The organism is Sphingopyxis terrae subsp. terrae NBRC 15098, from assembly GCF_001598815.1.
In the GTDB taxonomy this organism is placed as follows: Bacteria; Pseudomonadota; Alphaproteobacteria; order Sphingomonadales; family Sphingomonadaceae; genus Sphingopyxis; species Sphingopyxis terrae.
This window is the reverse complement of the sequence record NZ_BCZQ01000022.1, coordinates 1-52,146: the sequence shown is the minus strand read 5'-3', so window position 1 is coordinate 52,146 and position 52,146 is coordinate 1. Positions and strand designations below refer to the sequence as shown.

Sequence of the window (52,146 nt, the reverse complement as noted above, 5' to 3'; positions counted from 1 at the left end):
CTGTTGCGCCCGACCTCATCGGCTTCGGTCGCTCCGACAAGCCGCTCGACCGGTCGGCCTACAGCTATGCGCAGCAGGTCGCGTGGATGCGCGCCTGGATCGAGACGCTCGACCTTCGGAACATGATCCTCGTCTGCCAGGATTGGGGTTCGCTGATCGGGCTGCGTCTGGTCGCCGAAATGCCCGAGCGCTTCGCGGGTGTCGCGCTGTCGAACGGCGGACTGCCCGAGGGGCAGGCGGCGCCGCGCGCCTTTGCGATATGGCGCGCCTTTTCGCGCTACAGCCCGCTGTTCCCGATCGGCCGGATCGTCAAGGCGGGAACGAAGCGCCCGCTCAGCGCCGAAGAAATCGCGGCCTATGACGCACCCTTTCCGACGCGCGCGTCGAAGGTCGCGGCGCGCATCTATCCGTCGTTCGTGCCGCTGGGCGACAATGTCGCGGTGCCCGATCAGAAGCGCGCATGGGCCGCGCTCGAACGCTTCGACAAGCCTTTCCTCTGCTGCTTTTCGGACGGCGACCCGATCACGCGCGGCGGCGATGCCCTGTTCCTCGGCCGCGTGCCTGGAACCGCCGGCATGCCGCACCGCACGTTGAAAGGCGGGCATTTCATCCAGGAGGATGACCCGGCGGGCTTCGTTTCTGCAATCGAAGCCGTCGCCGCGGCGGGGCGCGGGGCGTCAGCCGGGTAGCGGCAACACGCGGCTCTGTTTGACGACGCCGTAGGCCAGGCTGGTGTCGATCGACGCGATGCCGTCGATCGCGTGCAGCCGTTCGCGCACGAAGCGTTCGTAGCCGTCGAGGTCGGGTGCGACGACCCGCAACAGATAGTCGATATCGCCCGTCATCAGGAAGCAGTCGAGAATATCGTCGATGGCGCCGATCGCCCGCTCGAACGCCTGCACGGTCGCCTGATCATGCTTGCTCAGCCGGATGCCGACGAACACGGTGATCGGATAGCCCATCGCCTTTTGATCGACGAGCGCGGCATAGCCGGTGATGACGCCGCGCTCTTCGAGCAGACGAACCCGGCGCAGACAGGGCGACGGCGACAGGTTCACCGCCGCGGCCAGATCCTGATTGCTCAGCCGGCCGTCGTGCATCAAGGCGCGGACGATCTGGTGATCCTTGCGATCCATGGAGCAGTCCTTGGCAGAATATTCCAATATACTTGCTGCTAGTGGCATATATTGGAAGCACCTGCCACCGGCCATTTGATACAAGCGGCGCTCGTTCACCGCAGGAGTCGCGCCCGTCATGTCGTCCTTTCCGCTTTCGGGTTTTGCGACCCGCGCCATTCATGCCGGCTATGACGCAAAGGCCAATGACGGCGCGCTGGTGCCGCCGCTGCATCTGTCGTCGACCTTCGTGTTCGAAACCGCCGAGGCGGGCGCCGAGATTTTCGCGGGCGAGCGCGAAGGATATTTCTACAGCCGCATCGCCAATCCGACGGTCGACCTGCTCGAACGGCGCATGGCCGCGCTCGAAGGCGCGGAAGCCGCTGTCGCGACGGCGTCGGGCATGGGCGCGATAACGGCGGTTTTCTGGTCCTTTCTGAAGCCCGGCGACGAAATCATCGTCGACCAGACGCTGTACGGCTGCACCTTCGCCTTCATGCGCCACGGCCTTGCGCGCTTTGGCGTCCGCGTCACCCATGTCGATCTGACCGATCCGGCCAATCTCGAAGCCTGCATCTCCGACGCGACGAAGATCGTCTATTTCGAAACCCCCGCCAATCCGAACATGCGGCTGGTCGATATCGCCGCGGTGTCGGCGATCGCGCGCGACCATGGCGCGCGCACCGTCGTCGACAACACCTATGCGACCCCGGTGCTGACGCAGCCGATCACGCTCGGCGCGGATATCGTGGTGCATTCGGCGACCAAATATCTGGGCGGGCATGGCGATCTGGTCGGCGGCATCGCGCTCGGCACCGGCGCCGATATGCAGCAGGTGCGTCTGGTCGGGGTCAAGGACATGACCGGCGCGGTGATGGCGCCCTTCAACGCCATGCTCGTGATGCGCGGGCTGAAGACGTTGAAGCTGCGCATGGCGGAACATTGCCGGTCGGCCGCGGCGGTTGCGGCCACGCTGAACGATCACCCGGCAGTTGCTGCGGTGCATTATCCGGGGCTGGCATGTTTCGCCCAGCATGATCTGGCGCGGCGGCAGATGCCGGGTTTCGGGGGCATGATCGCCTTTGAACTGAAGGGCGGCTACGCCGCGGGCGTGGCGATGATGAACCGGCTGGCGCTTGTCCAGCGCGCCGTGTCGCTCGGCGATGCCGAAAGCCTGATCCAGCATCCGGCGAGCATGACCCATTCGACCTACACTGCAGAAGAACGGCGCGCGCACGGCATCGCCGACGGGCTCGTGCGGCTGTCGGTGGGACTCGAGGAGGCCGACGAAATCGCCGCCGATCTGACGCAGGCGCTCGATGCAGAGGTCAGGGCGTCCGTCGACGCCTGATCGCTTCGCGGGGTCAGTCGCTGAACGGATCGCGGATCAGGATCGTGTCCTCGCGCTCGGGGCTCGTCGACACGAGCGCGATGGGGGTTTCGATCAGTTCCTGAACGCGCTGGATATATTTGATTGCCTGCGCCGGCAGGTCGGCATAGCTGCGCGCCCCTGCGGTCGATTCGCTCCAGCCGTCCATCTCTTCGTAGATCGGTTCGACCTCGGCCTGATCGGCGGCGTGCGCCGGGAAATAGTCGAGGATCTTGCCGCGCAAACGATAACCGGTGCAGATGCGCACCTTGTCGAAGCCGTCGAGCACGTCGAGCTTGGTCAGCGCGATGCCGGTGACGCCCGAGACGGCGCAGCTCTGACGCACCAATACCGCGTCGAACCAGCCGCAGCGGCGCTTGCGTCCGGTGACGGTGCCGAATTCATGCCCGCGTTCGCCGAGCCGCTGGCCGGTTTCGTCCTCGAGTTCGGTGGGGAAGGGGCCGCTGCCGACGCGGGTCGTATAGGCCTTGGCGATACCGAGCACGAAGCCGACGGCCGACGGGCCGAGGCCCGAGCCGCTGGCGGCTGTGCCGCTGACCGTGTTCGAGCTGGTGACGAAGGGATAGGTGCCGTGATCGACGTCGAGCAGCACGCCCTGTGCGCCTTCGAACAGGATGCGTGCGCCCGCCTTGCGGACCTTCTTCAGCCGCTTCCACACCGGCTGGGCATATTCGAGCACGAAATCCGCAATCTCGGCGAGGTCGGCCTTCAGTCGCTCGCGATCGATCGGCGGCTCGCCGAAGCCGGCACGCAGCGCGTCGTGATGCGCGGTCAGGCGATCGATCTGCGGATCGAGCTTGTCGAGATGCGCAAGGTCGCACACGCGCAGCGCGCGGCGGCCGACCTTGTCCTCATAAGCCGGACCGATGCCGCGACCCGTCGTGCCGATCTTGCCCGCGCCCGCCGCGGTTTCGCGCAAGCCGTCGAGGTCGCGGTGAAAGGGCAGGATCAGCGCGCAATTGTCGGCGATCGCGAAATTCTCTGCGTTGATCTCGACGCCCTGGCCGCGCAGCTTGGCAATTTCGTCTTTCAGCGCCCAGGGATCGAGCACGACGCCGTTGCCGATGATCGACAGCGTGCCGGTGACGATGCCCGACGGAAGCAGCGACAGCTTGTAGACCTGTTCGCCGACGACCAGCGTGTGACCGGCGTTATGGCCGCCCTGAAAGCGGACGACCGCGTCGGCGCGGCTGGCGAGCCAGTCGACGATCTTGCCCTTCCCCTCGTCGCCCCACTGCGACCCGATGACGGTAACATTTGCCATGACGCTGTCCTGCTGAACGGGGCCCTTTCGGCCCGGCGCGGCCTTAGCGGATTTGGCTGTCGAGGCAAGGGCGAAGGCCGTAAAATCGTGCCGCGCCGCGCCGATCGCGGCTGTTACATCTTGTCATAACATCGCGGTGCGCGGTCACATCCTCGCGACAATTGCAGGCTAGTGACCCGACGGACAGCATGATGACGGAGGCGATGATGACGCGGCGATTTTCGACTGGATGGGCCGCCATGGCGGCGTTTGTCGCGGCGAGCCTGATGGTGCCGGGCCCCCTCGCCGAGGCGCGGGAACGGCTGCGCGAGCGGATTGCCGAACGCATGGCGGAGCGCATGGGCGCCGATGCCGGGGCAAAGGTCGCGGGCAGCGAAACGATCGCCTATGGCCGCGATCCGCTCCAGACGCTCGACATATGGCGCGCAAAGGGCGCGGCCGGTCCGGCGCCGCTGATCGTCTTCGTGCATGGCGGCGGCTGGAAGCGCGGCGACAAGGACAATGCGACCGGGCATTTCAAACCCGAACATTATCCCGCCGAGGGCTATGCCTTTGCGTCGATCAACTACCGCCTTGTCCCCGCCGCGACGGTCGAGGAGCAGGCTGCCGATGTCGCCGCGGCGGTGCAGGCGATCGTCGAGCGCGCCGACGCACTGGGCGTCGACCGGCATCGCATCGTGCTGATGGGGCATAGCGCGGGCGCGCATCTGGTCGCGCTGGTCGGCACCGACCCGCGCTATCTGAAAGGCGCCGGCCTGTCCTTTGCCGATATTGCGGGTGTCATACCGATCGACGGGGCGGCCTATGACGTGGCGGCGCAGATGAAGGACGGGCCGCAAATCATGCAGTCGACCTATACGCAGGCCTTCGGCACCGATCCGGCGCGCCAGCGCGCGCTGTCGCCAACGGCGCAGGCGGCCGCGCCCAACGCCCCCGCCTTTTTGCTGCTGCACGTCCAGCGGCCCGACGGCGTGCGCCAGGCCAGGGCGCTCGGCGCCGCGCTCGAGGCCGGCGGCAGCCGCGTCGCGTTCGGCAGCTTTCCGGGCGAAGGATTGAAGGGCCATGCTGAGATCAACCGCCGCCTCGGCGATCCGTCCTACGCGGCGACCGCGACGGTCGACGCGTGGCTGAAGCGGGTATTCGGGCGATAGCTTCTGGGAGGCGACCAACCGCTCACGCCTTCCAACATTTCGTCATCCCGGACTTGATCCGGGATCCACTATTCCGGCGCGGCGTGAATGGATCCCGGATCAAGTCCGGGATGACGAGGGGAGAAGGGGCCGCTACGGTCGGGATCGCCTCTGCGCGGAGCCGTTTCTCGCAAGGCCGGTGAACTGCGGGCTAGCCGATGCCCGCCAAAGAGGCGCCAATGACCGATCCCGACGCACCCTATCACGCGCATATCTATTATGACCCTGCCGAGCGACCGGCAGCGGCGACCTTGCGCGACGCCTTCGGTGCCGATCCTGCAATCCTGTTTGTCGGGGCGATGACCGATGGCGCGGCCGGGCCGCATCCGATCGCGCAATATGAGGTGCATTTCCTCGCGCGCCATCGCGCCGCCGTCGTGGAGGCGATCGAGGCGACGGGGCTGCGCGCGCTCGTTCACCCGCTCACTGACGACGATCTCGCCGATCACACCCGCCTTGCGCACTGGATCGGCGCGCCGATCGAGCTCGACGTGACCGTGCTCGACCCGCCGGGCGTCAACCAGGGGATTCCGCGTTTCGGCGTTTCGGATTTTTAAGCGGCAACCGGCCCTTCGGGGCCGAGCGTGAAGCCGCAGCCGAGCCGCGCCGCTTCGTCGGCATCGGTGAGCGCCGCGACCGTTTGCCATCCATCCGCGCGCAGGCTGGCGGCGAGCGCCGGATCGTGGCCGAGCGGCAGGAATATCCGCCGATCGCTGTCGCGCTCGACGCCCAATCCTTCGTCGATCAACGGGTCGGGGTAGAGCGAAAAGCCCACCGCTGGTTCTTCCTGATCGTCGCCGACCGGGATCGCATAACCGCCGCCGCGGCCGATTGCGTCGCCCTGGCCGGGAACGAAGATCTGGAAGCCGAACCAGCTTTGATAGGCAAAGCCGTGACGTTCGGTCGGATCGAGGGTCAGATCGGCGCGGCCGCGGATCGGCGCCGCGATTTCTTCCAGCGCGTCGATACGACTGGTGAGTACGCCCGCGGTGTCGAACGCGCGCAGATCGGCGATCGCGCGGTCGAAAGGCCCCGTCGCGCGCAGCAACGGCAGGTAGGCTTCGGCTCCGATGCGCGCGAGCGCGCCGGCATCCTTTGCGTCGAGTTCGTCACGCAGCATCTGCAGATCGGCCGTAATGGGCAGCGGACCGGCGGCGAGCAGGTCGACGACATCGGGCAGGGTGAAGTCGATCGTAACCCGGCCGATGCCCGCCGCGTCGAGCGCGTCGATCGCGACCGAGACAATCTCGCGCGCGGCTGCGACGCTGTCGCTGCCGATCAGTTCGGCGCCCACCTGCAGCATTTCGCGCGCCGGGCGGAGCTGGCTCGCGCGCAGCTTGACCACCTGGCCAGCATAGCACAGGCGCAGCGGGCGCGGCGCATGCGCGAGCAGCGAGGTTGCGATGCGACCGACCTGCCGCGTGATGTCGGGGCGCAGCGCGAGCGTGCGCTGCGACACGGGGTCGGTGAAGCGGAGCAGATCGCGCGCGGCGCGTTCGTCATTGCCGCCCAGCGTTTCGCGAAATTCGGCGAGCGGCGGCGAAACGCGGCCATAACCATGCGCGCGCATCGCATCGACGAGCGCGCGGGTAACGCGCGACGCGGCCTCGGCCTGCGCGGGCAGGCGGTCGCGGAGGCCTTCGGGCAGCAGGGCAGGGGCCTTGGTCATGGGGGTGGCCTTAGAGCGGGAAAAGCGAGGTTTCAATCAACGCCGTATCCCCGAGCGGAGACGAGGGGCTTTGCCGAGCGAAGTCGAGGCAGCTACCTCGCTGGTTCTCGCGACGCTCGAACGGGTCCCTCGTCTTCGCTCGGGAACACGGATTTCCTTGGAGCGATCAGAACTTCAGTCCCTTCACCATCTTGACGCCGGGCAGCTGGCAGACCTGCCACAACAAAGGTTCGGGCATGGCCGAGTCGAGGCTGAGCAGCAGCACCGCCTCGCCCCCGGCGGCGCGGCGGCCGAGGTGGAAGGTGCCGATGTTCAGCCCCGCATCGCCCAGCGTGCTGCCGATACGACCGATGAAGCCGGGCGCGTCCTCGTTGACGATATAGAGCATGTCGCCGTCGAGATCGGCCTCGACCTTGATGCCGAACATTTCGACGAGGCGCGGTTCGTTGTTGCCGAACAGCGTCCCCGCGACCGAACGGTCGCCGGCTTCGGTGGCGACGGTGACGCGGACGAGGGTGTGATAATCGCCCTCGCGATCATGGCGCACCTCGCGCACGTCGAGGCCGCGTTCGCGGGCAAGATGCGGCGCGTTGACCATGTTCACGCTGTCCGAATAACGGCGCATCAGCCCGGTCAGGACCGCGGCGGTGATCGGCTTCAGATTAAGCTCGGCCGCCGCCCCCTCGACCTCGATCGAGATGGTGGTGAGGTTGTCGTGGGCGAGCTGCCCTACCAGACTGCCCAGCTTTTCGGCGAGGCTCATATAGGGGCGCAGCTTCGGCGCCTCCTCGGCCGACAGGCTGGGCACATTGAGCGCGTTGGTAATGCCGCCGGTGAGCAGATAATCGGAAAGCTGTTCGGCCACCTGGATGGCGACATTGACCTGCGCTTCGTCGGTCGATGCGCCGAGGTGCGGCGTGCAGATGAAGTTCGGCGTGCCGAACAGCGGATGATCGGCGGCCGGCGGTTCGGTCTGGAACACGTCGAGCGCCGCGCCCGCGACATGGCCGCTGTCGAGCGCGTCCTTCAGCGCCGCCTCGTCGATCAGGCCGCCGCGCGCGCAGTTGATGATGCGCACGCCCTGCTTGGTCTTCGCAAGATTTTCCTTCGACAGGATGTTGCGCGTCTGGTCGGTCAGCGGCGTGTGCAGCGTGATGAAATCGGCCTTGGCGAGCAATGTGTCGAGATCGGCCTTTTCGACGCCGAGCTCGATCGCGCGTTCGGGGGTCAGGAACGGATCGAAGGCGACGACCTTCATGCGCAGCCCCAGCGCGCGCTCGGCGACGATGCTGCCGATATTGCCGCAGCCGATCAGGCCCAGCGTCTTCGACGTCAGTTCGACCCCCATGAAGTCGTTCTTCGGCCATTTACCTGCCTGCGTCAGCGCATTGGCTTCGGGGATCTGGCGCGCGAGGGCGAACATCATCGCGATCGCATGTTCGGCCGTGGTGATGCTGTTGCCAAAGGGCGTGTTCATCACGACGACGCCCTTCTTCGACGCCTCGGGAATGTCGACATTGTCGACGCCGATCCCGGCGCGGCCGACGACCTTCAGGTTCGTCGCGGCGGCGAGGACGTCGGCGGTGACCTTGGTGGCCGAGCGGATCGCGAGACCGTCGTAGGCGCCGATCATCGCGATCAGCTCGTCCTTCGTCTTGCCGGTGATGACATCGACGTCGATGCCGCGTTCCTTGAAGATCGCGGCGGCTTTGGGATCCATCTTGTCGGAAATCAGAACTTTGGGTGCGGTCATGGAATGAAACCTTCCGTGTGCTCCCGCGAAGGCGGGAGCCCAGCTCCCGATGCTTGCGGAATGAAATGGCAGGAGATGGGTCCCCGCCTTCGCGGGGACACACCGAAATCAGTTAAGCGAGGCGTAGGCCCAGTCGAGCCAGGGCCCGAGCGCTTCGATATCGGCGGTATCGACCGTCGCGCCGCACCAGATTCGCAGCCCCGGCGGGGCATCGCGATAGCCGGCGATGTCATAGGCCGCGCCTTCGGCTTCGAGCAGCCCGGCGAATTTCTTGATGAAATCCGCGTCGGCCCCAGCGACCGACAGGCACACCGACGTCTTCGATCGGCTGGCGGGATCGGCGGCGAGATGGCTCAGCCATCCGCGTTCGGCGACGATCGTGTCGAGCGCCGCGGCGTTCGCATCGCTGCGCGCCTTCAGCCCGTCGAGGCCGCCCAGCGACTTCGCCCATTCGAGCGCAAAGATCGCGTCTTCGACCGCGAGCATCGACGGGGTGTTGATCGTCTCGCCCTTGAATACGCCTTCGGCAAGCGCGCCCTTCGACATCAGGCGGAACACCTTGGGCAGCGGCCAGGCCGGCGTATGGCTTTCGAGCCGTTCGACCGCGCGCGGACCCAGGATCAGCACGCCGTGGCCGCCTTCGCCGCCGAGCACTTTCTGCCAGCTGAAGGTCGCAACGTCGATCTTGTCCCACGGCAGGTCATAGGCGAAAACCGCGCTGGTCGCGTCGGCGAAGCTCAGCCCCTCGCGGTCTGCCGGAATCCAGTCGCCGTCGGGAACGCGGACGCCGCTGGTGGTGCCGTTCCAGGTGAAGAGCACGTCGTTCGACCAGTCGACCTGGTCCAAATCGGGAAGCTGGCCGTAATCGGCGCGGATCACCGTGGGATCGAGCTTGAGCTGCTTGGCGACATCGGTGACCCAACCTTCACCGAAGCTCTCCCACGCCAGCGCCGTCACGGGGCGGGCGCCCAGCATCGTCCACATCGCCATTTCAAAGGCGCCGGTGTCCGATCCCGGCACGATGCCGATGCGGTGCGTATCGGGCAGGCGCAGCATCTCGCGCATCAGGTCGATGCAATATTGGAGGCGCGTCTTGCCGATCTTCGCACGATGCGAACGGCCGAGCGATTCGGTGTTGAGCTTTTCGGGGGACCAGACCGGCGGCTTCGCGCACGGACCGGAGGAAAAATAAGGACGCGCAGGTCGTGCCTGCGGTTTACGCACTTCAGTCATGTCAGACTCTCCTTGCAGAGAGCTCGCGCGGCGTTGGGACCGCGTGGCCCGGCGCCGCGTTTAAGCCGGTGCGCGCAACTGTCAAACAAAATGCGCGGAACGTGCGAAATTTCCGGCAAGCCGCGCCAAAGCTTTACGCCCTGTTAACCAAGATGTCGGTAAATTGACGCCATGCCGATCCCGCCGTTCCTGAAGCCCCGGATCCTGGTCGCCGCAACCGCGGCGCTGGCGCTCTCGGCCTGTTTCAGCACCCCCGACGTGATGAAGCGGAGCGATGCCAAACGACCCGCCACGACCAAGCAGCAGCGGCCGCAGACGATCGGCGCCGCATCCTTCACCAGCCCCGAGGCGCAGCAATGCGCCTTCGATCTCAAACAGGCGGGCGTGCGCTTCACGCCGCTGCCCGATCAGGATCATGGCGGTGGCTGCACATCGATCGATTCGGTCAAGCTGCTCGACATCGGAACTCCGGTGACGAACCTTGGTCCGATGACCTGTCCGCTGGCGAAGAATTTCGCCGCCTGGGCGCAATATGCTGTCCGGCCCGCGGCGCGGAAATTCTTCGGGCAAGAGGTGGTGAAAATCGAAACCTTCGGCACCTACAGCTGCCGCAACATCTATGGTGGCCGGTCGGGCCGTCTGTCGCAGCACGCCTATTCCAACGCGATCGACGTGTCGGGTTTCGTCCTTGCCGACGGACGCCGGATCATGCTCGATGGCGGATGGAAGGGCGACCGGGCGTCGCAGGATTTTCTGCGCGCACTGCACAGCTCGGCATGCCGCCGCTTCGGCACGGTGCTCAGCCCCGATTATAACGCCGCGCATTACAATCATTTCCACATGGACATGAGCGGCAACGGCTTCTGCCGCTGACCAAGCCCGCGCGCGGGCGTCTTGGCAAAGTCAACCGAAGCGGCTAGCCGTCCGCTAATGACAAAAGATAAACAGACCCATCGTTCGCGTTTTCACAAAGCCAAAGACGACGCCCAATTCGCCCAGCAGGCGACCTCGACCCCGCAGACCGCAAGCGAAGCCTATAAGCTCGCATTTCAGGATACCGACTTCCTGTTGCGCGAAGACCTGCGTCCGGTGCGCTTCCAGCTTGAACTGCTCAAGCCCGAACTGCTCCTCGACGAAGCGAAGATCGAATCGACGCTCGTCATCTACGGCTCGGCGCGTATTCCCGAACCCGATCAAGCGGACGGCCTTGAGGCTGCGGCGACCGACGATGCGTCGCGCAATATCGCGCGGCGACTGAAGGCCAAGGCGCGCTATTATGACGAAGCGCGCAAGCTGGCGCGGCTGGCGAGCCAGGTTCCTGTCGATGCCAATGGCGACCGCAATTTCGTCGTCTGTTCGGGTGGCGGCCCGTCGATCATGGAAGCCGCCAACCGCGGCGCGGCCGACGAGGGGCGCGAATCGATCGGCCTCAACATCGTGCTGCCGCACGAACAGGCGCCGAACCGTTACGTCACCCCGTCGCTGAGCTTCCAGTTCCACTATTTCGCGCTGCGCAAGATGCACTTCCTGCTGCGCGCGCGCGCCGTCGCGGTCTTTCCCGGCGGTTTCGGGACCTTCGACGAAATGTTCGAGCTGCTGACGTTGATCCAGACCGGCAAGATCAAGCCGATCCCGATCGTGCTGTTCGGCAAGCAGTTCTGGAACCGCGTCGTCGATTTCGAGGCGCTGGTCGAAGAGGGCGTGATCAGCGCCCGCGACCTCAAGCTCTTCACCTTCGTCGAACATGCCGAAGAGGCCTGGGACGTCATCCAGAGCTTCTACGCCAACGCCGATCATCACTAGGACCAGGAACCCCGAGGGCTTGGCCCTCGGGAAGCGAACGCCCAACGGATCGGGCTATTTCGACTGGTCTTCGAGGTAGAGGATCAGCGCCTGGCGATCGGCGGCGTCGATGACCCCGGCAAAGGCCATGCGTGTGCCGGGGACGGTATTCATCGGATCGGCAAGATAGATATCGAGTGCGGCGGCGTCCCAGACGCCGCCCTTTGCCTTCATCGCGCCCGAATAGGCAAAGCCCGGATGCGACGCGACCGGGCGGCCGACGATACCGTGCAGGTTCGGGCCGATACCGTTCGGGCCATCCTTGTCGATCGTGTGGCAGGCCGCGCAGCGCTTGAAAATCTGTTCGCCCATCGCCGCGGTCGGCGCGACGGCGGGCGTAGCCTGAGCCGCGGTTTCAGCCGCTCGCGCATCGCTCGCCGCCGTGTCCGCCGGCGGTGCGGCCTTGCCGCAACCGGCAAGGGCCAAAACGCCCGCCAGAAGGACGGGCGCGCGGCGCATTATTTCTTGGCTTCGGCGGGCGCGGGAGCCGCGCCTTCCGCCGGGGCGGCGGCCTTGTCGCCTTCGGCGGCCGGTGCCGCGCCATCCTTGCCCTCCGCCGGAGCGGCGGCATCGGCAGCCGGTGCCGCTTCGGGCGCGGGCAGCGGCAGGTTCGAACCCTGCGCGTTCAGATAGACGATCAGGTTGGCGCGATCCTCGGGGCTCGACAGGCCGGCGAACGACATTTTCGTGCCTGCGGCGAACTTGCGCGGGCTGGTCAGCCAATGGTCCATCTTTTCGAAGTCCCAGTTGCCGCCGACGCTCTTGAGCGCGTCGGAGAAGGCGAAGCCGCCCTTGCCCTGACCGATGGCTTCACCCATCGTGCCGTAAAGATTGGGGCCGATGCCATTGGCGCCGCCCTGATTGATCGTATGGCAGGCGGCGCATTTCGCGAACACCGCTTCGCCCTTTGCCGGATCGGCGGCTGCGAGCAGGTTGGGCAGCGGCACCGCCGCCGCGCCGCCGCCGCTACCGGCTTCGGCATCTTCGATAGGAAATCCGGGCTTTTCAGGGGCATGGCTCGCACCCAGCATGCCGGTGCCGATCGTCAGGCCCAGCGCGCAGATACCGGCGAAGAGAGCCCAGCCGGCGATAGTATTGTTGCGGTCGTCCATGTCAGGCCCCGTTCGCTGGCGCCCACCCCGGGCGCATCTATTGATTTGGACGCTCCCTTACTTGGGCATGGGCGGGGGCGCAAGGGGATGAAATGTCCCGGCGGCATGCGCACGTTCGGTTGCCTCCGCATCGCGGGGCCGCTATGCGCCGCGGCGCGGTTTTCTGGAAGGCGTTCATGGGCAGCTATTCGGCTTCGGCACAAAGACTGGTCGACACGATGACGGCGGCGGCGCTCGCCGATCCCGCGCGGGGGCTGGCCTTTCAGGGCGCGCCCGGCGCGAACAGCGACCTTGCGGCGCGCGAGTTCGACCCGCAGGCGCTGCCGCTGCCCTGCTACAGCTTCGAGGATGCGATCGAGGCGGTCCGCGACGGGCGCGTCGACCGCGCGATCATTCCGATCGAAAACAGCCTGCATGGCCGCGTCGCCGACATTCATTTCCTGTTGCCCGAATCCGGCCTGTCGATCGTCGGCGAACATTTTCTGCGCATCCGCCACGGATTGATGAGTCGCAATCTTGGCCCCGTCACGCGCGCGATGAGTCACGAACAGGCGCTGGGACAGTGCCGCCACTGGCTGCGCGCGCACCATATCTCGCCGATCGCGCATAGCGACACCGCGGGCGCGGCAGCCTGGGTCGCCGACAGCGACGAGGTCGGGCTGGCCGCCGTCGCGCCGCCGCACGCCGCCGATCTTTACGGGCTGACGCTGCACGAATCGGGCATCGAGGATGCCGATCACAATATGACACGCTTCGTCGTGCTGGCGCGCGAACCGCTTGCCGACATGCCTGCGGATGTGCCCCGGATGACGACCTTCATCTTCGAGGTGAAGAATATTCCGGCTGCGCTCTACAAGGCGCTGGGCGGCTTTGCGACCAATGGCGTCAACATGACGAAGCTCGAGAGCTATCAGGACGGCGGCAGCTTTGCCGCGACCAAATTCTATGCCGATATCGTCGGCGCGCCGGGCGAGGAAAATATCGACCGCGCGCTGGAGGAACTGGATTTCCAGACCAAGACGCTGCGTCTGCTCGGTACTTACCCACAGGCGCGCGTCCGCGGCTGATCGGCCTCAGGGTTCGCGGCGCGACAGGGTGCGCGCCAGCGTCAGGCTCTGGATCACGAACAGCGTCACCAGAATGCTCGCCACGCCGAGCCCGAACAGGTCGAGCGGCGAGAAATGGCTGCCCAGAACGCGCTCGTCGCCGAGCGCAGGCATCGCGAGCGTCAACGCCATCAGCATCAGCCGCAATTCGGTCGGCCCGCCCGCAAGGTAGGAAAGCCGGAATTCGCCGACGACCTTCGCCGCAAGGAAAGTGTGGATCGACAGCAGAAAATAACCCACAACCCCCAGCAACGCGACATCGAAGCGCAGGAAAGGGCTCATCCCCATGCTCGCGACCATCAGGAAAGTCGCGATCGCATCGACGCTATGGTCGACGAAATAGCCATAGGTGGGCCGCTCGATCTTGCGCCAGCGCGCCAGGCTGCCATCGAGCGAGTCGCCGAACCAGTTGACGACATAACCCACGAGCGACAGCGCCAGCCAGCCGCTGCCGAGCCAGCTCAGCAGATAGCCGCTTGTTACCATCAAGGCGCCCGCGAAGCCGAGCAGTGTGAGCTGGTCGGGCGTCACCCAGGCGGGCAATCGCGCGCATAGCCAGTTGAGCAGGCGGCGCTCGCCGCGTGCAAGAATATTTTGCTGGATACGCGTCGCCACTGGCGCGCGCTTGTCCGCATTGTTCATTGGATGTTCGCCTTTTCCGGCCCCATCACATGTCTGCGCCCTGTCATCAAATTGTCATAGGCTCCGCGCGGCGGCGTGCAAGCCTTAACCCGCGCGGCCGGGCGCAGGCGAAGCGCGTTTCGGCGCCCGTATCGCGCGGTCAGTGCAGTCTCAATCCTGCCAAGGGCCGATTTCGCCGACGTCGCCGACGGTGCGAAAGCGCACCGCGCCATCGACCCATGCCACTTCCCACATCGGTGCCGGGCGCGCCCATTCGCCGATCACGAACAGCGGCAGCCGGTTCGCGGCGACGAACGCCAGATCGTCCGCAGTCGGCCCGGGAATGATCGTTTCCATCCGTTGGTGCAGCCGCACCACCGCCAGCGTCCCCGCCGGCGGCGCGGGCAGCGACTGCCGCGCCGGAAAGGCAAGACTCGCCATGACCGCGGGATAGCCTTTGCCGTCGCGCGTAAGGAGCAGGATCTTGTCGGGATTGGCATAGGGCCCGCCGGTCGGCCGCCCTGCCACCTTGCGCCCGTCGATCGCCGCAAATTCGCGCAGATCCTGATCGGCGACGGGGGACGGGGCCGTCGTCTCGACGCCCGGGGCTGCGGCTGCAGGACCGGCTGCCTGCACCGCGAACAACAGGAGCGCAGCGATCAATGCGCGTCGCCCCAGCTCTTGCCGGTTCCGACCTCCACCTCCAGCGGCACCGACAGCGTCAGGACCGGCTCGGCGGCGGCGGCCATCACGCGGCGGATCACGGCGCCGGCGGCTTCGGCCTTGTCCTCGGGTGCCTCGAAGACGAGTTCGTCATGGACCTGGAGCAGCATCTTCACCTCATCCAGCCCCGCCTCGGCGAGCGCTACGGGCATGCGCGTCATCGCGCGCTTGATGAGGTCGGCGCTGGTGCCCTGGATCGGCGCGTTGATCGCCGCGCGTTCGCTGCCCTGGCGTTCGTTCTGGTTCGCCGCCTTGATGCGCGGGAACCAGGTCTTCCGGCCGAACAAGGTCTCCGTATAGCCGCGCTCGCGCGCGCGCTCGAGCGTGCCCTGGATATAGTCGGAGATGCCGGGGAAGCGCTCGAAATAGCGGCTGATCAGCGCTTGCGCCTCGTCGGGCGTGATTTCGAGCCGGCCCGCAAGCCCCCAGCGCGAAATGCCGTAGAGGATCGAGAAATTGACCGTCTTCGCCTTGGCGCGGGTGTCGCGATTGACCTCGCCGAACAATTCGATCGCGGTCGCGGCGTGAATGTCCTGCCCCTGCGCGAACGCCTCCTTGAGTTCGGGGACATCGGCCATATGCGCAGCGAGGCGCAGTTCGATCTGACTATAGTCCGCGGCGATCAGCACATGGCCCGGCGCGGCGATGAAGGCATCGCGAATCTGGCGGCCGATCTCGCTGCGGATCGGGATATTCTGCAAATTGGGATCGGTCGACGACAGCCGCCCGGTCTGCGCGCCGACGAGGCTGTAGCTGGTATGGACGCGCCCGGTCTTCGCATTGATCTGTTGTTGCAACGCGTCGGTATAGGTCGACTTGAGTTTGGCGAGTTGCCGCCATTCGAGGATCATGCGCGCGATCGGCACGCCGTCGCGTTCGAGGCGCTCGAGCTCGTTCTGGTCGGTCGACCAGTCGCCCGACTTGCCCTTGCGCCCGCCCTTGAGGCCGAGCTTGTCGAACAATATCTCGCCGAGCTGCTTGGGACTGCCGATGGTGAAAGGCTGTCCTGCCTCGGCATGGATCGCGGTTTCCATCCGCGCCATTTCCTGCGCGAATTCGCCCGACAGGCGCGCCAGATAATCGCGGTCGACCATGATGCCCGCGCGCTCCATCGTCTCGACGACGCCGGCAAGCGGTCGGTCGACCATCTCGTAGACGCGGGTGCCGCCTTCGAGCGGCAGGCGCAGCTTGAGCAGCCGCCACAGTCGCAGCGCGACGTCGGCATCCTCGGCGGCATATTCGGTTGCGCGGGCGAGCGGGACTTCGGCAAAGCTGATCTGCGATTTGCCGGTGCCGCACACCTCCTTGAACGCCAGGCAGACATGGTCGAGATGCAGCTTTGCCAGCTCGTCAAGGCCGTGACCATGTTGGCCCGCGTCGAGCGCGAAGCTCATCAGCAGCGTGTCGTCATAGGGCGCGACGCGGACGCCATGCTGGGCCAGCACGCCGATATCATATTTCAGATTGTGGCCGACCTTCAGCACCGCTTCGTCGGCGAACAGCGCGCCGATCCGCGCGACGGCGTCTGCCATCGCAATCTGGTCGGGCTTTTCGGCGAACATGTCAGTGCCGCCATGGCCGAGCGGGATGTAGCAGGCCTGCCCCGGCGCGATCGCCATGCTGACGCCGACCAGCTCGCCGGTGACGCTGTCGAGGCTCGCCGTTTCGGTATCGATCGCAACGACATGCGCCGCCTTAGCCGCCGCGATCCAGCGGTCGAGCGCGTCGAGGTCGGTCACGCATTCATAGGCTGCGCGGTCGATCGCCGGCATGGCGGGCAGCACCGGCGTCGTCGGGCCGGTGGGCGCCGCCGCGGCGGGCGCAGCGCCGGCGCGCGGCAGCGTGGGCGGCCCACCGGGGGCAACGCCATTGTCGAGCTTGGCGGAAAGCGAGCGAAAGCCATGTTCGTCGAGAAACAGTTTGAGCGGCGCCGGCGGGATCGCGTCGAGCTTCAGACTGTCGAGCGTGTCGGGCAGCGGGCAATCGCGTTTCAGATCGACCAGCACGCGCGACAGTTCGGCCATCGCCCGATGCTCGATCAGATTTTCGCGCAGCTTCGACGCTTTCATCGTCTCCGCCCCGTCGAGCGCCGCGGTCAGATTGCCATATTCCTGGATCAGCTTGGTCGCGGTCTTGGGTCCGACCCCGCGCACGCCGGGCACATTGTCGACGCTGTCGCCCATCAGCGCGAGCACGTCGCCGACGAGGTCGGGGGAGACGCCGAACTTCTCATGCACCGCGTCGATCCCCAGCCGGACATTCTTCATCGTGTCGAGCATGTCGACATGCGGTCCGTCCGCGGGTTCGCGGATCAACTGCATCAGATCCTTGTCGCTGCTGACGATGGTCACGTCCCACCCTTCGCGCACCGCGGCCTCGGCATAGGAGGCGATCAGATCGTCGGCCTCATACCCCTCCATCTCAATGCACGGCAACGAAAAGGCGCGCGTCGCGTCGCGGATCAGCGGGAATTGCGGGCGCAGATCTTCGGGCGGCTCGGGACGGTTCGCCTTATACTGATCGTAAATCTCGTTACGGAACGACTGGCTCGAATGATCGAGGATGACCGCAAGGTGCGTCGGCCCGTCCGCGTCGTGCAGATCCTTCGCGAGCTTCCAGAGCATCGTGGTGTAGCCATAGACCGCGCCGACGGGCACCCCGTTCGGGTTCGTCAGCGGCGGCAGGCGATGATAGGCGCGGAAGATGTAGCTGGAGCCATCGACCAGATAGAGATGATTCTTCTGTGACATGGCGCGGGGTGTAGCAGGGGGAAGGAAGGCGGCCTAGCTATGTCGGCGTGCTGTGTTGCGGAGGGTCTGCTTTGGGGTGGAAAGCGGACGCCTCGCCGTTCAGCTACCGCAAGGTCAAATCGCCAATCAGTCTTATGGTGCCTCCTGCCCGCTCATACCCTTGAATGCTCTCAGTTCTGATTGCGGTGGCGTCCGCGTTGCACCTCGGGCAAGCGAAAATAAGGCGGGGTGGCAAATATGCCTTTTGAAATTCTTGGAACGACAATCCAGCCGGAATTTCATCTCGCTCCACTCGGCGCAATTGCACAGATCGCAAGTCATTGCGACCTAGCAGCTCGTTGATCCTGCTCTCGAATGCATCGGCAGGCCCATCGGTCAATTCGGTGGAGTCCAATTCAGCGAGTACGATCTCATCAGCTACCACACTCGATAGCGAGCCGAGCCCAACCGTGGCCATATCCGTATCCCCACTGAATACTAAGTGGGGCGTCAAATGACCCTCAGTTTCACACTGTAAAACCGAGACAGCACCTTCGACATATCGACTCATGGTACGGGTGTAATCCAACTTTCGACGTCCGCAATCGGTCGCAATCCGCCAACCCGCCGCCCAATCACCCCGGATATCGGATCGCAAGCCTGTCCGCGGCCGCGACGGCGGCTGCCCGCGCGTCGTCGGTGGTGCCGCCCGCGACCTTGGCCAGTGCCACTCCCATGCGGCGATAGGGCCGCGTGAGGGGTTTGCCGAAGAGGCGCGCGTCAACCGAGGTTTCGGCGTTCGGCGGCGTCAGGGCTTCGGCGAGGCCGGTGATCGCGAAATCGCTTGCGTCGCGATCGGCCAGCAGCACGGCGCTGGCGCTGGCTTGCGGCACGTCGACGGGCGGAATCGGCAATCCCAATATCGCTCGGGCATGAAGGTCGAATTCCGAATATTGCTGCGAAATCAGCGTCACCATGCCGGTGTCGTGCGGGCGCGGGGAAAGTTCGGAGAAGATGACATCGTCGCCCTTCACGAAAAATTCGACCCCGAAAATGCCATGGCCGCCGAGCGCATCGACGACCTTCGTCGCCATCGCCTGCGCGGCTTGCAGCGCCGCCGCCGACATGGCCGCGGGTTGCCAGCTTTCGCGATAGTCGCCGCGTTCCTGCCGATGTCCGATCGGCGGGCAGAAGGCGACGCCGTCCTTGTGGCGCACCGTCAGCAGCGTGATCTCATAATCGAAATCGATGAAGGCCTCGGCGATCACGCGCAGCCGGTCGCCGCGCATCCCGGCGGCCGCATAGTCCCATGCCGCGTCGATCCCGGCGGCGTCCTTCACCGTGCTCTGCCCCTTGCCCGAAGAGGACATCACCGGCTTCACGACGAGCGGAAAGCCGATCCGCGCCGCGGCGGCGGCGAGTTCTTCGCGGCTGGTGGCATATTCGAAGGTCGAGGTCGTCAGGCCCAGCTCGCTTGCGGCAAGGTCGCGGATCGCATCGCGGTTCATCGTGAGCTGGGCCGCGCGTGCCGAGGGGACGATGTGAAACCCTTCGGCCTCGAGTTCGGCCAGCACTTCGGTCCGGATCGCTTCGATCTCGGGCACGACATGGTCGGGGCGGTGCTTTTCGATCGCGGCACGCAGCGCGTCGCCATCGAGCATCGAGAAAACCTCGGCCTCGTCCGCGACCTGCATCGCGGGCGCGCCGGCGTAACTGTCGCAGGCGATCACATGGCAACCGAGCCGTTTTGCCGAAATGACGAACTCGCGGCCAAGCTCGCCGGAACCGAGCAGGAGAATCTTTGCGGTAGGGGTCATTCGGGCCAGCTTTCGGTATCGTGGTCGGGATGTTGATGATTGGTCGCCGCGATCGCCGCGACAAGATCGGCCATGGTTTCCTCGGTCGTGCCTTCGGCCTGGATCGGCAGATCGGCAAAGACCGGCAGGCGGGCCTCAAGCCCGAACTGGAAACGCGGCGCGAAACGGCTGGGGTCGTCGAACGACCCCGTGGTCAGATTGATATGCTTGCTCTCGAAATAATCATAGAGCAGCGGCGTGCCGCAATCCGCGCAGAAGCCGCGCGCCGCCTTGTCCGAACTGTTGAAGGTCGCGGGCATCCCGCGCGTCCAAGCGATGGCATCGCGCGGAACGCCGATCAGCGCGATGAAGAAGTTGCCAGCGGCCTTCTGGCACATGCGGCAGTGGCAGATGTGCGACGTGTCGAGCACCGCGCTGACGCGATAGCGCACCGCACCGCACTGGCAGCCGCCGGACGCATCGACCTCAAGTCGTTCGTGGCTGCCCATGATGCGTCACTCCCACTCGATTGTTCCGTAATGTCCTAACTGTCTGTCTTTAAACGTCTATTTGAACTTTCCTGCCCTGCTGGCCGCCCTGTGGACCGCCATATCGCTGGACTGTTGAATTCATTGAAGAAATCAGCACGTAATTTTTTTGGCCAGTCCAGCATCTATCGCTGGCTATTCCGGCACGGAAGCGGGGTTCCTTGGACCGACTACGATCTGGGCCGTGCTGAAAAAGGACCGTCACCCGTCGAACGTCCGACAGTGCCTGTCGGGCACGGTCCAGCGGGCTCCCTGCCCTTGCGGCGGCGCTGGCCGCTAAGAAGTCTCTGCCGCGTGGGCGCGTGCAGGAGACAAGGCGGCTTCATCGTGACCCGTGCCTTCGGCCGGTGCAGGGGTGGCAACTGACTGCGCATCGCTCTTGTCCACATCCTTCCGCGTTGTCGTGCGCCGCCACAGCCGCGCGACATCGTCCGGCACCATCCAGGTGGCCGGGACGACGATCAGCGTCAGCATCGTCGAGGTGATGAGGCCGCCAATCACGATGAAGCCCATGGCATTGCGCCATTCGGAACCATCGGACGCAGCAAGCGCCACCGGGATCATTCCGAAGATGGCGGCGAAGGCCGTCATCAGCACCGGGCGCAGCCGTTCCGGCGCAGCTTGCGCCATGGCGTCGGCCCGTGAATGCCCGTCCGCAACAAGCTGGTTGGCGCGGTCGACCAGCAAGATGCCATTCTTCATCACGATGCCCATCAGCGCCAGCAGCCCGATCTGGCCGAACAGGCTCATTTCCTGCCCCCCGATCAGCATGGCGACAAAGGCCCCCGAGAATGACAGGGGGGCCGTCAGCATGATGAGGAAGGGCTGGCCGAATCGGTCGAACTGGCTGGCCAGCACGATGTAGAGCGCGATCAGCGCCAGCAGGAAGGCAAAGCCGATAGCCGTTGCGGTTTCCGCCATGCGGCGCGCCTGCCCTTCCAGAACAAGTTCGATGCCGGGCGGCGGCGGGTTGGCCGCGATGAGGGCGTCCATGGCCTTCACGGCCGCCCCCAGCGACACCCCTGTGGCGCTGTTGGCCAGCACCGACACCTTGCGGCCCCGATCCTGCCGGTCAATCTGCACGGGGCCGGTCCCGATGCGCGGATCGCCCACCTGGCCCAGATCGACCAGCCGGCCGTCCAGACTGCGGGTCTGCAGGGATGCCACCATGTCAGGCGACTGGCGCTGCGCTTCTTCCAGGCGCACCCTCACATCGTGACGTCGGCCGCCTTCTTCAAACGTGCCGGCCTCCACGCCGCCCAGCAGGATCCGGGTCGAGTTGGCAAGGTCGCGCGCCGAAACGCCAAGATCGGCAGCCCGCGTGCGGTCGATGCGCAACTGCAGTTCCGGCCTGCCGCCTTCATAGCTGGACCGGACATCGGCGAACTCCGGCCGCGATTTCATCGCCGCCACCAGCCTTGCCGCATAGGCCTCGGCCTCGGCCAGATCGCGGCCCATCACCACCTGCTCGATCGCGGCCTGCCCGATGCCACCACCCGAAACCCACGGCACTTCCGCGGCCACGATCTCGTTGGCTTCGGGAATGGCCTGTCGCAGCGCGGCGCGGGCCTTGTCCATCACCGCCATCTGGTGGATCGACCGCGCCTGCTTGGGCGTAATGGCAATGTAGAACTCCAGTTCGTTGCTGCGCTGGCGGCTGCCGGCCCCCACCGTCACGAACACCAGCTTCACGTCGTCGATGCCGCGCAGCGCGGCGTCCGCCCGCGCCGCCGCCTCGCGCGCCGAGGCAATGCCCGTGCCCTGCGGCAGTTTCACCGTCGCCAGAAACTCGCTGCGGTCGGTGGACGACATGAAGGTGGACGGCACCATGGAGGCCGCCACGCCGCCCACGACCAGGCTGCCCAGGGCGATTGCCAACACCAGCCGGCGCCGTTCCAGCGCCCAACGCACGATGCGTGCATAGCGGCGCTCCGTTCCCTGGTGGAAAGCTTCAATGCGCGCCAGCCACGGCCCGCCATGATCGCCGGCCTTCAGCAGGCGGGCCGCCAGCATCGGCGTGAGGGTGAAGGCGACCAGCAGCGAAACACTGACCGAAAAGACGATGGCGAGGCCATATTGGAAGAAGAAGCGGCCGACGATGCCTTCCATGAAGGCGATGGGCACGAACACCGCCAGCGTGGCGAAGGTGCCGGCGAGTACGGCAAGCGCCACGCGCTTTGTCGCGGCAAAGGCAGCCGTGCGCGCATCGACGCCTTCATCGATATCGCGCTGGATCGCTTCTGTGACCACGATCGCATCGTCGACCAGTAGGCCGATCGCCACCGTGAGCGCCAGCAGCGTCATCATGTTGATGGTGAGATCGAACGCGCCAAAGGCAATGAAGGTGGCAACCAGCGAGGTCGGAATGGCGAGCGTTACGATGATCGTCGCCCGCCAGCTCAGCAGGAAGAAAAAGGTGACAAGCACCACCAGCACGATCGCCACGGCGATTTCGAACTGCACGTCCTTGATCGAGGACTCGATGAAGCGCGACGTGTCACGCGCAACCACCATGCTGACGCCCGGCGGTGCCGATTTCGCCAGTTCCGCCACCTCGGCGCGAATGGCGCGGGCCACCTCGACGGTGTTGCGCCCGGACTGGCGCCGCACCTCAAGCGCCACCCCCGGCGCGCCATTCAGCTGGGCGAAGCTGCGTTCGTCCTGCTGGCCATCCTCGATCCGGGCAACATCGCGAACACGCACGGCGGCGCCGTTGGGCAGCCACTGGACGATGATGGCCCCGAATTCCTCGGGCGTGCGCGCCTCGGCCATGGTGCGGGCGCCCAGTTCCCGCGCCGCGCCGCCGATCTCCAGGCGGCCGCCGGGCAGTTCGGCATTGCCGCCGCGCACCGCCCGCACCACATCGTCGGCTGTCACGCCAACCGCGCGCATCCGGACGGCATCCAGCCAGATCCGCATCTCGCGCTCCCGCCCCCCGGCCAGGGTAACTGAGCCGACGCCGGGCACACGCTGGATCCGCTCCTTCACCGCCTCGTCGGCATAGGTGGTCAATTCACGGATCGGCATGTTGCCCGACAACATGACCGAAAGGATAGGGCTGGCATCGGGATCGACCTTTTCCACCACCGGCGGATCGGCGTCCGCCGGAAGATTGCGCAGGGCGATGCTCACCTTGTCGCGCACATCCTGCGCCTTCACATCGCCATTTTCCTCCAGCTCGAACTCGAGAAACACTTGGGAGAGCCCCTCGGCACTCACCGAACGCATCTGGCGCATCCCCGAAATGCTGTTCAGCTGCTCTTCCAGAACATCGCTCACCTCGGTTTCGATGGTGCCCGGCGCCGCACCTTCCAGCGACGTGCTGACCGAGACATAGGGAAATTCGACACGCGGAAAGAGATCGACGCCAAGCCTGGTGAAGTTGATCAGGCCCAACACGACCAGCGCCCCGATCATCATCGTCGCAAACACAGGCCGGCGGATCGAGACATCAGCAAGCCACATGGCGGCGCCCTCCTACCGCGCGCCCGGCGCGCTGCCGGCCGCAGGGCTCGCCAGCGCATCTGTCGCGCGCACGCGCACCTTTGCCCCATCAGCCAGAGTGGTCGGCGGATCGAGCACGACCGTCTCGCCTGCTGCCACGCCCTCCAGGATCCGCACGCGGTCAAGATCGACATCGGCGGTCTTGACGGCGCGGCGCCGGACCGTGTCACCCGCCAGCATGAACAGATGCAGATTGGCCCCGTCTCCGCGCAGGGCGCGGCGCGGCACGATGATCGCGTTGACCGGGTCGGTGATAATCTCGGCGACCACCGACACACCGCTGTTGATCGTATAGCCCGGGTTGCGCACCGGCAGCCGCACCTCCACCGTGCGCGCCTTGGGATCGATGAAATCGTTGATGATGAAGACTTCGCTGGGCAGCGGTTCGGGCTGGCCGGTGATGAACAGCCGCGCCGGCTGGCCCTTGCGCAGGTCCGCCACCCGGGCTTCGGGCACGGCGACGATGGCTGCCACCACGCGCAGTTCCTGCAGCTGCAGCGCCGCCGATTGCCCGCCCATGGAGAAGCGGCTGTTAAGGAACATCCCTTCGTCCACCATGCGCTGGGTGACCACGCCGTCATAGGGTGCGCGCAGAACGGTATCGGCCAGCGCTTGCCGCGCCGTCGAGAGAGCCGCACGGGCCTGATCGCGACGCGCGCGCGCCACGTCGCGCGCGGCTTCCACCTCGTCCAGACGGGCAGCCGCCGCAAAGCCCCGGTCCTTCAGCTCGCGCACCCGCTGGTAGGCCCGCTCGGTCTGCACCACTTCGGCCTCGGCCAGGCGCACGGCCGCTTCGGCTTCGCTGGCCCGGCGCTGATAATCGGCCTGCCTGATGCGCAGCAGGGGCTGGCCTTTGCTGACACGGTCGCCGACACGCACGAACACGCGGTCCACCGGCCCTTCCACCAGCGCGGTCACATTGCTCGTCTGCATCGCAGCTACCGTGCCCGACGCGCGCACGGGTAGGGACAGTTGCTCGGCGCGCACAAGAGCGCCCTGCACCTCGATCGCCTGGGTCGCAGCCGACGGCGCATCTTCCGGCTTGGACTCCGACGAGCAGCCTGCAAGCGCCAGACCCATGGCCGCGCACAGACCAGCAGCCAGTGCCGCGCTGCGTTTCCACACAGGTTCAGGCACCAAGATAGGCTCCCCGGCCGGACGCCAGCAGGTCCCCGGCTTCGCTTTCAACCACGGTATCGGCAACGCTCAGCCGCTTTCCCATCTTGACGACCCGGCTTCGCGCCAGAATGCGGCCTGCCAATGCCGGGCGATGATAATCGACCCTGAGATCCGCCGTCGCCTGCGCGAGGCCACCGGCCGCGAGCACCGCATAAAGCCCGCCCAGATCGATAAGCGAGGCCAGCACGCCGCCATGCGCCGCGCCGATCGCCGGATTCGACACCAGCTCGTCGCGCCACGGCATGGCGATCACGATGCCCGAGGGCGATGCCGACACGAGATCTAGGCCGAGCCAGCGATGGAAGGGGGCGATGTGCAGCGCCGCCTGCAACCCCTCGATGGTCGTCAATGCGCTCCGGTCAACGGACATCTGCGGTTTCCGATCGAGTCTGTGTATTGCGGAGGAAACCCACGATGGCTTCGGCGAACGCGTCGTTGCGGTCTCCCACCACCATGTGGCCGGCGCCGGCGATGTCGGTGAAGCGAGCATGCGGCACAAGTTCAAGGAAAGCCGCCGCCCCTTCCGGCGACACCAGATCACTGGAGCCGCCACGGATCAGATGCACGGGACAGGCAAGCCGTCGGGCGGCGTCGGCCAGCCGCTCCATCCGGGCTTCGCCCCGGCTCGACATCACGGAGGTGATGAAGCGGGGGTCCCAGTGCCAGCGCCAGCGCCCGTCGGCGCCCTCCCGCAGATAGGGCGCGATCCGTTCCACCGGTGTCCGCCGGCCTTCCCTGGGGCGATAGCTGTCAACAATGTCGCCCGCCTCCTCAGGCGAAGCAAAGCCGCTTTCAAGATGCGCCGCCATGAAGCCCATCACGCGCGCCACCCCTGCGGGCTCCATGTTGGGCGCAATATCGACGAGGGTGAGCGAGGCAAAGCTGCCCGGCCTGATCTCGCCTTCAGCAATCAGTCCGGACAGCCCGCCCAGCGAGGCGCCGACGAGCGCGGGGGGCGTGCCCAACCGGTCCGCCACGCAAAGGAGATCGTCTGCAAAATCCTCGATGCGATAATGGCCCGACGGCGCCCAGTCGCTTTCGCCATGACCGCGCAAATCGACCGCAATGGCTCGAAATCCCGCAGCCGCGAGCCGTTCCTGCGTGCGGCGCCAGCTCAACCGTGTCTGCCCGCCGCCATGCGCCAGCAATACCGGTGGCGAGCCAGCGTTCCCAGCAGCATCTGCCGCGAGCGACTGCCCTTCGGCTCCGGAGAATGTGATCTTTTGGATCAAGCGCATCTCTTTCTGTATATCGCCTTACAATAAAGCGCCTTGCCATATCGTCAATGCCCGAGCATGATGACGACATGCCGCAGCGTGCGATTTCGACAGAACAGGGCCTGGCCCAATCGCTGCTGACGCCGCGTGACGACATCATCTTCCGGATGGAGGAGATCACGCGGGCCCTGCGACAAGCCTTTGAGCGCCGCATCGCCCGCACCGGGCTGACAAGGACGCAATGGCGGATCATTGCCTATCTTCTCCGGCAGCAAGGCCTGACCCAATCAGACCTTGCCCGCCTGCTAGACCTAGAGCGCGCCACGGTGGGACAGGCGATTGACCGCCTTGAAGGACTGGCCCTGGTGGAAAGGCGGCCACATCACACTGACCGAAGAGTGTGGCAGGTGCATCTTTGCGACGCGGCCTATCAACTGGTGCCGCTGCTGCGCCATGAGGCGGACCGGCTGCACGATCAAACCTGGGCAGACATATCAGACAACGAGATGGAATCGTTGGGAATTATACTAGATAAAATTGCAGCCAGTTTGGTGCAATCAGAGTGAGCGTCCAGGTTCAGTAAAAGAAACGACGATCCTTCTGCTTGTTACCAGGTTGGCCGGGGGCGCTGGATGGACAATGTATTGATCGAGCGGCTGTGGCGATCTCTCAAATACGAGTGCATCTATCTGAACGATTTCGAGACCGGCACAGAACTGCGCGCAGGCTAGGAAGCTGGTTCAATTATTACATTAACCACCGCCTGCATTCGAACCTTGCCGGTCAAACCCCAAGAGAGGCATATGAGCAAATCGAAATCTCAGATCAGGCGGGGCATGCCACGCCTGATCTGAAACCTAAACTGGCGGCGCAAGACCCAACAGGGGAGCTTATTCAAGCTGACAACCTGTCGGAAAAACCCGACCACCTCAAATCAGCAAAAGGGAGGCCAAAATGCAAAACGACAGGACAGTCCACGAACCTCGGCCTGCGGCGACGATTCTGCTCCTACGCGATGAGCCCGAGTTTCAGGTGCTGATGGTCAAACGCCATCAGCAGATCGACTTTGCTTCTGGAGCGCTCGTTTTTCCGGGCGGCAAATTGCATGAAGGTGATGCAGATCCCGCCTGGGCCCAACACTGCAGCGGATGGACCCAATTCGACGAGGTTCAGCGGACGCTTCGGATTGCCGCGATCCGCGAGGTTTTCGAAGAGGCGGGAATTCTCCTTGCCCACCACCGTGACGGAAGGCTTTTCGAAGACAGTTGCAAACCGGAAGTTCGCAGCGCGGTGGATCGAGGCGATCTCGCCTTCTTGGACGTGGCCCGTGACCTAGATGTTCAATTGCGGCTTGACGCTCTGAGCATATTTGCCCGCTGGATTACGCCGCCGATCATGCCCAAGCGTTTCGACACTTTTTTCTACGTTGTGCATGCCCCCGCCAATCAGGTCGCAGCCTGTGACGGTCATGAAACCGTCGATGCCGAATGGATCGCTCCGCAGCAGGTCCTGCGCCTGGCCGAAAGCGGTGAGCGAACGGTGATTTTCCCCACCCGAATGAATGTGCAATTGCTTGCAGAAGCAAGAGATGCGGCAGACTGCCTGCGGCGCGCCCAGGGGCGGCCACTTGTCACTGTGCTTCCGCGGCTTGAAGAGCGGAACGGCCAGCGCGTGCTCGTCATACCCGACAATGCCGGTTATGGCCCTGTGGTCGAAGTTGTCGGCTGACCTGGCTTAGAACCTCCGGGTCTCAATCCGGGTCGGTCTCGTGCCATCGCGCCAGCAAGGCGCGAATTGCTGTCACAAGCGCCAGCGGCTGATCGAGCATCAAGTGATGACGCGCTCTTGGAACAGCAATGATCGGGATGTCGGTTCCGCCAAGTTCGTGCACGAAATTCCGCGAGTCTCGCGTGAACAGCAGGCTTTCCTCGCCATGCACGATCGCCTTACGGCCCGGCGCAGCCACGAGTTTAGGGCCGATCGCTAGCCAATCGGCACGCGAATTGTCGCGATTGAACACCGCAGGCGAGAACTTCCAGCTCCAGCCGCCTTCGACCCGTCGCAGGGAATGATAGGCCATGTAATCCATGAGGAACGGCTCCCCGACCTGCTGCGGCGGCGAGAGCTTGTAGCGGCTGCGGGCAGTCGCAAAGTCCGGGTAAATGCGCTGCGGCTTGTCGGGATTGCCTGAACCCGGGCTGGTGTGGCCGCCTGCCCAGAATGCTTCGAGCATGGCGGGGCGCAGGGTCATCATGTCGCAAATGGCTGCACCGGCAAAGCCGCCGGGCAACTGGCCAAGCGCCTCCAGCGCGACGCTGGCGCCGAAGCTGTGCGCGAAGATCGCTGGTTTCCTGTCACCATCCAACAGACCCAGCGCCCGTGCCACCCCGATCATTTCCCGGCCGCGCGCAGCCATGTCGCAATTTTCGCGCACCGCGCTGTCGCCCATGGCAGACAGGTCGTAGGCTACGACGTCGTAATCGTTCGCAAGGAATGGCGCGATGAAGGCAAAGCAGCGCGCGTGGGCGAGGAAGCCGTGGGTCATCAGCACGGGTGGCTTACCGCGCTGCCCCCACCGGAAATAGTGAATGCTCGTGCCATCGACCTCAATGAAGCCGTCCTCGCGCGGAACGGCAAGCGCATCGACAAACCAGCGGGGCAGTTCTTCAGGGTTCGGCGCCCATTCCGGATCGATATCGCCAAGACCGTTCGTTATGTCACTCAACAAGGTATTTTCCGATCAAAACGTTCAAGAAGCGAGACTGAAGCCGCGATAGCCATTTGCGGCAACGTCGGCACAGATCTGGGCATAGGTTGATACGCTCGGGAAGTTGATCAGCTGGCGCTTCTTGCCTGGAATGTTATCGCCCATGTACCAGGACTTAGCTTTGGGAAAGAGCGTCATCGCACCGATTTGTTCTACCATGTTGGTCCATTCGCGCTCCGCTGCCGGATCGGGCTCGAACCGTGTTATCCCCGCGCTCCTCAGGTGAGCCAGGAAATTGGTCGTCCAGTCGCCCTGCAGCTCGGCCGCAGTCGGACCATTGGAAAAGCCGGATGGACTCAGCGGGCCGTAGTGGAACAGCATATTGGGGAACCCGGAAACGGAATTGCCCAGATAGGCGCGTACCCCGTCCTTCCACGCCTCACCCAAGTTAAAGCCCTCGGTGCCGCGCAGATTCATGTCGATCAGCCCGCCGCTGGCGGCATCGAACCCCGTGGCGAACACCATAATGTCGCATTCGATCAGGCCGCTCGCGGTCTCGATACCGCCAGGGGCCACACGCTCGATCGGATCGCGCTTGAGATCTACCAGCGACACATTGTCCTGTGCGAATATCTCGTAATAGCTCTGTTCGAGCGAGGGTCGTTTCGTGCCGAAGGGATGCGGCGGTTCCATCGGCGCCAATGCCTCGTGAAGCAAGGGATCGGCAATCCGCGCGCGGACCTTCTCGCGCCAGAAATCGTAAGCAAAGCGGTTGGCCCGTTCGTCGGTCAGCAGGTCGGAGAAATTGTTGTACCAGAACCGCAGGCCGCCGGCTTGCCATAGACGTTCGAAGGTTGCGGTGCGTTCGGCTGCATCGACATCGAGCGCGCTGATTTCCATGCGATCGGCGTCGAAGCCGCCGTTCGAGGTCTGCCGTTTGGCAAAGATCGCGGGATAGGCAGCCTTTTCCTGCGCTTGCTGCTCAAGGCTCAGCGGCTGCTGCTGCATCGGCAGAGCCAGGATCGGGGTGCGCTGGAACAGGGTCAGCTGCGCGGCGTCGCGCGCGGCTACCTGCGCCACCTGCACGCCGCTCGCCCCGGTGCCGATGATCGCCACCCGCTTCCCGGCAAACCGAAGGCCGCCCTGCGGCCAGTGCGCGGTGTGGTGCCGTTCACCCGCAAACGTCTCCAGGCCGGCAATGTCCGGAGTATAGGATTTGGCGGCAAAACCTGCACAAGGCAGCAGGAAGCGGGCGCTGACCTGCTCACCTTGCGCCGTATCGACACGCCAGATATCGCTTTCGGCATCGAAGCGGGCACCGGACACCCGCGTCCCCATGGCCATGTCGGGCCAGAGCTCCAGCTTGTCGCACACGTAGCGGAAATATCGTCGCAGCTCTCCGCCGCCAGGGAACCGTTCGCTCCAGGTCCAGTCCTGCCACAACTCGGGCAGCGAGAATTCGTAGATCGGGACGTGCGAATCGACGCGGGCGCCGGGGTAGCAGTTCCAGTACCAGATGCCGCCCGGCTCGGCGGCCGCGTCGATCAGCCTTGTGCGAAACCCGGCCTGACGCAGCCGGTGGAGCAAATAGATTCCGCTGAATCCCGCACCGATGATCAGTGCGTCGCAGTCTGGATCGGGTGCGCTCATTGGGCGGCGCTCAGCTTGGCGGCAAGGTCTGCCGCGCCCTTGTAGTCGGCCTTGCCGTTGGGCGCACGCAACGCCATCGCGGTAGCGAACACGGCCTTGGGGGTCTTGTAGCCCGCCAATTTGCTGCGGACATGCTCCTTGACGGCCGGTTCATCGAGCGTCTCGCCCGCGGCAAGGTGAACCACTGCGGTCACCGCCTGGCCCCACTTCTCATCGGCGACCCCCACGACCAGCGCATCCTCGATGGCCGGATGAGTCTTGAGTACTTCCTCGACCTCTTCGGGATAGACCTTTTCGCCAGCGGTGTTGATGCAGACGCTGCCCCGGCCGAGCAGGGTCAGGCTGCCATCGGCCTCGACCGTGCACCAGTCCCCGGGGATCGAGTAGCGGACCCCGTTGATGGTCTTGAAAGTCCGTGCCGATTTTTCGGGATCCTTGTAATAGGCCAGTGGGATCGGTCCCTTGAGGGCGATAAAACCCGGTGTGCCGGTGCCTGGGCGGACCAGTTGGTCGTTCTCGTCGAACACGTCACAGGATCCGCCGATGGTGAACTTCGCCGTCTCCGTGGTCCCGGCAGCAGTCGTAATCGAGCGCCCGAAACCAAGCCCTTCCGAAGCGCCAAAGCTGTCCATCAGGGCCACTTGCGGAATATGCCCGATCAAGCCCTCCTTGACCTCCTTGCTCCACATCACCCCCGACGAAACGATGGTGATCAGGCTTGAGGTATCGAAACCGCCAGGGTTATCATTGAGGGCTTTGAGCATCGGTTTGGCGAAGGCATCGCCGACGATCGCGATCGACTGCACCTTGTTGCGTTCGACCGCTTCCCACAACTCGACCGCATCGAGCGAGGGATTGTCCAGCGTGACAAGGCAACCACCCGAGGCGAGCGTCCCGATCGCGGTGATGAAGCCTGTCCCGTGCATCATCGGGCAGGCCGGCAGGGTCATCCGACCCGGGCCTTCGGCGCGGATCATGGCGACGGCTTCGTCGAGGCTGTCCGGCACTGGGGCGAGCAGGCGCTGCGCATCGAGCTGGGCTTCGCGCATATCGGTGTGACGCCAGACCACACCCTTGGGCATGCCGGTGGTCCCGCCGGTGTAGATGAACAGTTCATCGTGCGGTGACCGTTCGATCCCTAATGGCGAGCCATCACCCGCTGCCGCCAAGTCCTCGTAGGCAAGCGCGAAGGGGGCCTTGGTCGCGCGGTCGCCGATTTCGACGAAGACCTTGGCCTTGGTCAGCCGGTCATTCAGTTCGACGATGCAATCGCGGAATTCGGCGCTGTAGAAAATGGCCTCGCTGTCGGAATCGTCGAAGATGTAGAACACCTCCTCGGGGCGGTAGCGATAGTTGATGTTCACATGGGTGAACCGGCCTTTGAAGCAAGCCGCCATCAGTTCGCCGTATTCAGGGCGGTTGCGCATGTAGAACGCCACCTTGGCTCCCGGCGAGAGGCCATGGGCCGCAAGCGACCGGGCGATATTGTTCGACCGCGCACCCATTTCGGCCCAGGTGATGACTCGCGCGCCGTGAATCAGCGCCGGGGTGTCTGCGGGAAGCGCAGGCTCGATCGCATCAAGAATGTCACCAAGATTCCACTGCGCCATCCGAACTGTCCCCTCGCTCCGTCAGGCCGCTCTTGCAGTCCAGCCTTGCAATATCGCAGCCTCTTCCCGGACCGCCTCGGGGCCGCCCAGCACCTGCCGGTCGAAACCGATCCGCTTGAACCAGTAATGCAGCCCTAACAGGTCGGTGAAGCCCATACCGCCGTGCACCTCGGTCGCGGTGCGAGCGACAAAGCGGCCTACTTCGCCGGTGTGCGACTTGGCATGACAGGCGACCAGTTCCGCTTCGGCTGGGACTGCGTCAAACGCATGGGCCGCATACCACACCAGCGACCGGCACGGCTCGTTCTTCGCGGCCATTTCAGCGCACATGTGCTTGACCGCCTGGAAGCTGCCGATCACCCGGCCAAACTGTTCGCGCTGCCCGGCATAGGCGACCGCCTGGGCGATCATCGCATCAGCAGCGCCCAGGCTGTCTGCCGCGAGCAGGATTCGCCCCGCCGCGATCACCCGCCGCACCGCCGCACCGCCGTCGTCGGCCAGGGCTTCCGCCTGGGTCGAAGCAAGCCGCAGTTCGCCGACCGACCGCGTCGCGTCGATCGTCTTGAGGACAGTCAGTTCCAACCCGTCTGCCTGCGCCGAAACGATGTGCAGCCGCCCGGTTTGATCGGCGATCATCAGGTGATCGGCCTCCGCGCAATCGAGCACGAACAGCGCCGTGCCAGTCAGCGCGCCACCGGTGCAACGCACGCCCGAACCATCGCGGCGGGAGACCTGCTCATGCACCCCGACGCCGAAACGCACCTCGCCAGCCGCGATGCGCGGCAACCATTGGGCCTGCTGCGCCTCGGATCCGGCCGCGATCAGCGCGAGCGGCGCCATAACGTGGCGAGCGCAGAACGGCACCGGCGCCACCGCTTCCCCCAGCGCGGTGGCGACGACTGCTGCATCGAGCAGTCCCAAGCCAAGGCCGCCATGGACCTCCGGCACCACCAGCCCGGGCAGCCCCAATTCGGCCAGCGCGGCCTGGCTTTGCGCGCTGACCGCGCTGCCGCCTTCGGCCACTTGCCTGACATGATCAAGCGGACACAGTTCGCGCATCAGCCGCGTAACGCTTTCCGCCAGCATCTGCTGTTCCAGCGAAAGTCCGAAATCCATCACTGCCCTCCTTGCGCGGACGGACCTTTGGGCAGGTCCAGGCGCGGCTCGCGCGGCATGTTGAGGCCGCGCTCCGAAATGATGTTCTTCTGGATCTGGGCGGTTCCGCCGCCAATGATCAGGCCAAGCTGGAACATGTAGTTCCATTGCCAGCTGCCGTTTGCGCGCTCGTGGGCGCTGCCGTTGTAGAGGATTCCCAATTCGCCCAGCGCGTCGATCGCCAAAGCGGAAATCTGGTGGGCCAGCTCGCAGGCCTGGAGCTTGACAATCAGCTTGGCCATGCCGCCCGGCTCGCCCTTGATCTGGTTCGATAGGATCCGCATCCCGTTGTAATTCATCGCCGCGACTTCGGCCTGTAGCGCCACCAGCCGGTCGCGAAGGGCCGGAAGGTCGATCACCCGTGCACCGCCGACCTGCTCCACCTTCATCAGTTCGATCAGCGCGAGCAGCCGGTTCTCCAGTGCGTCGGGATCGCCCAGCATCCCGCGTTCGTGCCCGAGCGTGGCGTTGGCGACGAACCAGCCTTGCCCGCGCTGGCCGACGATCTGATCGACCGGCACGCGCACATCGGTGAAGAAGGTTTCGTTGAATTCGGCATGGCCGGTCATGGTCCTGAGCGGGCGGACTTCGATCCCCGGCGTGTTCATCGGGAAGATCAGATAGCTGATCCCCTGGTGCTTGGCTGCGTCCCCTTCGGTCCGCACCAGGCAGAAGATCATGTCCGCTTCCTTGGCGGTGCTGGTCCAGATCTTCTGGCCGTTGACGACGAATTCGTCGCCTTCAACCCGGGCGCTGGTCTTGAGACTGGCGAGGTCCGATCCGGATCCGGGTTCGGAATAGCCCTGGCACCACACCACATCGCCGGCCAAAGTCGGCGCGATCCAGCGCCTCTTCTGCTCTTCGGTGCCAAGTTCGAGCAAGGTCGGCACCAGCATCGAAATGCCCTGATTGGCGAGTCCGCCGGGCACACCGGCGCGCGCAAACTCCTCGGCGATGATCCGGGACTTGAGAATGTCGGGCTCGGCCCCAAACCCGCCGTATTCGCGCGGAATGGTGCGCGCGGTGTAGCCATGCTGGATCAGCAGCTTCTGCCAGGCCACGCCTTCTTTCGACGGGCGGGCCGCACGACCGGCATTCTTTGGTGCGAGATGGCGATTGGCGGCGATGAAGCCGCGCACCTCTTCGCGGAACGTCTCATAGTCGGGGCCATAACTCAGGTCCATTGCACAGCGTCCTTTCAGGCCGGTCGGAAGACAGGCAGGCGGAAGTCATCGCCGATAGTCTCGAACGCGAGTGCCACCGGCAGGTCGAGCCGGACAGCATCGATCGGGCAATCGACCAAACGGGTGGCCATGCGGACCCCCTCGTCGAGCTCGACCACCGCGGCAACATAGGGAATGTCCGCCGCGAAGGCGGGGTGCAGCGCCTGATGCACGACGGTCCAAGAAAACACCGTGCCCTTGCCCGAGCTTTGTTCCCACGCAAAGTCAGGCGAGCCGCAACGCGCGCACATGTAGCGCGGCAAGTGCCGCCACGACCCGCAACCCCCGCATTTCTGGAAGTAAAGGCGCCCATCCTGGCACCGGTTCCAGAATTCCTGCTCGACCAGGTCTTGCGGGCGAGGCTGCGGCTTGGCCGGCGCAGCAGCGGCGGCGGCGCGCGCCTTGGGAGAAAGATCTTCGTCCATCAGCCAAACCTCCGCAGGATGGCAATACTGCCGTCGCCGAGATCGCCCCAGCCAGTGACCAGCCCAGTCTGCGCCCCTTTGACCTGACGCTCGCCGCAGTCGTGCCGCAGCTGGCGCACCGCTTCGACCACGTGGTTGAGACCCCAGACGTGGGCTTCGGCGAGCAGGCCGCCGTGCGTGTTCAGCGGGAAGGTTCCACCGAGTTCGATCCGGCCATCCTTGACGAAATCGAGCGCGCCGCCCGGCTCGCAATAGCCCATCGCCTCAAGCTGGAGCAGCACCACATAGGTGAAGCAATCGTAGACCTGGAGGAAATCCATGTCGCTGCGCGAAACGCCGGCCATCTCGAAAGCTTTGGGGGCGGCATAGGACAGGCCGATCTTGAACGGATCGTGCCGGGACGGAATATCATCGGCTGGGTAAGGATGCCCTTCGGCGGCACCCGCAATCGTCACCGGAACGTGTCGCAGGTCGCGCGCGCGATCGAGTCGCGAGACCACGACCGCGCAGGCCCCATCGGTTTCGAGACAACAATCGTAAAGCCGGAACGGTTCCGAAATCCACCGCGCCGCATGATAGGTCTCACGGTCCAGCGGCTTCCCGTAGGTGAACGCCTTGGGATTGAGCTGGGCGTGCTTGCGGCAAGCCAGGGCGATGGCGGCGGTTGCTTCCGGCCCCACCCCATAAAGCTGCGAATGCCGCATCGCCAGCCAGGCGTACATCTGCACCGGCAAGAACACGCCGTAGGGAATGTAGTAGCCCTGGATCGTGTTGGTCAGGGTGTTCATGTTCATCGACCGGGTCCGCGGCGCGCCCGGTTTGGGCCGGAGCGCCGAAAAGCCGTTCCAGCCCAGCGTGACGAGCACGTGGTCGCACAGCCCCGCGGATATCGCCATCGCGGCGTTCTGCAGCGCAGTGGTCGGGCTGGCGCCGCCCATGTGCACCGTCGCTGCATAGCGCAGCACGTCTATACCGAGATTAGCCGCCAGTTCCTCGCTGGTGGTATAGATCGGCGGAGGCACCATGCCGTCGATGTCCGCAGGCTTGAGGCCGGCATCGGCGATTGCCTTGCGCGCCGCCTCCAGCATCATGTCGACGGCGGTGCGTTCGGCTCCCTTGACGAAATCGGTTTCGCCAATCCCGGTGATTGCTGTCTTGTCGGAAAAGGTCATGCCAGTTCCACATCCTTCAGTTTGACGCCCGCGATCAGCCAAAATCCTGAGCCCGGGCCAGAGCCCGCTCTGCGTCGGCCACCAGATCGCGCATCACCGCGGCGGCGGGGCGAACCGATTTGATCAAACCGATGCCCTGTCCCGCAAACCCGGGAAGCACATCCATCCGCTTGTCGCGGATCGCCGCCGCCATGACCGGGCCGGCAATCATCGACTGGTAAGGCATGGGCAGCGGCTCCTTGCCCGCTTCGATCCATGCACTGGCCCACTTGTTGGCGATCATCCGGGCTGGCTTGCCAGTGATCGAGCGACTGACCACCGTGTCGCCGTCACCGCTCTCGGCAATGGCTTGCTTCTGGAAATCCTCGATCCCGGCTTCCTCGGTCGCGAGGAAGGCCGTTCCGACCCAGGCTCCCTCGGCACCGAGCATGAAGGCCGCCGCCACTCCGCGCCCGTCGCTGATGCCGCCGGCACCAAGCACCGGGACCCGGTCCCCCACGGCGTCGACCACCTGAGGGATCAGCGAAATCGTCCCGATCGGCGAATTGTGGCCGCCGCCATCGTGACCCTGGGCGACGATCATATCGATCCCGGACTCTACCACCTGCAAGGCGTGTTTGACCTTGCCCACCACCGCCATCACGATCGTGCCGTTGGTGTGCAGGCGATCCATCCACGGCCCGGGATTGCCCAGTCCGGCCGCATAGACGGGCACCTTTTCCTCGATCACCACCTCCATCTGCGCTTCGAAGAATTCCTTCGAGAACATCGGGGGACCACCTTCGCTTTCCGCCCCGGCGGCAGCGCGCATCGCCGCAACGGAATCGACTTCGCCCAGTCCTTCACGGGCCATGAAATCGCGGGCGAACCGCTGATATTCGCCGAAAACCGCCATCGGATCGGCCGGGGCTGCCCCGGTTTCCGGTGCCTTGCCCCGGCGGACCGAAGCGGGCAGCAAGGTATCGACCCCGAACGGCTTGTCGGTTAGCGCGCGGGTCTCGCGAATCCATCTGCGCAGGCGCTCGGGCGAGCACGCCGCCGCGCCCAGCACACCCAGCCCACCGGCGTTGGAAACCGCAGCGGCCAGCCTCGGCACGCTCGCACCGCCCATGCCGGCCAGCAGGATCGGATGCTCGATCTTGAGCATTCCGCAAATTCGACTGTTCAGTGCCATTGTCCTCTCCAAAAGTGCTGGTTTAGCCTGGGTCTCCCCATCTGACCTTTTGGGAAACGAGTTCGGGACTGCGGGCAGCCAGATATGCCGACGATCCCGTGACCAGCCGCGCCATGTGGCGGCGGGCGCCATCGGCATCGCGCAGGCGCACCGCGTTGAGCACGCGCGCCAGGCAACGCAGTTGGTTAGCCCGCTCCTGCGCGGAATAACCCAATTCCACGGCGAGATCGCGAGTCAGCAAATGCAGTGCCGATGTAAGCAATCCAAATGTCGGGTTGCCGCTTGCCCAACCCAGCAAATCGTGAAAGCGCCGGTTGGTTTCCTCGAAGGCGGCGGTTTCGCGGTCACGCTCGAGCTGGGCGTAGCAATCGCCTAGTGCGGCGAGATCGGCATTGGTTGCCCGCGCTGCCGCTTTTGCCGCCATATCGGGCGCGATCGCTTCGCGCAGTTCGAGCAGGGCCCGCAAATCGGTATCCATGAATTGCAAGATGAGCGACAGCGAGCTGGCAAAATCGCGGGTCTGCGGCCGCGACACAACCGGTCCGCCACCGCGGCCCAGTTGCAGCTGGATCACCCCCTGCAGCTCAAGAAACCTGAGCGCCTCGCGCAAGGTTGCGCGCGCCACTTCGTAACGCGCCAGCATATCCTCCTCTTGCGGGAGGCGATCTCCGGCTTCGCGGGCGTTGAGCTGGATATCGGACACGATGGCCTGCGCGACTTGCAATGCGCGCTTTGCCTTGTTTGCCGCCGGCGCATTTTCATCCGGCGATCGCTGGGGGGCAGGAGACATAAAAAAGTATAAGCATTTATCCGCGATGCTGTCCAGCACCTCCGTCACAGCGCGCGAACGTTGAAAAATCGGCCGAAAATCGGCGAATTCCGGGTTCGCGGCTCTCCGCCCAGCCGCTGCTGCAACCTGGCTGAATAAAGCTGATAAGGTTTATTGACATTTCCGGTCTTTCCGCCCTAATGGACTCCCACGAGAAAGGTCTTGTCCATGGCGACTGTGGCAGCTCAGGAAACGGTCCAGTACAAATCCGTCGACTCGATCCCGCTTGGCGAGATCAATGTCGCAAATCCCCACCTGTTCCAGAATGACACGGTGGGAGAATATTTTGCCCGGCTGCGCCGGGAAGATCCGGTGCATTATTGTGCGGAGAGCCGGTTTGGACCCTATTGGTCGGTAACCAAGTTCAACGACATCATGGCGGTTGACACCAACCACAAGGTGTTTTCATCGGAAGCCAAGCTGGGCGGCATCGCGGTGCAGGACATGCACAGCGTCGAAGGCGCGCTTGAACTTGAAATGTTCATCGCAATGGATCAGCCCAAGCACGATCAGCAGCGCAAGGCGGTCAGCCCGGTGGTGGCACCATCGAACCTGTTGCTGCTTGAGCCCACAATTCGCGAGCGGGCGGGCGCCATTCTCGATTCGCTGCCAGTGGGTGAAGAGATCGACTGGGTCAAGCTGGTCTCGGTCGAACTCACCACCATGACGCTTGCGACAATTTTTGATTTCCCCTGGGATGAGCGCGCGAAGCTGACCCGCTGGTCGGACGTGACGACTGCGTCACCCGAAACCGGTATCGTCGAGTCGTTCGAGCAGCGCCGCGCGGAACTCATCGAGTGTGCTATGTATTTCAAGGGCCTGTGGGACGAGCGGATCAACAAACCGGGCGGCAATGATCTCATTTCGATGATGGCGCAGTCCCCCGCGACCCGCGACATGCCGTTCCTCGAATTTCTCGGCAATCTGCTGCTGCTGATTGTGGGCGGCAATGACACCACCCGCAATTCGATCAGTGGCGGCGTGCTGGCCCTGAACCAGAACCCGGGCGAATATCAGAAGCTGCGCGAAAATCCCGCGCTTGTTGCAAGCATGGTTCCCGAGATCATCCGCTGGCAGACACCGCTCACCCACATGCGTCGCACCGCGCTGGCGGACGCCGAGATTGGCGGCAAGGCCATCAAGAAGGGTGACAAAGTGGTGATGTGGTATCTGTCGGGCAACCGCGATGAAAGCGTGATCGAGCGGGCCGACGAGTTCATCATCGATCGGAAAAACCCCCGCCACCATCTCTCGTTCGGGTTCGGCATTCACCGCTGCATGGGCAACCGTCTTGCCGAACTGCAGCTGCGAATCATCTGGGAAGAGATTCTCAAGCGCTACCGGCTGGTCGAAGTGGTTGGCGAACCGGAGCGATTGCTTTCAAACCTCGTGCGCGGGATCACCCGACTGCCCGTGAAACTCCACGCGCTCTGAAACTCACTGTTCTCCTGCGATACGGATTTTCCGAATGATCAAGGTAATCTTTGTTTCAGCCGACGGCAGTCGCCGGTCGGTGGAAATCGACGAGGGTCTGACCGCGCGGGAGGCGGCGTTGTTCAACAACGTGCCCGGGATCGACGGAGATTGCGGTGGCGTCTGTGCCTGCGCCACCTGTCATGTTCATGTCGACCACGCCTGGATCAATCAGGTTGGACTGCCTGAAGAAGGTGGCATGGAAGACGATCTGATCCAGTTCGCCGAGGGGGCCACCGAGACCAGTCGGCTTGCTTGCCAGATTCCCATGATTCCGGCGTTGGATGGTCTGGTGCTGCACCTGCCAAAGCTTCAGCACTGAGCAAGACCCCATGCATATGACGTTTGACGGAAGCGGTGGCATCGCCATTGCGGCAAGCCTTGTCGGCGATGGTCATGGTCGGTCGCCCGTATTACTGGCGCACGGTGGAGGGCAAACTCGGCGCACCTGGCGCAAGACAATGCAGCAGTTGGCGCAGCACGGCTTTCGCTCGGTTGCGATCGACATGCGCGGCCATGGCGAGAGCGACTGGGCTGCCCCCGACCAATACCGCTTTGCCGATTTCGGCAAGGATATCCTCGCGGTCTGCGACAGGCTGGGACAGCGGCCGCATGTCATCGGCGCATCCCTTGGCGGATTGGCTGCATTGGTGGCTGAAGGCGCGCTGCGTCCGGGCAGCTTCGCTTCCTTGACGCTGGTCGATGTCACTCCTGAGATGGATCCCGATGGAGTTTCGCGGATTGTCGGCTTCATGAACGCCCATGTGGAGCGCGGCTTCGCGTCATACGATGAAGCCGCAGAGGCGATCGCAGACTATATGCCGAACCGCAAGAAGCGAGGCGCAAGCGAGGGGCTAAAGAGCTATCTCCGTCTCGACCCGGACCAGCGTTATCGTTGGCATTGGGATCCCGGCTTTCTGAGCGGGATGACAGGACGCAGGGAGAAGGACTATGCACAGGCCAAGGCTGCTGCAAGCACGCTCAAGCTACCGGTCCACCTCGTGCGGGGCGGGTCCAGCGACCTGATTTCCATGGAGGCTGCGAAGCGGTTCTGTGCGATGGTGTCTGGCGCGCGCTTCACCGACGTCTCGGGCGCTGGACACATGGTTGTCGGCGACGACAACGACGTGTTCAGCAGGGCCATCATCGAATTTCTCGAAAGCCAGTCCGAACCGGAGACGATTGCATTGAGCCGCTCCTCGTCTCTAGACTGCCTTGCTGGCTGCTAGCCAGCCCCCGCGAGCAGGGACTGGCCCTTTGCCACTGACCGCTTCTGCAGCGTTATCGGCGGCTTGTTGCCAATGGCTTTGTGAGCGGCAGGGAAGAAGCATCGGAAGCCGCTGGCGTAGATTTCCAAAATGAACACTGCCCCCCTCATCCTATGCGGCAGTCCGGCCCACAATGTCCATGAGCTTCTCGTAACTCGTCACCACGTCATATTTGACCCGATCCTCGGACACGCGTCGCCCGATTTCGTCGAAGAACTTCCGGGCGCACGCAATCTTGGTGTTCTCGATCTCGCGGAGCTTCATCGAGGACATGGTGCCCTTGGTCTCGGCGACGAAGTAGATGTGCTTGACGCTTCCTTCCTTGAAAGAGATCGCCCAATCGGGGTTGTAGTCGCCCACCGGCGTCGGGATCAGGAAGCCGCGTGGCAGCTTGGCGTAGACCACCACCTCGCTCGCAGTATCCAGCTCGTCGGCAAACTTGCGTTCGATCTCGGAGTCAGTGACCACGTAATCGTACACGTGCCGCTTGAGCTTGGCGGAGGCCTTGGAAAAGTCCTGACCAGTCTGGTTCGCGGTGAAGATATCGACGTCGTAGCGCTCGGCCAGCCCGTCATAAGCCAACCGCTCGATCACCATTGTGGCCTTCTGCTCAGCGATGATCCGCGATGCTTCGGCGATGAAGTGCTCGGGGTTCTCCTTGAATTGCCCGAACACGCTTGCCTGGATGCCGGTCAGGATCTCGGCCGCGGTCTTACGTGTGAGTTCCGTGTTCTCGGCGATCTTCCCGAGGAGGTCGTACTTCACGAGAGAATGGACTGATCCGCCGCGCTCGGTTGTTGAGCCTGTCAGGGCAAAACCATCACCTGCCTTGAGCTGCTCATCGGTCAGCCCATCGCCTTGGATTCCGGTCTGGACCGTGTACTGGAGTGGCGTCACGCGAAGCTGACTATTGAGGGCGCTGACGCATTTGCGGACCAATTCCTCGGAGTCGAACTCGACCCGATAAACGGCCTTCTGGTTGATGCGCCGCCAGAGCTCCTGGAACTCCTTCTTCTCAAAATTCTCATTGAGCGGATTGAGCTTCGGCTTGCGGCCGTCCTCGACCTTCGGGAGCTGCGCGTCGCTGAAAACGCTGTCGATGAGCTGGAAGATCTGATCGGCATGCGCCTTCAGCTCCTCGGGCAAGGCCGCCAGAGTTCCGGCCTCCTTCGCCTGATGATAGGCGCTGGTGATCTGGTCCGCGTCGTCAGAATAGTCGTTCTTCACGAGGTAGCGGTAGATTTGCTTCGCTATGGCCGGCGTGATCTCCACCGGCCCCGCATCCGTCGTGATGGTCTTCCCGGTGAAATAAGCCTCCGTCGCCTTGCGTGGGCGCGACGTCAGCGTGTCGGCGATCTCCTTCTGGAGGCCGGCCACGAAGTTCTTGTAGCTCTCGCTGGCGACGACGGTGAGGACGTTGATGTCATGGACGACCGCGGGGTTGTCCATCCGGTCGCCGTTCTGGTCGACCGACAGGCGGAGCCCACGGCCCACTTCCTGGCGCCGCGAAACGGTATTGTCGCTGTGCTTGAGCATGCACATGACGAAGACGTTGGGATTGTCCCAGCCCTCGCGCAGCGCGGAATGCGAGAAGATGAACCGCGTCGGTTCTGCGAAGGACAGCAGCCGTTCCTTGTCCTTCAGAATCAGGTCATAGGCGTCCACGTCGTCTGAATCGACCGACCGCGCGCCGACGGCAGGGTCCTTCAGCCGGTTGGTCTTCTTGTCGATCGAGAAATAGCCGTTGTGCGTCTTGGCCGCGTCGATGCTGGCCAGGTGCTTGCGGTAGTCGTCGTTATCGATCGCCAGCTCAGCCAGATATTCCGCTTTGAGAAGCTCGTACTCCTCCTCGAAAACGCGGGCATATTCGCCCTTCTCGTCGGCCTGCGTGTAGTCGCGGTACTTCACGACCTCGTCGATGAAGAACAGCGACAGGACCTTGACCCCTTGCGCGAAGAGCTGCTTTTCCTTGTCGAGATGCGCCTTGATCGTCTCGCGGATCTGGATGCGCCGGATGTCGCGCTCGGACACGTCGCCGGTCGCCTCCCCGGCCCGCAGCACCACGCCGTTGGTGAACTCGACCGTGTCGTTGCGCGCGTCGATCTGGGAGATCGTGAAACCGTCGCGGTATTGATCCAACTCGCCGGACTCGGCGAACAGATCGTCACGGAACTCCAGCCGCTTGAGCTGGCGCTTGATCTCGCCATTCGCGAGCTTCACCTCGATCTCGAGCCGCGCAACGGGCGCCTTTTTCGATATCTCGATCCCCTCGAGGTAAAGATAGGCGTTCGTTCCGGCGAGTCCGCGAGTCTGGATGCCCCGGACGGCGATCTTCTTCACCAGTTTCTGGTTATAGGCGTCGAGCGCATCGAGCCGGTGAACGCGGTTGTGCTGCGTCTTGTGGGTCGCCGAGTAGCGCAGGATCATCAGCGGCTTGAACTTCGGCAGCGCCTCCATCGTGGCCGCGCCCTCCATCTTCTGCGGCTCGTCAAGGATCAGGATCGGCCGGTTGCTGGCGATCACATCGATGGGCTTGCGCGACTGGAAGTCGTCCAGCTCCTCATAGATGCGGCGGTTGTCGGCGCCGCGCGCCGCGAACGCCTGGATGTTGATGACCATCACGTTGATGCCGGCATCCGACGAGAAGCTCTCCAGCTCGTGCAGGCGTTTGGAGTTGTAGATGAAGAAACGCGCCTTTTTGCCGTAGCTCTCGGTGAAATGGTCAGCGGTGATCTGCAGCGACTTGTGGACGCCCTCGCGGATGGCGATCGACGGCACCATGATGATGAACTTCGACCAGCCGTAGCGCTTGTTCATCTCGAAGATCATCTTGATGTAGCAATAGGTCTTGCCGGTCCCCGTCTCCATCTCGATGTCGAGGTTGATCCGGCATCCGGCGCTGGTGACCAGCTTGTCGGAAACAGGCAGGTTCTGGCGGCGCTGGACGTCCTTGATGTTGGCCAACACCTGAAGCTCGGTCAGCGCCAGATCGGCGTTCTTGAACCCTTCCTCGAAGGCGCTCGTCTGCGCCTTCCGGCCCGGATCGATCCGGTAGGTGATCCCGTTCGACATTGGCTGCCCGGCGAAGCAGTCCACGACCGCGGTCACGGCCTGCGTCTGATAGGGCTGGACCTTGAATTTCAGCTTCACGCCCGCCCCCTCAAATCGACTTGACGTCGGTGCCGGGCGAAACCTGGCGGAAGACCTGCTCGACATTGATCTTCACCGCATCGGACACGAAACCATTGTCGCGGAACACGACGCGCAGCGGCTCGCGGGCAGCAAGCTCCTTCACCAGTTCTTCCGTCACGCCGGTCTCGAAGCAGGCGACCAGTGCATTTCCGTCCACGAAGAACACGGTCTTGCCCTGCACTGTCTCGCGCTTGATCGGCAGCGTCAGGTCCACGCCCCAGTCGACGAGCACCTGGAACAGCAGGTCCTCAGGTGTGCGATCGGGCTTGATGTTGTCGATGGCGGTGAGCAGATCTTTCTGATCGAGCTGGTCCGGGCGATAATAGACGTCCTGCATGTTGGACGTATCGACCTTCAGGACCCGGAAGCCGACATCGCGATTCCAACCCGGATCGCAAGTCTCCGACAACACCGCTGCCCCAGCCTGTCTCACGCGTTCCTTAGACACTTCGGACAGGACGAGCGGTCGACCCTTCTTCTTCATGAGCTTTATTGCGGCCTGGACCGTCTTCTTCGCAGTCCCCGTGGTCGAGGCTTCTGCTTCCTGCAAATCCTCGGGGAGCTGCACCATGATGAAACGGTGGTTGGTTCCATAGGTGGCGTTAGCCCGGAAGACAGCTTCGGCGGTACTGGCCGATCCAGCAAAGAAGTCCATCACGAGCGCGGCCCGATCATTCGGCGTCATATATTGGATCAGTTTTGCCAACTCATCGTGATCCTTGGGGTTCGTGAAGACCTTCGCCCCCATGAGCTTACGCAGGTATTTTACCGAGACTTGAGATTGCTTGTAGAAATACGACCCACGAACCTGGGTGGCGAAATCCGCGTCCTCTTCGCTGTCGTCATCAATATCGTTCGAGTCGACTTGGCTTCCATCCGCCTCTTCGGGGATCGGTCGAATATGGGCCTTCCTGAAAGGTGGTTGTGTGTGGTCGTCGCGAAACTCGACAAGTCCGAGCTTAATCTGTCGCTGCATCTCCTGCGACGTTGAATATCTCCAGCCCGCTTCGGGGACTTCGCAGGGAAGCCCTGTCACTGGGTGAATCACGTCATACCTCGGTCCATCACCACCGGGCCAAGATATATCGCGGTCTCGCCATGGACCGTTTTCATCGACCCGCTTGTACCGCGCCCACTTCTTTGCAGGATGCCCCTTCGGCAAGTCGGAGTACCATTGAGAAAAGTCACCCTCGATCGCCTTGAAGTTATCACCATGAACTTCGCGTAGCCTGACGAATTCGGCCCATATATCGCGCGCACCGGGCTTCTCTTCCCGCCAAATTTCTTGCTTCTCGCGTAGCCGCGTCACGTTCTTAGCGAAAACAATCATGTATTCGTGACCAACGGAAAAGAACTTTGCATCGTTCTTTCGGCCTTTCTCCCAGACCAGTTGAGCTACGAAGTTTGCCTCGCCGAAGACCTGATCCATCAACTTTCGGAGCGCAGCCTGTTCGTAGTCGTCGATGCTGACGAGGATAATTCCATCATCCTTCAAGAGCCTCTTCGCGACCGTCAGACGCGCATAGATCATCGACATCCAGTCCGAGTGATATCGACCGCGCGTATCCGGGTTCGCCACCAGACGCCCGCCCTCGGCAGTTTTCTCCCCCGCGTCTATCTCGAACTGCTCTTTGGCTGCGGTGAAGTTGTCCCGATAGATGAAGTCCTTGCCAGTATTATAGGGAGGGTCGATGTAGATCAGCTTCACCTGACCGAGATAGGTTTCCTGTAGCAGTTTCAGGGTCTCAAGGTTGTCGCCTTCGATGAAGAGGTTCTTCGTCGTGTCGAAGTTGACGCTTTCGTCCTGTGCAGGTCGTAAGGTTTTTGAGAGGGGGGAGTTCGCAGTGATCAACGCCTCGCGTTTTCCGGGCCAGTCCAACCGGTACCGCTCCTGTGGCCCTTCGACGATGTTGTCGCTCAGCTCCTGGCGCAGCTGATCGAAGTCTACCGCTAGACGCACCGCCCCCGTCACCTCGTCGCGTGCCTCGGTCACGCAGCTGGGGAACAGGTCGCGGATCTTCGCGATGTTCTCCTGGCTCAGGTCAGGGCTGTGCATCTTCAGCTTGTCCATCGTCATTCCCTTACTCATTCGTCGCGGCAGTGACGGGAGCTGCGCCGGAAAGACGCTCCAGTTCCCGCCTTGCGGCGCGCAACTCGGCATTGATCGCCACGCGCTTGTTGAACTGCTTCTCGCGGGCCAGTCTGGCCTTGATCCGGTCCACCTCCCGCGTCTTGGCCCGGATGGCCTCCATTCGCGCCACCCGCGTCTGTATGTCCTCGCCAGCGCGCTCCGCTTCGACGGTGGCCTTTGGCATCAACGCCGTGATGAGGGCGTCGTAGAGGCCGCCAAGGTTGAGCGCGACCGGCAGCGGCCGGCGCGCTGCGTCGTCAGGCGCCCAATCGGTCGCGAAATAACCGCTGACAACCCACTTGGTGGAATCGGCATCGCTCGGCCGTTTGAAGGCAGCCACCGCCTTTCGCTTACCCATCCAGCTGAGCTCGAAAATCAGCGGGAACGGGATCGCCCGGTCGATCGCCCGCAGGACCTCTTCGTCAAACTTGCCGGTGCGCAGGCTGATGCCAAACACCTGGATCTCGCTGACGGCCTTCGTCGCCGCGAGGTTGGTCGTTTCCGGCGCCAGCTTGTACTTCCAGACGATCTGGTCGACCTGGGTCACGAACAGGTCCCGGAGCGCCGTGCTGGCGCCAGCATGCTCATAGATGCGGCTCTTGGGGACAACGCGGCCGAAAGCGGCCGCCTTGGGATAATCGAAGAAGGCGACCGTCATGCAGGCCCCTCCTCGATCACGAGGAAGGCGATCAGTTCGAAGTCATCGAGCCCAGCGATGGTGTGGACCAGCGCTGTGGTCCGCCCGCCGCTGAACAGGCTGTCGATGTCCTTCTCTTCCTTGACCTCGATCATCGAGCGGATCGCGGCGCTCAAAAGCGTGGAGCACTGCTCCATCTTGCGGCCGTCCTGCGTCCGCTCATTGAACAGCTGGCAGACCGCCCGGATCGGCTCCGCCTGGCCCTTGCAGCTCGTGCGGATCAGATCGAGCAGGCGCTTGACCTCGGTGTGGTCGATGATGACGCCACCGTCGTGGCCAACATAGACGAGGTAATAGGGGTGCAGACGGTTCTGCTGGTTGATGTTCACGCTGTCGTGGATGTTCTTCAGTGCGAAGATCACACCGGGCTTCAGGCCGAGCGCCGGTTGCGCCGGCACCACCGCGTGCATGCCATTCGGCAGATGCTCGAGGTCGCCGTGCTCCTTGATGTGGTTCAGAAGGTCCATGCGGAAATCGTTGAGGCCGAGGTCCGTGATAGAGATCCCGGTTCGCACGTCCTCCAGCTCGATCACCTCTTCCTGGAGCCGCTTGAGCTGCTCCTTCCGGTAGGCGATGTCGCTGCTCTTGGCGGTCAGCACATTGTCATCGCCGGTCGCCGTGACGTCCGCGATGATCATGCGGTTTTCGACGCGTTCCTTGAGATTGATGTACTCATCCAGCGAGATGTCCGGCCAGTAGTTGACGAGCTGGATTTGCGCATTGGGTGACCCGATGCGGTCGATGCGCCCGAACCGCTGGATGATACGAACCGGGTTCCAGTGAATGTCGTAGTTGATCAGATAGTCGCAATCCTGAAGGTTCTGCCCCTCGGAGATGCAGTCCGTCCCGATAAGGATGTCGATCTCGCCGGTTTCGTGCGGCAGGACCAGGTGCTTCTCCTTCGCGCGCGGCGAGAACAGTGTCAGCAGCGACTGGAAATCATAGCTCTTCTTCAGCGTGCTCTTCGGCGTGTCGGACCCGGTGACCATGCCGCAGTGCAGGCCGTGCGACTTGAGAAACGCTTCCGCCAGATTGGTGTAGAGATACTTTGCCGTGTCCGCGAAGGCCGTGAAGATCAGAACCTTGCGGTTGCCGGGGTTGAGCGGGTCAGCGACCTTGCGGGTGATGACGTCTTTCAGATGCTGCAACTTGGCATCATCCTCGGGAATCACCTTGTCCATCGAGGCGATCAGGTCACCGATCAGCGTGAGATCCGCGGCGAGGTCGTGCTTCCACGATGGAAGGTCCATGTCCGACAGACTGATCTGAATCTTTTTGCCGACCGTGAACTCATCCAGTCCGCTCAGATCGTCGTCGTCGGGATCAAAACCCGGATCGCCAAGATGGTCTGTCACACTCGCGGCGGCGCCCGTGCGCTCAAAGGTGTCGATCGCCTTGAGCGTCTGCGCGATGTTGCCGCTCAGCGCCCGCAGGGTGAGCCGGAAGGCTTCGACCGAACTCTCCAACCGCTTGAGCAGGTTGGTGGTCATAAGAGCCTGAAGGCTCCGCTCACGGTCAGCCTGGCGCAGTTTGCCGCGACCGCCCTCCACCTGGGTGTCGTAGATTTCTTCGTACTTCCGAAGCCGGCTCGGCAGGATGTAACTGATCGGCGCGTAGACGGCGAGCTTGAGCACCGACAGGCTGCCGAAGATGTCGTTGAGGCCGAGCACATCTGCGCGATGGGTGATCGGGCATTGGTACGACAGCGGCTTTCGGCGCTGGGGGAATTTTCCGATATCCTTGGTGTCGTAGAAAGTCTCGATATGCTTGCGCGACCGGGCGATCGTCACGGCATCGAGCATCTCGAAGAAATCGAAGTCCAGGGCCTTCAGGATTGCGGCTGCGGTTCGCTCGTGCGGCGGCAGATCCGACCAGGCATTGAACGCCTTTTGGGCGCGCCGGAAAATCTCTTCGATCCCGGTCTTGGTTTTCAGCTTGCGGCTGAGGTTTTCTGAATCCCCTTCATAGGCCAGCGCGAGCTGATTGCGCAGGTCGTTGAACCGGTTGTTCACCGGCGTCGCCGACAGCATCAGAACCTTGGTCTTCACGCCGGCGCGGATGACCTTGTTCATCAGTTTCTGGTAGCGGGTCTCCCGATCCTTGAAGACATCGTTGTTCCGGAAATTGTGCGACTCATCGATGACGACGAGATCGTAGTTACCCCAGTTCACGCGGTTCAGCGGAATCCCGAACGCCTCTCCTGAGGTGCGGGAGAGATCGGTGTGGCTCAGGACGTCGTAGTTGAAGCGGTCCTTGGCGAAGATGTTCGTGGTCAGATTGGTGTTGTAGTTGCGCCAATTGTCCGCAAGCTTCTTCGGGCACAGGACGAGCACCGACCGATTGCGCAGTTCGTAATATTTGATGACCGCGAGCGCGGTGAAGGTTTTCCCGAGGCCGACGCTGTCCGCCAGAATGCACCCGTTGTGCATCTCCAGCTTGTTGATGATACCAGTGGCAGCATCCCTCTGGTAGTTGAACAGCTTGTTCCAAACGAGACTGTCCTTGTAGCCGGTCAGATCGTTTGGCAGCGCATCCTGATCAATCTCTTCGAGGAAATCCTGGAATAGGTTGTAGAGGATGTGGAAGTAGATCCGTTCAGGTGAATTTTCCTGGTAGACGGACTCGATGTGGTCGCAGATGGCGGCGGTGACGTCGCTGACCTTGTCCTCATCGTTCCAGATCTGATTGAACAGTTGCAGATAGACCTGTGTGTGCGCCGCATCGTCGATGCGCGTAACGAGATTCGAGACGGCGTCGCCCTTCTGATAGCCCAGGTCAACGGCCGTGAACCCGCTAATCGGCATGTAGGCGACGTCGCGGGCTTCCGATCCTGCGTGAATGAACTGCTGCATCGGTGCCTTAGTCTTGTTCGACTTGAAGCGAGCCTTCTTTCGTATCCATTCGGCGCACTCGCGCGCGACTGCGCGCTGCGTGAGCTTGTTGCGAAGCTGAATCTCGAACTCGGTGCCGTAGAGCCCCCGCTCTCGCGTCGTCTTTGGGATGAAGAACTCTCGCCGCTCCTTGCGGAGGCGGTCAGTCACATCCGTCGCGACGAAGGTCGGGGCTGTGAAAATGAACTGCAGGCTCTCGACCTTCGACAACTCCGCCTTCAGGGCCTCGAACGCATAGATCGAGAAGCAGGACGCTGCGATCTTGATCCGAGCGCCACGCCCCAACGTCGCCTTTAGGTCATCGCCGAGAAGCAGTGAGGTGTTGTCGATTATCTTCATCGGCTTTTCCTCACGCCCACAGACACGATAGTGGCGCGGCCGCCAGGCGGTCTCCGAACGGCACGACATCCGTGCTGTCGTAGAGGACGACGCCAAACGCGAAGCGGTCCCCACAAGCCTCGGCCAATGCGCGCAGGCCCGAAAAGTCGCTGGCCTTGACCGTTGCGCTCGCCTTCACCTCGATGGCGGCAATCATGCCGTCATCGCGCTCGAGCACGATGTCGACCTCGCGCATGTCCCGATCGCGGAAATGATGTGGCGTCAGACGCAGGTCTGAGGCCGTCATCAGCTTCAGCACTTCGGAGAACACGAAGCTCTCGAGCAGCGCGCCAAATGTCCCCCGATCCGCCTTGATCCGATCGAAAGTCAGCCCGCGCGCGGCAGCCAGCAGGCCGGAATCAAGGAAATGCAGTTTGGGCGTCTTAACGATGCGCTTGAGCGCATTGGTGAACCATGGCTGCAGGGTCGCGATCAGGAACACCTGTTCGAGCAGACCGACATAGCGCTGACCGGTCCTGTGGTTGACGTTGATGCCGCTCGCAAGCTGGGAATAGTTGACGAGCTGGCCGGAATGTTCGGCGAGAAGACGCACGAACTTGGGGAGTTCGGTGAGCTTCTCCACTTCAGCGATATCGCGCAGATCACGGGTCAGGATCGAGGTGAGATACGAACGCGCCCAGTCTTGTCGCCGGCGTTCGCTATCGCGGCTGATCGCCTCAGGAAAGCCGCCGCGCAACGCAAGCTGGACCAACTCGTCGCCGACAATGGCGGCGCTTTGACTCTCCAAATTCCCCTCGAACAGGCGTTCCAGAAAGGTCGGTGCTCGGCTTTCGATTTCCGCCCGAGCCAAGGGCAGCATCCGAATGGTTTCCATCCGGCCAGCGAGGCTGTCAGCGACGCGCGGCAAGGTCAGCACATTGGCCGAGCCGGTCAGCAGGAAACGCCCAGGACGATAATCTTCGTCGACCGTCTTCTTGATCGCCAGCAACAGATTGGGCGCGCGCTGGATCTCGTCGATGATGGCGCGATCCAGACCTCGGATGAACCCGGCCGGGTCGGACTGGGCGGCCTCAAGGACGGTCTGGTCGTCGAGTGTGCGGTAGGCCCAGCCGGTTTCTCCGATCTTTCGCACCAGCGTCGTCTTGCCGGCCCGGCGCGGTCCGACGATGAGGACGACCGGCGTGTCTGCAAGCGCCTCCTCCGCCCTCCGCTCAACGAATCGCTGAAACATGACATCTCCGACTACCGGCTGATTGGCATCATCAGCCTCGGCAGATTTGTAGTCAATGGTCCGCTGATTGGTATCGTGAGCATTCCCAGGATCTGAGGGGAAAGCCTTCCCCTGCGGCTGAACTTTGTCTCTGCCGACCCGTGTCTAGCGGGGAGCCCCGCAACGCCCCCCGAGAGAGAGAGTGCAGGCCGGCTGTGCCGTGACGGGTTGAAGGCTGGGAGAGAGGCTTCTGGCACCCGTCGCGGAGACCCGCGATGTCGAAACGTGATCCACGCGGCCGGCCGATCGCCGACCGGAAGAGCCTGTATGACGAAATCACCGGCAAGATTCTGGCCGAACTGGAGGCCGGACGGTTGCCCTGGGTCCAGCCCTGGGGGACGGCTGCGGCCAAGGCGCCGCTCGCCATGCCGACCAACGCCGCAACCGGGCGCGGCTATTCGGGGGTCAATGTGCTGATGCTCTGGGGCGCAGTGATCTCACTTGGCTTCCCGAGCCAAGGCTGGCTGACCTTCCGCCAGGCCCTGTCGCTCGGCGGCAATGTCCGCAAGGGCGAGCGCGGCACGACCGTCGTCTATGCCGACCGCTTCGTGCCGGACGATGAACGCCGTCGTGCGCGAGAGACCGGCGACGAGGCACAGGCGATCCCGTTCCTGAAGCGCTTCACGGTCTTCAACGTCGCTCAGTGTGACGGCCTGCCTGAGGACCTCGTGGCCGCCGTGCCGGCGCCCGAACCCGGGCTGATCGAACCCACGGTCGACGCGCTGATCCGGGCGAGCGGGATCGACTTTCGCATCGGCGGCGACCGGGCTTACTACGCGCCGGGACCTGACTATGTGACGGTGCCGCCGCCTCAGGCCTTCTTCGAGCCCATCAACTGGCATCGCACGGCGCTGCATGAATGCGCCCATGCCAGCGGCGCGGCCCATCGGCTGGGACGCGATCTCACAGGATCGTTCGGCTCCAAGAAATACGCGTTCGAGGAACTGGT

At 63.7% G+C, this 52,146-nt stretch carries 43 protein-coding genes and 1 pseudogene; 14 read left to right on the top strand and 30 right to left on the bottom strand.

The annotated features are described in order from the left end of the window. Positions 1 to 689 (top strand): haloalkane dehalogenase (locus STE01S_RS14455; protein ID WP_062768876.1); only part of this gene is annotated, 689 nt, incomplete at its 5' end. Here the strand turns inward: STE01S_RS14455 and STE01S_RS14450 are convergent. Further along, on the bottom strand, positions 678 to 1,136 hold the full coding sequence (locus STE01S_RS14450; RefSeq protein ID WP_003048946.1) for an Lrp/AsnC family transcriptional regulator: 459 nt from the start codon (positions 1,134 to 1,136) through the stop codon (positions 678 to 680). The two genes, STE01S_RS14455 and STE01S_RS14450, sit on opposite strands and share 12 nt — an antisense overlap. A gap of 118 nt (positions 1,137 to 1,254) precedes the next feature. Here STE01S_RS14450 and STE01S_RS14445 point away from each other — a divergent pair, with 118 nt between their 5' ends. Next, positions 1,255 to 2,466, top strand: a complete 1,212-nt coding sequence (locus STE01S_RS14445; RefSeq protein ID WP_062768873.1) for a methionine gamma-lyase — start codon at positions 1,255 to 1,257, stop codon at positions 2,464 to 2,466. 13 nt (positions 2,467 to 2,479) lie between these two features. Here the strand turns inward: STE01S_RS14445 and STE01S_RS14440 are convergent, their stop codons facing one another. Further along, positions 2,480 to 3,769: an adenylosuccinate synthase gene (locus tag STE01S_RS14440; RefSeq protein WP_003048950.1), complete on the bottom strand. Its 1,290-nt coding sequence runs from the start codon at positions 3,767 to 3,769 to the stop codon at positions 2,480 to 2,482. Positions 3,770 to 3,957: 188 nt separating this feature from the next. Between STE01S_RS14440 and STE01S_RS14435 the strand changes: the two genes are divergently transcribed. After that, on the top strand, positions 3,958 to 4,920 hold the full coding sequence (locus STE01S_RS14435) for an alpha/beta hydrolase (RefSeq protein WP_255265968.1): 963 nt from the start codon (positions 3,958 to 3,960) through the stop codon (positions 4,918 to 4,920). Positions 4,921 to 5,138: 218 nt separating this feature from the next. Next, positions 5,139 to 5,516 (top strand): DOPA 4,5-dioxygenase family protein, encoded by a 378-nt coding sequence (locus STE01S_RS14430; RefSeq protein WP_062768896.1) that lies wholly within the window; start codon positions 5,139 to 5,141, stop codon positions 5,514 to 5,516. Here the strand turns inward: STE01S_RS14430 and STE01S_RS14425 are convergent. The 3 genes from STE01S_RS14425 to STE01S_RS14415 all read right to left on the bottom strand — a co-directional run bounded on the left by STE01S_RS14425 (position 5,513) and on the right by STE01S_RS14415 (position 9,614). Further along, positions 5,513 to 6,628 carry an ATP phosphoribosyltransferase regulatory subunit gene (locus tag STE01S_RS14425; protein ID WP_062768870.1) on the bottom strand — a complete coding sequence of 372 codons (1,116 nt, stop codon included), beginning with the start codon at positions 6,626 to 6,628 and terminating at the stop codon, positions 5,513 to 5,515. The two genes, STE01S_RS14430 and STE01S_RS14425, sit on opposite strands and share 4 nt — an antisense overlap. Before the next feature lie 166 nt (positions 6,629 to 6,794). Continuing rightward, complete coding sequence (gene serA / locus STE01S_RS14420) at positions 6,795 to 8,381, bottom strand: phosphoglycerate dehydrogenase (RefSeq protein WP_003048955.1); 1,587 nt, start codon at positions 8,379 to 8,381, stop codon at positions 6,795 to 6,797. A gap of 108 nt (positions 8,382 to 8,489) precedes the next feature. After that, a complete protein-coding gene (locus STE01S_RS14415) occupies positions 8,490 to 9,614 on the bottom strand; it encodes a phosphoserine transaminase (protein ID WP_062768867.1) in 1,125 nt (374 codons plus the stop codon). 171 nt (positions 9,615 to 9,785) lie between these two features. Here STE01S_RS14415 and STE01S_RS14410 point away from each other — a divergent pair, with 171 nt between their 5' ends. Beyond that, a complete protein-coding gene (locus STE01S_RS14410) occupies positions 9,786 to 10,487 on the top strand; it encodes an extensin family protein (RefSeq protein ID WP_062768864.1) in 702 nt (233 codons plus the stop codon). Positions 10,488 to 10,544: 57 nt separating this feature from the next. Continuing rightward, positions 10,545 to 11,417, top strand: a complete 873-nt coding sequence (locus tag STE01S_RS14405) for an LOG family protein (RefSeq protein WP_003048961.1) — start codon at positions 10,545 to 10,547, stop codon at positions 11,415 to 11,417. 54 nt (positions 11,418 to 11,471) lie between these two features. Here STE01S_RS14405 and STE01S_RS14400 read toward each other — a convergent pair whose 3' ends face one another. Then, on the bottom strand, positions 11,472 to 11,915 hold the full coding sequence (locus STE01S_RS14400) for a c-type cytochrome (protein ID WP_062768861.1): 444 nt from the start codon (positions 11,913 to 11,915) through the stop codon (positions 11,472 to 11,474). After that, positions 11,915 to 12,568 carry a c-type cytochrome gene (locus STE01S_RS14395; RefSeq protein ID WP_062768858.1) on the bottom strand — a complete coding sequence of 218 codons (654 nt, stop codon included), beginning with the start codon at positions 12,566 to 12,568 and terminating at the stop codon, positions 11,915 to 11,917. The genes STE01S_RS14400 and STE01S_RS14395 overlap by 1 nt, the downstream gene beginning before the upstream one ends. Positions 12,569 to 12,744: 176 nt before the next feature. On the opposite strand from STE01S_RS14395, the gene STE01S_RS14390 reads away from it, so the two are divergent. Continuing rightward, positions 12,745 to 13,635 (top strand): prephenate dehydratase, encoded by an 891-nt coding sequence (locus STE01S_RS14390; RefSeq protein WP_062768893.1) that lies wholly within the window; start codon positions 12,745 to 12,747, stop codon positions 13,633 to 13,635. A 6-nt stretch (positions 13,636 to 13,641) separates the two neighbouring features. Here the strand turns inward: STE01S_RS14390 and STE01S_RS14385 are convergent, their stop codons facing one another. The 9 genes from STE01S_RS14385 to STE01S_RS14340 all read right to left on the bottom strand — a co-directional run bounded on the left by STE01S_RS14385 (position 13,642) and on the right by STE01S_RS14340 (position 26,006). Continuing rightward, positions 13,642 to 14,316: a CDP-alcohol phosphatidyltransferase family protein gene (locus STE01S_RS14385; protein ID WP_062768855.1), complete on the bottom strand. Its 675-nt coding sequence runs from the start codon at positions 14,314 to 14,316 to the stop codon at positions 13,642 to 13,644. A gap of 150 nt (positions 14,317 to 14,466) precedes the next feature. Beyond that, complete coding sequence (locus tag STE01S_RS14380; RefSeq protein WP_062768852.1) at positions 14,467 to 14,958, bottom strand: hypothetical protein; 492 nt, start codon at positions 14,956 to 14,958, stop codon at positions 14,467 to 14,469. After that, complete coding sequence (gene polA / locus STE01S_RS14375) at positions 14,955 to 17,768, bottom strand: DNA polymerase I (protein WP_062768849.1); 2,814 nt, start codon at positions 17,766 to 17,768, stop codon at positions 14,955 to 14,957. The genes STE01S_RS14380 and polA overlap by 4 nt, the downstream gene beginning before the upstream one ends. A 614-nt stretch (positions 17,769 to 18,382) precedes the next feature. Further along, positions 18,383 to 19,564: a formate-dependent phosphoribosylglycinamide formyltransferase gene (gene purT / locus STE01S_RS14365; protein ID WP_062768843.1), complete on the bottom strand. Its 1,182-nt coding sequence runs from the start codon at positions 19,562 to 19,564 to the stop codon at positions 18,383 to 18,385. Then, positions 19,561 to 20,052 (bottom strand): GFA family protein, encoded by a 492-nt coding sequence (locus STE01S_RS14360; RefSeq protein ID WP_062768840.1) that lies wholly within the window; start codon positions 20,050 to 20,052, stop codon positions 19,561 to 19,563. Before STE01S_RS14360 ends, purT begins: the two co-directional genes overlap by 4 nt. 315 nt (positions 20,053 to 20,367) lie before the next feature. Next, positions 20,368 to 23,556 (bottom strand): efflux RND transporter permease subunit, encoded by a 3,189-nt coding sequence (locus tag STE01S_RS14355; protein ID WP_082813349.1) that lies wholly within the window; start codon positions 23,554 to 23,556, stop codon positions 20,368 to 20,370. A 12-nt stretch (positions 23,557 to 23,568) separates the two neighbouring features. Next, entirely contained in the window at positions 23,569 to 24,675 is a 1,107-nt protein-coding gene (locus STE01S_RS14350; protein ID WP_062768837.1) for an efflux RND transporter periplasmic adaptor subunit, read from the bottom strand. A gap of 49 nt (positions 24,676 to 24,724) precedes the next feature. Further along, positions 24,725 to 25,123, bottom strand: coding sequence for a PaaI family thioesterase (locus STE01S_RS14345; protein WP_255265967.1), 399 nt, complete (start codon positions 25,121 to 25,123; stop codon positions 24,725 to 24,727). Between the two features lie 10 nt (positions 25,124 to 25,133). Continuing rightward, complete coding sequence (locus STE01S_RS14340; protein WP_249357713.1) at positions 25,134 to 26,006, bottom strand: alpha/beta fold hydrolase; 873 nt, start codon at positions 26,004 to 26,006, stop codon at positions 25,134 to 25,136. Between the two features lie 53 nt (positions 26,007 to 26,059). Here STE01S_RS14340 and STE01S_RS14335 point away from each other — a divergent pair, with 53 nt between their 5' ends. The 3 genes and pseudogenes from STE01S_RS14335 (at position 26,060) to STE01S_RS14330 (ending at position 27,719) form a co-directional block, all read left to right on the top strand. After that, the gene (locus STE01S_RS14335; RefSeq protein ID WP_212743771.1) at positions 26,060 to 26,557 is read left to right on the top strand and encodes a MarR family winged helix-turn-helix transcriptional regulator; all 498 of its coding nucleotides are present in this window, start codon (positions 26,060 to 26,062) and stop codon (positions 26,555 to 26,557) included. A gap of 51 nt (positions 26,558 to 26,608) precedes the next feature. After that, positions 26,609 to 26,799: pseudogene (locus tag STE01S_RS20840) on the top strand (integrase core domain-containing protein); the annotation flags it as partial. Between the two features lie 146 nt (positions 26,800 to 26,945). Further along, entirely contained in the window at positions 26,946 to 27,719 is a 774-nt protein-coding gene (locus tag STE01S_RS14330) for an NUDIX hydrolase (protein ID WP_062768831.1), read from the top strand. A 22-nt stretch (positions 27,720 to 27,741) separates the two neighbouring features. Here STE01S_RS14330 and STE01S_RS14325 read toward each other — a convergent pair whose 3' ends face one another. Genes STE01S_RS14325 through STE01S_RS14285 form a run of 9 tightly spaced genes read right to left on the bottom strand, consistent with a single transcriptional unit; the run spans position 27,742 to position 37,945 of the window. Then, positions 27,742 to 28,716 carry an alpha/beta fold hydrolase gene (locus tag STE01S_RS14325; protein WP_212743770.1) on the bottom strand — a complete coding sequence of 325 codons (975 nt, stop codon included), beginning with the start codon at positions 28,714 to 28,716 and terminating at the stop codon, positions 27,742 to 27,744. Positions 28,717 to 28,740: 24 nt separating this feature from the next. Continuing rightward, complete coding sequence (locus tag STE01S_RS14320) at positions 28,741 to 30,348, bottom strand: flavin-containing monooxygenase (protein ID WP_062768825.1); 1,608 nt, start codon at positions 30,346 to 30,348, stop codon at positions 28,741 to 28,743. After that, complete coding sequence (locus tag STE01S_RS14315; RefSeq protein ID WP_062768823.1) at positions 30,345 to 31,958, bottom strand: acyl-CoA synthetase; 1,614 nt, start codon at positions 31,956 to 31,958, stop codon at positions 30,345 to 30,347. Before STE01S_RS14315 ends, STE01S_RS14320 begins: the two co-directional genes overlap by 4 nt. 21 nt (positions 31,959 to 31,979) lie before the next feature. Further along, complete coding sequence (locus STE01S_RS14310; RefSeq protein ID WP_062768820.1) at positions 31,980 to 33,074, bottom strand: acyl-CoA dehydrogenase family protein; 1,095 nt, start codon at positions 33,072 to 33,074, stop codon at positions 31,980 to 31,982. Beyond that, a complete protein-coding gene (locus STE01S_RS14305) occupies positions 33,074 to 34,297 on the bottom strand; it encodes an acyl-CoA dehydrogenase family protein (RefSeq protein ID WP_062768817.1) in 1,224 nt (407 codons plus the stop codon). Before STE01S_RS14305 ends, STE01S_RS14310 begins: the two co-directional genes overlap by 1 nt. Before the next feature lie 14 nt (positions 34,298 to 34,311). After that, positions 34,312 to 34,761 carry a Zn-ribbon domain-containing OB-fold protein gene (locus STE01S_RS14300; RefSeq protein WP_174531842.1) on the bottom strand — a complete coding sequence of 150 codons (450 nt, stop codon included), beginning with the start codon at positions 34,759 to 34,761 and terminating at the stop codon, positions 34,312 to 34,314. Continuing rightward, positions 34,761 to 35,933 (bottom strand): thiolase C-terminal domain-containing protein, encoded by a 1,173-nt coding sequence (locus STE01S_RS14295; protein ID WP_062768814.1) that lies wholly within the window; start codon positions 35,931 to 35,933, stop codon positions 34,761 to 34,763. The genes STE01S_RS14300 and STE01S_RS14295 overlap by 1 nt, the downstream gene beginning before the upstream one ends. Before the next feature lie 34 nt (positions 35,934 to 35,967). Further along, the gene (locus STE01S_RS14290; RefSeq protein WP_062768811.1) at positions 35,968 to 37,107 is read right to left on the bottom strand and encodes an NAD(P)H-dependent flavin oxidoreductase; all 1,140 of its coding nucleotides are present in this window, start codon (positions 37,105 to 37,107) and stop codon (positions 35,968 to 35,970) included. Positions 37,108 to 37,129: 22 nt separating this feature from the next. Beyond that, on the bottom strand, positions 37,130 to 37,945 hold the full coding sequence (locus tag STE01S_RS14285; protein ID WP_255265966.1) for a FadR/GntR family transcriptional regulator: 816 nt from the start codon (positions 37,943 to 37,945) through the stop codon (positions 37,130 to 37,132). A 159-nt stretch (positions 37,946 to 38,104) separates the two neighbouring features. Between STE01S_RS14285 and STE01S_RS14280 the strand changes: the two genes are divergently transcribed. The 3 genes from STE01S_RS14280 to STE01S_RS14270 are packed head-to-tail and all read left to right on the top strand — an operon-like array spanning position 38,105 to position 40,638. Then, the gene (locus STE01S_RS14280; RefSeq protein WP_062768808.1) at positions 38,105 to 39,370 is read left to right on the top strand and encodes a cytochrome P450; all 1,266 of its coding nucleotides are present in this window, start codon (positions 38,105 to 38,107) and stop codon (positions 39,368 to 39,370) included. A 34-nt stretch (positions 39,371 to 39,404) separates the two neighbouring features. Beyond that, positions 39,405 to 39,731, top strand: coding sequence for a 2Fe-2S iron-sulfur cluster-binding protein (locus STE01S_RS14275; RefSeq protein WP_062768805.1), 327 nt, complete (start codon positions 39,405 to 39,407; stop codon positions 39,729 to 39,731). A gap of 16 nt (positions 39,732 to 39,747) precedes the next feature. Beyond that, positions 39,748 to 40,638, top strand: a complete 891-nt coding sequence (locus STE01S_RS14270; protein WP_255265965.1) for an alpha/beta fold hydrolase — start codon at positions 39,748 to 39,750, stop codon at positions 40,636 to 40,638. 150 nt (positions 40,639 to 40,788) lie between these two features. Here the strand turns inward: STE01S_RS14270 and STE01S_RS14265 are convergent, their stop codons facing one another. The 5 genes from STE01S_RS14265 to STE01S_RS14245 are packed head-to-tail and all read right to left on the bottom strand — an operon-like array spanning position 40,789 to position 51,158. Continuing rightward, positions 40,789 to 43,827 (bottom strand): type III restriction-modification system endonuclease, encoded by a 3,039-nt coding sequence (locus STE01S_RS14265; protein ID WP_062768799.1) that lies wholly within the window; start codon positions 43,825 to 43,827, stop codon positions 40,789 to 40,791. Positions 43,828 to 43,837: 10 nt separating this feature from the next. Further along, on the bottom strand, positions 43,838 to 45,940 hold the full coding sequence (locus tag STE01S_RS14260) for a site-specific DNA-methyltransferase (RefSeq protein ID WP_062768879.1): 2,103 nt from the start codon (positions 45,938 to 45,940) through the stop codon (positions 43,838 to 43,840). Between the two features lie 10 nt (positions 45,941 to 45,950). Next, positions 45,951 to 46,658 (bottom strand): DUF4391 domain-containing protein, encoded by a 708-nt coding sequence (locus STE01S_RS14255; protein WP_062768796.1) that lies wholly within the window; start codon positions 46,656 to 46,658, stop codon positions 45,951 to 45,953. Then, positions 46,655 to 49,927: a helicase-related protein gene (locus STE01S_RS14250; RefSeq protein ID WP_062768793.1), complete on the bottom strand. Its 3,273-nt coding sequence runs from the start codon at positions 49,925 to 49,927 to the stop codon at positions 46,655 to 46,657. The genes STE01S_RS14255 and STE01S_RS14250 overlap by 4 nt, the downstream gene beginning before the upstream one ends. A 10-nt stretch (positions 49,928 to 49,937) precedes the next feature. Continuing rightward, on the bottom strand, positions 49,938 to 51,158 hold the full coding sequence (locus tag STE01S_RS14245; RefSeq protein ID WP_062768790.1) for an ATP-binding protein: 1,221 nt from the start codon (positions 51,156 to 51,158) through the stop codon (positions 49,938 to 49,940). Positions 51,159 to 51,412: 254 nt separating this feature from the next. Between STE01S_RS14245 and STE01S_RS14240 the strand changes: the two genes are divergently transcribed. Further along, on the top strand, positions 51,413 to 52,146 hold a 734-nt coding region (locus STE01S_RS14240), incomplete at its 3' end, for an ArdC family protein (RefSeq protein ID WP_062768787.1).

Excerpts from the sequence above, each read along its gene's own strand:
- STE01S_RS14410 (WP_062768864.1), top strand. The coding sequence starts at position 9,786 with ATGCCGATCCCGCCGTTCCTGAAGCCCCGGATCCTGGTCGCCGCAACC.
- STE01S_RS14280 (WP_062768808.1), top strand. The coding sequence starts at position 38,105 with ATGGCGACTGTGGCAGCTCAGGAAACGGTCCAGTACAAATCCGTCGAC.
- STE01S_RS14400 (WP_062768861.1), bottom strand. The coding sequence starts at position 11,915 with ATGCGCCGCGCGCCCGTCCTTCTGGCGGGCGTTTTGGCCCTTGCCGGT.
- STE01S_RS14250 (WP_062768793.1), bottom strand. The coding sequence starts at position 49,927 with ATGAAGATAATCGACAACACCTCACTGCTTCTCGGCGATGACCTAAAG.
- serA (WP_003048955.1), bottom strand. The coding sequence starts at position 8,381 with ATGACCGCACCCAAAGTTCTGATTTCCGACAAGATGGATCCCAAAGCC.
- STE01S_RS14260 (WP_062768879.1), bottom strand. The coding sequence starts at position 45,940 with ATGGACAAGCTGAAGATGCACAGCCCTGACCTGAGCCAGGAGAACATC.
- STE01S_RS14390 (WP_062768893.1), top strand. The coding sequence starts at position 12,745 with ATGGGCAGCTATTCGGCTTCGGCACAAAGACTGGTCGACACGATGACG.
- STE01S_RS14320 (WP_062768825.1), bottom strand. The coding sequence starts at position 30,348 with ATGAGCGCACCCGATCCAGACTGCGACGCACTGATCATCGGTGCGGGA.
- STE01S_RS14360 (WP_062768840.1), bottom strand. The coding sequence starts at position 20,052 with ATGGGCAGCCACGAACGACTTGAGGTCGATGCGTCCGGCGGCTGCCAG.
- STE01S_RS14430 (WP_062768896.1), top strand. The coding sequence starts at position 5,139 with ATGACCGATCCCGACGCACCCTATCACGCGCATATCTATTATGACCCT.
- STE01S_RS14355 (WP_082813349.1), bottom strand. The coding sequence starts at position 23,556 with ATGTGGCTTGCTGATGTCTCGATCCGCCGGCCTGTGTTTGCGACGATG.
- STE01S_RS14245 (WP_062768790.1), bottom strand. The coding sequence starts at position 51,158 with ATGTTTCAGCGATTCGTTGAGCGGAGGGCGGAGGAGGCGCTTGCAGAC.
- STE01S_RS14405 (WP_003048961.1), top strand. The coding sequence starts at position 10,545 with ATGACAAAAGATAAACAGACCCATCGTTCGCGTTTTCACAAAGCCAAA.
- STE01S_RS14270 (WP_255265965.1), top strand. The coding sequence starts at position 39,748 with ATGACGTTTGACGGAAGCGGTGGCATCGCCATTGCGGCAAGCCTTGTC.
- STE01S_RS14295 (WP_062768814.1), bottom strand. The coding sequence starts at position 35,933 with ATGACCTTTTCCGACAAGACAGCAATCACCGGGATTGGCGAAACCGAT.
- STE01S_RS14310 (WP_062768820.1), bottom strand. The coding sequence starts at position 33,074 with ATGGATTTCGGACTTTCGCTGGAACAGCAGATGCTGGCGGAAAGCGTT.
- STE01S_RS14450 (WP_003048946.1), bottom strand. The coding sequence starts at position 1,136 with ATGGATCGCAAGGATCACCAGATCGTCCGCGCCTTGATGCACGACGGC.
- STE01S_RS14415 (WP_062768867.1), bottom strand. The coding sequence starts at position 9,614 with ATGACTGAAGTGCGTAAACCGCAGGCACGACCTGCGCGTCCTTATTTT.
- STE01S_RS14440 (WP_003048950.1), bottom strand. The coding sequence starts at position 3,769 with ATGGCAAATGTTACCGTCATCGGGTCGCAGTGGGGCGACGAGGGGAAG.
- purT (WP_062768843.1), bottom strand. The coding sequence starts at position 19,564 with ATGACCCCTACCGCAAAGATTCTCCTGCTCGGTTCCGGCGAGCTTGGC.
- STE01S_RS14255 (WP_062768796.1), bottom strand. The coding sequence starts at position 46,658 with ATGACGGTCGCCTTCTTCGATTATCCCAAGGCGGCCGCTTTCGGCCGC.
- STE01S_RS14395 (WP_062768858.1), bottom strand. The coding sequence starts at position 12,568 with ATGGACGACCGCAACAATACTATCGCCGGCTGGGCTCTCTTCGCCGGT.
- STE01S_RS14305 (WP_062768817.1), bottom strand. The coding sequence starts at position 34,297 with ATGGACCTGAGTTATGGCCCCGACTATGAGACGTTCCGCGAAGAGGTG.
- STE01S_RS14315 (WP_062768823.1), bottom strand. The coding sequence starts at position 31,958 with ATGGCGCAGTGGAATCTTGGTGACATTCTTGATGCGATCGAGCCTGCG.
- STE01S_RS14425 (WP_062768870.1), bottom strand. The coding sequence starts at position 6,628 with ATGACCAAGGCCCCTGCCCTGCTGCCCGAAGGCCTCCGCGACCGCCTG.
- STE01S_RS14290 (WP_062768811.1), bottom strand. The coding sequence starts at position 37,107 with ATGGCACTGAACAGTCGAATTTGCGGAATGCTCAAGATCGAGCATCCG.
- STE01S_RS14435 (WP_255265968.1), top strand. The coding sequence starts at position 3,958 with ATGATGACGGAGGCGATGATGACGCGGCGATTTTCGACTGGATGGGCC.
- STE01S_RS14275 (WP_062768805.1), top strand. The coding sequence starts at position 39,405 with ATGATCAAGGTAATCTTTGTTTCAGCCGACGGCAGTCGCCGGTCGGTG.
- STE01S_RS14385 (WP_062768855.1), bottom strand. The coding sequence starts at position 14,316 with ATGAACAATGCGGACAAGCGCGCGCCAGTGGCGACGCGTATCCAGCAA.
- STE01S_RS14300 (WP_174531842.1), bottom strand. The coding sequence starts at position 34,761 with ATGGACGAAGATCTTTCTCCCAAGGCGCGCGCCGCCGCCGCTGCTGCG.
- STE01S_RS14335 (WP_212743771.1), top strand. The coding sequence starts at position 26,060 with ATGCCCGAGCATGATGACGACATGCCGCAGCGTGCGATTTCGACAGAA.
- STE01S_RS14445 (WP_062768873.1), top strand. The coding sequence starts at position 1,255 with ATGTCGTCCTTTCCGCTTTCGGGTTTTGCGACCCGCGCCATTCATGCC.
- STE01S_RS14350 (WP_062768837.1), bottom strand. The coding sequence starts at position 24,675 with ATGGGTCTGGCGCTTGCAGGCTGCTCGTCGGAGTCCAAGCCGGAAGAT.
- polA (WP_062768849.1), bottom strand. The coding sequence starts at position 17,768 with ATGTCACAGAAGAATCATCTCTATCTGGTCGATGGCTCCAGCTACATC.
- STE01S_RS14330 (WP_062768831.1), top strand. The coding sequence starts at position 26,946 with ATGCAAAACGACAGGACAGTCCACGAACCTCGGCCTGCGGCGACGATT.